Origin of the sequence: Leifsonia sp. TF02-11, assembly GCF_017565305.1 — a bacterium.
In the GTDB taxonomy this organism is placed as follows: Bacteria; Actinomycetota; Actinomycetes; order Actinomycetales; family Microbacteriaceae; genus Leifsonia.
In genome coordinates this window covers 57,672-113,670 of record NZ_JAGEKP010000024.1, presented here as the reverse complement: position 1 = coordinate 113,670, position 55,999 = coordinate 57,672, and the positions used below count along the sequence as shown (strand labels likewise).

The 55,999-nt window shown below is 70.8% G+C and carries 57 protein-coding genes (1 of these 57 running past the window's edge); 34 read left to right on the top strand and 23 right to left on the bottom strand.

Features of this window, described 5'->3' with window-relative positions; translation table 11 throughout:
* A protein-coding gene (locus tag JNB50_RS21510) for a LacI family DNA-binding transcriptional regulator (RefSeq protein WP_208042181.1) crosses the window boundary here: on the top strand, positions 1–589 show its 3' portion. Its footprint begins 437 nt before the window's first position; only the last 589 of its 1,026 coding nucleotides appear in the window; its start codon lies beyond the left edge, outside the window; its stop codon occupies positions 587–589.
* Positions 590–604: 15 nt separating this feature from the next.
* Here JNB50_RS21510 and JNB50_RS21505 read toward each other — a convergent pair whose 3' ends face one another.
* Together JNB50_RS21505 and JNB50_RS21500 are read right to left on the bottom strand one after the other, a co-directional pair.
* Positions 605–1,747, bottom strand: a complete 1,143-nt coding sequence (locus JNB50_RS21505; protein ID WP_208042180.1) for a P1 family peptidase — start codon at positions 1,745–1,747, stop codon at positions 605–607.
* On the bottom strand, positions 1,744–3,204 hold the full coding sequence (locus tag JNB50_RS21500; RefSeq protein ID WP_208042179.1) for an APC family permease: 1,461 nt from the start codon (positions 3,202–3,204) through the stop codon (positions 1,744–1,746). The genes JNB50_RS21505 and JNB50_RS21500 overlap by 4 nt, the downstream gene beginning before the upstream one ends.
* Positions 3,205–3,373: 169 nt before the next feature.
* Between JNB50_RS21500 and JNB50_RS21495 the strand changes: the two genes are divergently transcribed.
* Together JNB50_RS21495 and JNB50_RS21490 are read left to right on the top strand one after the other, a co-directional pair.
* On the top strand, positions 3,374–3,985 hold the full coding sequence (locus JNB50_RS21495) for a TetR/AcrR family transcriptional regulator (protein WP_208042178.1): 612 nt from the start codon (positions 3,374–3,376) through the stop codon (positions 3,983–3,985).
* Between the two features lie 80 nt (positions 3,986–4,065).
* A complete protein-coding gene (locus JNB50_RS21490; protein WP_208042177.1) occupies positions 4,066–4,302 on the top strand; it encodes a hypothetical protein in 237 nt (78 codons plus the stop codon).
* 6 nt (positions 4,303–4,308) lie between these two features.
* Here JNB50_RS21490 and JNB50_RS21485 read toward each other — a convergent pair whose 3' ends face one another.
* A complete protein-coding gene (locus tag JNB50_RS21485) occupies positions 4,309–4,719 on the bottom strand; it encodes a helix-turn-helix domain-containing protein (protein ID WP_208042176.1) in 411 nt (136 codons plus the stop codon).
* A gap of 88 nt (positions 4,720–4,807) precedes the next feature.
* On the opposite strand from JNB50_RS21485, the gene JNB50_RS21480 reads away from it, so the two are divergent.
* From JNB50_RS21480 to JNB50_RS21445, 8 genes are all read left to right on the top strand, one after another.
* Positions 4,808–5,812 (top strand): zinc-dependent alcohol dehydrogenase family protein, encoded by a 1,005-nt coding sequence (locus JNB50_RS21480; protein WP_208042175.1) that lies wholly within the window; start codon positions 4,808–4,810, stop codon positions 5,810–5,812.
* A 67-nt stretch (positions 5,813–5,879) separates the two neighbouring features.
* Positions 5,880–6,899 (top strand): LacI family DNA-binding transcriptional regulator, encoded by a 1,020-nt coding sequence (locus JNB50_RS21475; protein ID WP_208042174.1) that lies wholly within the window; start codon positions 5,880–5,882, stop codon positions 6,897–6,899.
* A gap of 138 nt (positions 6,900–7,037) precedes the next feature.
* Positions 7,038–8,501: a cytosine permease gene (locus JNB50_RS21470; protein WP_208042173.1), complete on the top strand. Its 1,464-nt coding sequence runs from the start codon at positions 7,038–7,040 to the stop codon at positions 8,499–8,501.
* Positions 8,498–9,373, top strand: coding sequence for an arginase family protein (locus JNB50_RS21465; protein WP_208042172.1), 876 nt, complete (start codon positions 8,498–8,500; stop codon positions 9,371–9,373). The genes JNB50_RS21470 and JNB50_RS21465 overlap by 4 nt, the downstream gene beginning before the upstream one ends.
* A 23-nt stretch (positions 9,374–9,396) precedes the next feature.
* The gene (locus JNB50_RS21460) at positions 9,397–10,221 is read left to right on the top strand and encodes an N-acyl homoserine lactonase family protein (RefSeq protein ID WP_208042171.1); all 825 of its coding nucleotides are present in this window, start codon (positions 9,397–9,399) and stop codon (positions 10,219–10,221) included.
* A gap of 10 nt (positions 10,222–10,231) precedes the next feature.
* Entirely contained in the window at positions 10,232–10,978 is a 747-nt protein-coding gene (locus JNB50_RS21455; RefSeq protein WP_208042170.1) for a glutamine amidotransferase, read from the top strand.
* 91 nt (positions 10,979–11,069) lie between these two features.
* Positions 11,070–11,510, top strand: coding sequence for a MerR family transcriptional regulator (locus JNB50_RS21450; protein WP_208042169.1), 441 nt, complete (start codon positions 11,070–11,072; stop codon positions 11,508–11,510).
* Positions 11,507–12,487, top strand: coding sequence for an NAD-dependent epimerase/dehydratase family protein (locus JNB50_RS21445; RefSeq protein ID WP_208042168.1), 981 nt, complete (start codon positions 11,507–11,509; stop codon positions 12,485–12,487). The genes JNB50_RS21450 and JNB50_RS21445 overlap by 4 nt, the downstream gene beginning before the upstream one ends.
* Before the next feature lie 114 nt (positions 12,488–12,601).
* Here the strand turns inward: JNB50_RS21445 and JNB50_RS21440 are convergent, their stop codons facing one another.
* Complete coding sequence (locus tag JNB50_RS21440) at positions 12,602–14,026, bottom strand: helix-turn-helix domain-containing protein (RefSeq protein ID WP_208042167.1); 1,425 nt, start codon at positions 14,024–14,026, stop codon at positions 12,602–12,604.
* A 113-nt stretch (positions 14,027–14,139) separates the two neighbouring features.
* On the opposite strand from JNB50_RS21440, the gene JNB50_RS21435 reads away from it, so the two are divergent.
* Together JNB50_RS21435 and JNB50_RS21430 are read left to right on the top strand one after the other, a co-directional pair.
* Entirely contained in the window at positions 14,140–15,237 is a 1,098-nt protein-coding gene (locus JNB50_RS21435) for an alcohol dehydrogenase catalytic domain-containing protein (RefSeq protein WP_208042166.1), read from the top strand.
* 70 nt (positions 15,238–15,307) lie between these two features.
* Complete coding sequence (locus JNB50_RS21430; RefSeq protein WP_208042165.1) at positions 15,308–16,744, top strand: APC family permease; 1,437 nt, start codon at positions 15,308–15,310, stop codon at positions 16,742–16,744.
* 64 nt (positions 16,745–16,808) lie between these two features.
* Here the strand turns inward: JNB50_RS21430 and JNB50_RS21425 are convergent, their stop codons facing one another.
* Entirely contained in the window at positions 16,809–17,369 is a 561-nt protein-coding gene (locus JNB50_RS21425) for a hypothetical protein (protein WP_208042164.1), read from the bottom strand.
* Positions 17,370–17,520: 151 nt separating this feature from the next.
* Between JNB50_RS21425 and JNB50_RS21420 the strand changes: the two genes are divergently transcribed.
* The gene (locus tag JNB50_RS21420; protein WP_208042163.1) at positions 17,521–17,889 is read left to right on the top strand and encodes a hypothetical protein; all 369 of its coding nucleotides are present in this window, start codon (positions 17,521–17,523) and stop codon (positions 17,887–17,889) included.
* Positions 17,890–17,927: 38 nt separating this feature from the next.
* On the opposite strand, the gene JNB50_RS21415 is transcribed toward JNB50_RS21420, so the two are convergent.
* The 3 genes from JNB50_RS21415 to JNB50_RS25630 all read right to left on the bottom strand — a co-directional run bounded on the left by JNB50_RS21415 (position 17,928) and on the right by JNB50_RS25630 (position 22,287).
* A complete protein-coding gene (locus JNB50_RS21415; RefSeq protein WP_208042162.1) occupies positions 17,928–18,815 on the bottom strand; it encodes an arginase family protein in 888 nt (295 codons plus the stop codon).
* A gap of 113 nt (positions 18,816–18,928) precedes the next feature.
* Positions 18,929–20,245 carry an esterase family protein gene (locus JNB50_RS21410; protein ID WP_208042161.1) on the bottom strand — a complete coding sequence of 439 codons (1,317 nt, stop codon included), beginning with the start codon at positions 20,243–20,245 and terminating at the stop codon, positions 18,929–18,931.
* A gap of 8 nt (positions 20,246–20,253) precedes the next feature.
* On the bottom strand, positions 20,254–22,287 hold the full coding sequence (locus tag JNB50_RS25630; protein ID WP_208042160.1) for a bifunctional lysylphosphatidylglycerol flippase/synthetase MprF: 2,034 nt from the start codon (positions 22,285–22,287) through the stop codon (positions 20,254–20,256).
* A 275-nt stretch (positions 22,288–22,562) separates the two neighbouring features.
* Between JNB50_RS25630 and JNB50_RS21400 the strand changes: the two genes are divergently transcribed.
* Both JNB50_RS21400 and JNB50_RS21395 read left to right on the top strand, forming a co-directional pair.
* Positions 22,563–22,820, top strand: coding sequence for a hypothetical protein (locus tag JNB50_RS21400; RefSeq protein WP_208042159.1), 258 nt, complete (start codon positions 22,563–22,565; stop codon positions 22,818–22,820).
* The gene (locus tag JNB50_RS21395) at positions 22,817–23,332 is read left to right on the top strand and encodes a hypothetical protein (protein ID WP_208042158.1); all 516 of its coding nucleotides are present in this window, start codon (positions 22,817–22,819) and stop codon (positions 23,330–23,332) included. Before JNB50_RS21400 ends, JNB50_RS21395 begins: the two co-directional genes overlap by 4 nt.
* 17 nt (positions 23,333–23,349) lie before the next feature.
* Here the strand turns inward: JNB50_RS21395 and JNB50_RS25625 are convergent, their stop codons facing one another.
* The 6 genes from JNB50_RS25625 to JNB50_RS21365 all read right to left on the bottom strand — a co-directional run bounded on the left by JNB50_RS25625 (position 23,350) and on the right by JNB50_RS21365 (position 28,153).
* Positions 23,350–24,471: a sensor histidine kinase gene (locus JNB50_RS25625; protein ID WP_208042157.1), complete on the bottom strand. Its 1,122-nt coding sequence runs from the start codon at positions 24,469–24,471 to the stop codon at positions 23,350–23,352.
* A complete protein-coding gene (locus tag JNB50_RS25870) occupies positions 24,468–25,145 on the bottom strand; it encodes a response regulator transcription factor (RefSeq protein WP_208042156.1) in 678 nt (225 codons plus the stop codon). Before JNB50_RS25870 ends, JNB50_RS25625 begins: the two co-directional genes overlap by 4 nt.
* Before the next feature lie 87 nt (positions 25,146–25,232).
* Positions 25,233–25,628, bottom strand: a complete 396-nt coding sequence (locus tag JNB50_RS21380) for a DUF2834 domain-containing protein (RefSeq protein WP_208042155.1) — start codon at positions 25,626–25,628, stop codon at positions 25,233–25,235.
* Complete coding sequence (locus JNB50_RS21375) at positions 25,625–26,596, bottom strand: hypothetical protein (RefSeq protein WP_243768793.1); 972 nt, start codon at positions 26,594–26,596, stop codon at positions 25,625–25,627. Before JNB50_RS21375 ends, JNB50_RS21380 begins: the two co-directional genes overlap by 4 nt.
* Positions 26,593–27,219 carry a MerR family transcriptional regulator gene (locus tag JNB50_RS21370; RefSeq protein ID WP_208042154.1) on the bottom strand — a complete coding sequence of 209 codons (627 nt, stop codon included), beginning with the start codon at positions 27,217–27,219 and terminating at the stop codon, positions 26,593–26,595. The genes JNB50_RS21375 and JNB50_RS21370 overlap by 4 nt, the downstream gene beginning before the upstream one ends.
* 67 nt (positions 27,220–27,286) lie before the next feature.
* On the bottom strand, positions 27,287–28,153 hold the full coding sequence (locus tag JNB50_RS21365; RefSeq protein ID WP_208042153.1) for a sigma-70 family RNA polymerase sigma factor: 867 nt from the start codon (positions 28,151–28,153) through the stop codon (positions 27,287–27,289).
* Positions 28,154–28,260: 107 nt separating this feature from the next.
* On the opposite strand from JNB50_RS21365, the gene JNB50_RS21360 reads away from it, so the two are divergent.
* Positions 28,261–28,773, top strand: a complete 513-nt coding sequence (locus tag JNB50_RS21360) for a carboxymuconolactone decarboxylase family protein (protein ID WP_208042152.1) — start codon at positions 28,261–28,263, stop codon at positions 28,771–28,773.
* 38 nt (positions 28,774–28,811) lie between these two features.
* Positions 28,812–29,261 carry an SRPBCC family protein gene (locus JNB50_RS21355; protein WP_208042151.1) on the top strand — a complete coding sequence of 150 codons (450 nt, stop codon included), beginning with the start codon at positions 28,812–28,814 and terminating at the stop codon, positions 29,259–29,261.
* Here JNB50_RS21355 and JNB50_RS21350 read toward each other — a convergent pair.
* Entirely contained in the window at positions 29,258–30,238 is a 981-nt protein-coding gene (locus tag JNB50_RS21350; protein WP_208042150.1) for a S9 family peptidase, read from the bottom strand. The two genes, JNB50_RS21355 and JNB50_RS21350, sit on opposite strands and share 4 nt — an antisense overlap.
* A gap of 211 nt (positions 30,239–30,449) precedes the next feature.
* On the opposite strand from JNB50_RS21350, the gene JNB50_RS21345 reads away from it, so the two are divergent.
* Together JNB50_RS21345 and JNB50_RS21340 are read left to right on the top strand one after the other, a co-directional pair.
* Complete coding sequence (locus tag JNB50_RS21345) at positions 30,450–31,181, top strand: cohesin domain-containing protein (protein ID WP_243768792.1); 732 nt, start codon at positions 30,450–30,452, stop codon at positions 31,179–31,181.
* Between the two features lie 35 nt (positions 31,182–31,216).
* Positions 31,217–33,079 carry an amidase family protein gene (locus JNB50_RS21340; RefSeq protein WP_208042149.1) on the top strand — a complete coding sequence of 621 codons (1,863 nt, stop codon included), beginning with the start codon at positions 31,217–31,219 and terminating at the stop codon, positions 33,077–33,079.
* A gap of 68 nt (positions 33,080–33,147) precedes the next feature.
* Here JNB50_RS21340 and JNB50_RS21335 read toward each other — a convergent pair whose 3' ends face one another.
* Entirely contained in the window at positions 33,148–33,951 is an 804-nt protein-coding gene (locus JNB50_RS21335; RefSeq protein WP_208042148.1) for an SDR family oxidoreductase, read from the bottom strand.
* A 4-nt stretch (positions 33,952–33,955) separates the two neighbouring features.
* A complete protein-coding gene (locus JNB50_RS21330; protein ID WP_208042147.1) occupies positions 33,956–34,516 on the bottom strand; it encodes a MarR family winged helix-turn-helix transcriptional regulator in 561 nt (186 codons plus the stop codon).
* An 88-nt stretch (positions 34,517–34,604) separates the two neighbouring features.
* On the opposite strand from JNB50_RS21330, the gene JNB50_RS21325 reads away from it, so the two are divergent.
* The 8 genes from JNB50_RS21325 to JNB50_RS21290 all read left to right on the top strand — a co-directional run bounded on the left by JNB50_RS21325 (position 34,605) and on the right by JNB50_RS21290 (position 42,806).
* Complete coding sequence (locus JNB50_RS21325) at positions 34,605–35,510, top strand: MurR/RpiR family transcriptional regulator (protein ID WP_208042146.1); 906 nt, start codon at positions 34,605–34,607, stop codon at positions 35,508–35,510.
* 132 nt (positions 35,511–35,642) lie between these two features.
* On the top strand, positions 35,643–36,773 hold the full coding sequence (locus JNB50_RS21320) for an ABC transporter ATP-binding protein (RefSeq protein WP_208042145.1): 1,131 nt from the start codon (positions 35,643–35,645) through the stop codon (positions 36,771–36,773).
* An 80-nt stretch (positions 36,774–36,853) separates the two neighbouring features.
* On the top strand, positions 36,854–38,224 hold the full coding sequence (locus tag JNB50_RS21315; RefSeq protein ID WP_208042144.1) for an extracellular solute-binding protein: 1,371 nt from the start codon (positions 36,854–36,856) through the stop codon (positions 38,222–38,224).
* Positions 38,225–38,270: 46 nt separating this feature from the next.
* Entirely contained in the window at positions 38,271–39,062 is a 792-nt protein-coding gene (locus JNB50_RS21310; protein ID WP_208042143.1) for a tyrosine-protein phosphatase, read from the top strand.
* 17 nt (positions 39,063–39,079) lie between these two features.
* Positions 39,080–39,982, top strand: a complete 903-nt coding sequence (locus tag JNB50_RS21305) for a phosphodiesterase (protein WP_208042142.1) — start codon at positions 39,080–39,082, stop codon at positions 39,980–39,982.
* A gap of 19 nt (positions 39,983–40,001) precedes the next feature.
* Positions 40,002–40,982 (top strand): carbohydrate ABC transporter permease, encoded by a 981-nt coding sequence (locus JNB50_RS21300; RefSeq protein ID WP_208042141.1) that lies wholly within the window; start codon positions 40,002–40,004, stop codon positions 40,980–40,982.
* A 9-nt stretch (positions 40,983–40,991) separates the two neighbouring features.
* On the top strand, positions 40,992–41,936 hold the full coding sequence (locus tag JNB50_RS21295) for a carbohydrate ABC transporter permease (protein ID WP_307794832.1): 945 nt from the start codon (positions 40,992–40,994) through the stop codon (positions 41,934–41,936).
* 27 nt (positions 41,937–41,963) lie between these two features.
* On the top strand, positions 41,964–42,806 hold the full coding sequence (locus JNB50_RS21290) for a metallophosphoesterase (protein WP_208042140.1): 843 nt from the start codon (positions 41,964–41,966) through the stop codon (positions 42,804–42,806).
* Between the two features lie 4 nt (positions 42,807–42,810).
* Here the strand turns inward: JNB50_RS21290 and JNB50_RS21285 are convergent, their stop codons facing one another.
* On the bottom strand, positions 42,811–43,311 hold the full coding sequence (locus JNB50_RS21285; protein WP_208042139.1) for a MarR family winged helix-turn-helix transcriptional regulator: 501 nt from the start codon (positions 43,309–43,311) through the stop codon (positions 42,811–42,813).
* An 81-nt stretch (positions 43,312–43,392) separates the two neighbouring features.
* Here JNB50_RS21285 and JNB50_RS21280 point away from each other — a divergent pair, with 81 nt between their 5' ends.
* Positions 43,393–44,184 carry an SDR family NAD(P)-dependent oxidoreductase gene (locus JNB50_RS21280; RefSeq protein WP_208042138.1) on the top strand — a complete coding sequence of 264 codons (792 nt, stop codon included), beginning with the start codon at positions 43,393–43,395 and terminating at the stop codon, positions 44,182–44,184.
* Between the two features lie 67 nt (positions 44,185–44,251).
* Here the strand turns inward: JNB50_RS21280 and JNB50_RS21275 are convergent, their stop codons facing one another.
* On the bottom strand, positions 44,252–46,216 hold the full coding sequence (locus tag JNB50_RS21275) for an FAD-dependent monooxygenase (RefSeq protein ID WP_208042361.1): 1,965 nt from the start codon (positions 46,214–46,216) through the stop codon (positions 44,252–44,254).
* Positions 46,217–46,403: 187 nt separating this feature from the next.
* Here JNB50_RS21275 and JNB50_RS21270 point away from each other — a divergent pair, with 187 nt between their 5' ends.
* Positions 46,404–47,072: an IclR family transcriptional regulator gene (locus JNB50_RS21270; RefSeq protein WP_208042137.1), complete on the top strand. Its 669-nt coding sequence runs from the start codon at positions 46,404–46,406 to the stop codon at positions 47,070–47,072.
* Between the two features lie 23 nt (positions 47,073–47,095).
* On the opposite strand, the gene JNB50_RS21265 is transcribed toward JNB50_RS21270, so the two are convergent.
* A complete protein-coding gene (locus tag JNB50_RS21265) occupies positions 47,096–47,635 on the bottom strand; it encodes a putative immunity protein (protein ID WP_208042136.1) in 540 nt (179 codons plus the stop codon).
* A gap of 196 nt (positions 47,636–47,831) precedes the next feature.
* Between JNB50_RS21265 and JNB50_RS25865 the strand changes: the two genes are divergently transcribed.
* Together JNB50_RS25865 and JNB50_RS21260 are read left to right on the top strand one after the other, a co-directional pair.
* Positions 47,832–48,221 carry a hypothetical protein gene (locus JNB50_RS25865; RefSeq protein ID WP_307794831.1) on the top strand — a complete coding sequence of 130 codons (390 nt, stop codon included), beginning with the start codon at positions 47,832–47,834 and terminating at the stop codon, positions 48,219–48,221.
* A complete protein-coding gene (locus tag JNB50_RS21260) occupies positions 48,155–49,348 on the top strand; it encodes an APC family permease (protein WP_307794830.1) in 1,194 nt (397 codons plus the stop codon). Before JNB50_RS25865 ends, JNB50_RS21260 begins: the two co-directional genes overlap by 67 nt.
* A gap of 316 nt (positions 49,349–49,664) precedes the next feature.
* Here the strand turns inward: JNB50_RS21260 and JNB50_RS21255 are convergent, their stop codons facing one another.
* The 3 genes from JNB50_RS21255 to JNB50_RS21245 are packed head-to-tail and all read right to left on the bottom strand — an operon-like array spanning position 49,665 to position 53,525.
* Positions 49,665–50,957, bottom strand: coding sequence for an aspartate aminotransferase family protein (locus tag JNB50_RS21255; protein WP_208042135.1), 1,293 nt, complete (start codon positions 50,955–50,957; stop codon positions 49,665–49,667).
* Between the two features lie 38 nt (positions 50,958–50,995).
* Positions 50,996–52,108 (bottom strand): phosphotransferase enzyme family protein, encoded by a 1,113-nt coding sequence (locus tag JNB50_RS21250; protein WP_208042134.1) that lies wholly within the window; start codon positions 52,106–52,108, stop codon positions 50,996–50,998.
* Positions 52,109–52,115: 7 nt separating this feature from the next.
* The gene (locus JNB50_RS21245) at positions 52,116–53,525 is read right to left on the bottom strand and encodes an aldehyde dehydrogenase family protein (protein ID WP_208042133.1); all 1,410 of its coding nucleotides are present in this window, start codon (positions 53,523–53,525) and stop codon (positions 52,116–52,118) included.
* 191 nt (positions 53,526–53,716) lie between these two features.
* Between JNB50_RS21245 and JNB50_RS21240 the strand changes: the two genes are divergently transcribed.
* A complete protein-coding gene (locus JNB50_RS21240) occupies positions 53,717–54,433 on the top strand; it encodes a Pr6Pr family membrane protein (RefSeq protein ID WP_208042132.1) in 717 nt (238 codons plus the stop codon).
* 70 nt (positions 54,434–54,503) lie between these two features.
* The gene (locus JNB50_RS21235) at positions 54,504–55,457 is read left to right on the top strand and encodes a helix-turn-helix domain-containing protein (protein ID WP_307794829.1); all 954 of its coding nucleotides are present in this window, start codon (positions 54,504–54,506) and stop codon (positions 55,455–55,457) included.
* Positions 55,458–55,999 lie beyond the last annotated feature (542 nt).

Below are 55,999 nucleotides of genomic sequence, written 5' to 3'. Positions count from 1 at the left end.
CGTGCTGGTCACCCCGATGAGCGAGCCGAGCGCGCCGTCGATGCGGGTCGGCGTGACCAACTGGGACGGCGGCCGCGCCGCGGCCGAACACCTCCTCGGCCTCGGGCACCAGCGCTTCGCGGTGGTCGGCGGCGATCGGACGCACCTCTACAGTCGCGCCAGGATCGACGGCTTCCGGTCCGCCCTCGACGTTCACGGCGCGCAGCCGCCCGTGGTCGTGCACGGCGACTGGGACCGCGCGACCGCGGCGGCCGCCATCGCCCCCGTGCTCGCCGCGGATGACCGGCCGACGGCGGTGTTCGCCTGCTCGGACCTGATGGCCATGGGCGTCTACGACGCGGCGAGGGCGGCAGGGCTCCAGGTGCCGGAGGACCTCAGCGTGGTCGGCTTCGACGATGTCCCCGAGGCGAGCTGGGGGTCGCCCCCGCTCACGACGGTGCGCCAGCCGATCACCGAGATGGGCGAGGCGGCCGTGCGGCTGCTCCTCTCGGCGGATGCGGCGACCGACCCCGCATCGGCCGAGCTGCCGCGCGTGGATCTGTCCACGAGTCTGGTGGTGCGGGCGTCGACCGCGCGGGTCGCCGGTTGAGCGGGACGGCTGACCTCACGAGCTCGCGAATGCCTGCCTGATCTCCTCGTGAGGGAGGGCGTAGCTGGCGTGCCCGTCGCGGCCGACGGTGTCGCGCGCGGCGACGAGCGCGTTGAGCACCGCTTCTTCCGTCGCCTCCACGACCGCGGCGAAGAACGGGTCGATACTGCCCCACGCGACGTGCTCGAGGCGCTCGACGGCGATGTCGCCGCCGGTCATCCGCGAGCTGAGGCCTCCCCGATTCGCGGTCGAGAACGCGAGGAAGATGTCACCGGAGAAGTGGCTGCCCGTCGTACCGGTGCGCGCGAGTCCGAGCGGGACCCGCCGCGCGAGCGCCTCGCACTGCCCCGGCAGGAGCGGGGCGTCGGTGGCGACGACGACGATGACGCTGCCCGCGCCCGCCGTCGCGTGGGCTGCGGTGCCGGTGTCGCGCTCGAACCAGTCGGTCGTCTCCATCGGGTTGGGCGCCAGCGACCGAGGGCCGAGCGGGCGCCCGGCGACGCGGAGCTCGGTCCGCGACCCGAAGTTCGCCTGGAGGAGCACGCCGACCGTCCACGTGTTCGTTCCCGAGCGGACGACGCGCGACGCGGTTCCCGTGCCGCCCTTGAAGCCGTAGCAGTTCATGCCGGTGCCCCCGCCCACGTTGCCCTCGGCGATCGGTCCGGTGGTCGCTGCGTCGAGGGCGGCGATGGCGTGCTCGGGGCGGACGGTGTCGGCGTTGATCTCGTTCAGGTAGCCGTCCCAGGTCTCGCCGACCACGGGCAGCATCCACTGCGCCGCGGTGACCGGGTCGTTGTGCGCGAGCCTCACGTCCACACCGCGGTGCACGGCTCCGACCGCGTGGGAGTTCGTGATCGCGATCGGGGTCTGGAACTGGCCGGCCTCCTCGATCCAGGACCGCCCGGTGAGCTCGCCGTTGCCGTTGAGCACCGCGATGCCGGCCGCGCACGGCACACCGGCCGCGTTCCGCCCGCGGGGGAGGATGGCGGTCACTCCGGTGCGGGCGACGGCCGGGGCGTCCTCCACGATGGTGGCGAACCCGACCTCCACGCCGGGCACGTCGGTGATGGCGTTCCACCGGCCGGGGTCGCCGTCGAAGGGGACGCCGAGGTCGCGGGCGCGGGGTGCGGCCGGATTCGTGCGGGTGAAGTCGTTCACGGACGCTCCTCGTCGGCGGGGTTGGGCAGAGTCCAACGGTCGTGCGACCGCGGGCGGAGGTAGAGGAAGTAGTACGGGAAGCCGATGGCGAAGAGCGCACCGGTGACGGCGACCGGCACCCAGTCCGCCACGATGTTCTCGTAGATGATCACGATCGTGGCGAGCACCATCACGATCGGCACGACCGGCCACAGCGGCATCCGGTAGTCGGCGCGTGCGGTCGTGCGGTTGATCCGGCCGACGAAGGCCGCGACGCCGACCAACAGGTAGGTGACCAGCAGGTTTCCTCCCGTGATGACCAGCAGGACGTCGAAGGGGACGAGCCACAGACAGAGCGCTCCGATGGCGCCGACGACGAGGGTCGCGGCGATGGGCGTCTTGAACCGCGGGTGCACGTGGGCCAGCGGGCGGTTCAGCCAGTCTGGCCAGGTGCGGTCGCGCGCCGACGAATAGAGCAGGCGGCCCATCTGCAGCATGATCGCCAGGACCGCGTTGATGATCGCGACCGCGATGCCGAGGCTGACGATCGTGTTCAGCACGGTGCCGCCGCGGGCCTCCATGAAGTACGTCATCGGGTCCGCGGCGCCGACCAGCCTCTCCATGCTGGGCGTTCCCAGGAGCACGGCGACGAGCGGGATGAACTCGGCGGCGACGGTGATCGCGAGCGACCAGAGAATCGCCCGCCCGATCGTCGAGCGGGCCTGCTTGGTCTCCTCGGCGTAGTAGACGGCCGTGCCGTAGCCGTTGTAGGCGAACAGGGCCGTCGCGGTGAACGAGACGACGAGTCCCGCCGACGCGCCGACGAGCACACCGCCGGGGCCGGAGGTGGTCGCCTCCCAGAGCACCGACACCGGCTGGGTGACGTTGACGAATCCCAGCAGGGCCAGCACGACGAGCGCGGCGACCTCGATGAGCAGGAAGGCGCCCGTCACCCAGGCGTTCGCCTTGATCCCGAAGCAGGCGATGATCGCGGTGGCGACGATCACGACGATCCCCACCCAGCTCGCGTTGAGAGAGCTGGACAGCACGCCGAGGTAGGTCCCGGCTCCGGAGGCGATCACGCCAAGGATCAGGATGCCGCCGACGAGCGTCAGCCCGAACAGCGCGAATCCCGCCGGTTTGCCGAGCACCCGGGCGACGAAGGCGTACTCGCCTCCGGTGATCGGGAACGCGCTCGACAGCTCGGCGTAGCAGAACGCGACGAGCACGCCGACGATCGCGGCGACGCCGAAGGCGATGGCGGACGCGCCGCCGATGCCGTTGATGACCGACGGCATGATGATGAACACGCTCGAGGCGGGCGTCACCGCCGAGAGCGTGATGAGGACGTTCTCGCGGAACGTCAGCGAACGGGAAAGATCCTGGGCGTATTTGACGGCCTCGCCGTCGACGGGCCGCGACTTGGCGCCGGCGACCTGCGCGGCGGCGCCGAGGTCTGCGGTGAACTCGTCACTCATTCCTTGCCTCCTTCTGCGGAGGGATGGGCTCGTCGGTGAACCCAACCGATTTGACTGGTGAGTCAATCAGCATCGATACCAAGAGTCAAGCAATTAAAGGTTCAGTCCGCCCGAACTGACTCGCCAGTCAGAACAAGTTGTCCGAGCGTGCGTCGAGTAGAGTGTGCTCATGGCGAAGGCGGCACCCACCGAACGGCAGTCGCAGCTTGTCGACGCGGCGATGGAGGTCATCCGCGATCGCGGCATCATCAACATGCGCATCCAAGACGTCGCGCGCCGCGCCGGCGTCTCCACCGGCACGGTGCACTACCACTTCACCGACATCGACCGGCTCATCTACGACGTGCACACCTGGGCGTGCGAGCGGTTCTTCGCCAAGCGGATGGCCGCCGTCACCGAGGAGTCGGACGCCCGCGATCAGCTCGTGCGGATGGTCCGGTCGGGTCTCCCCGAGAACGCCGACGACGCTGTCGTCGTCGCGATGTACGAGATCGATCTCTACTCCCGCGCGCGCGAGGATCCGGCCCACTCGCTGCTGACGCAGGCGCTGTTCGACCGTCAGGTCGCCCTGTACTTCTCCGTGCTGCAGTTGGGAGCAGCGCAGGGTCACTTCACCCTCACCGCTCCGGCTCTCGATATCGCGCAGAACCTGGTCGCGCTGGAGGACTCCTACGGCCTCCACATCATCAGCGGCAACCGCTCGACGCCGGTCGAGCGCTGCCAAGACCTGATCCTCGGGTATGCCGCCGCGGCGACGGGATGGCAGGGGCCGACGGCCTGACCCGGTGCCGGCGCCGGATCGTCGTCAACTCGTCGCCGGCCCGAAATCGCACCGAAACCCCCGGCTCCTAGATTCGGGGGATGACGGCGCCTTTCATCCTCATGTCGTGCGCATATTGCGGGCAGGATCGGCCGGTCGCGGCCGGCGGAAAGCTGCCCGTCCACGTCCTCGGCAACGGCGAGCCGTGCGCGGGATCCGACCTTGACTCCGTCGACTTCGACGCCGACCCGGTGCGCTCCGCCGCGATCGCGTACGTGATGCGGGCGGCGGCGCGCAGGCTCACGCCGTTCCGCGGCACGACCGCGAAGGGTGGGTAAGCGCCCCTATCCGGCGGTTTTCGGGGCCACTGCGTGCCCCTCGGCGGGTTGCGCGGCTTCCTCATCGGCGTCGTCGGCTCCCGAGACGAACGACTCGATCGCCGCGGCGTTCTCGTGCGCCCAGGCGTTGAGCGTCTCGATCGGGGCGACGAGCGTCCGGCCGAGGTCGGTGAGCCGGTAGTCGATCCGTCGCGATGGCCCCTCGATGCGATCGAGCAGTCCGTACCCCTGGAGTCTGCGGAGCGTCTCGGTGAGCACCTTGCGGGAGACGCCGCCGATGCGGTCGACGAGCTCACCGTGCCGAAGCGGCCGGGACCCGAGGGCGAAGAGGACGAGCGCTGACCACTTGTCCGCGAGGATCTCGACGGCCAGACGGGCCGGGCAGTCCGCGAGGAACGACGAAGCCGAATTCTGCACCAGGCCACGGTACCTCGCGGTAACGAGGTGCTCCGTAACGTGAAGGGCGAACCACGATCACCGGGGTCGGGTTCGACAGGAGGTCGCAGTGTCCAAAGTGGTGGTGTTCGACGAGCTCGGAGGCCCGGAAGTGCTGCACGTGGTCGAGGAGGAACCGCTCGCGCCGTCGGCAGGAGAGGTCCGCGTGCGGATCGAGGCCTTCGCCCTCAACCCGCTCGACTCGATGCTGCGAACGGGAGCGCTGCCGGTGCCGGTGCGGCTGCCGCACGCGCGGACCGGTGTCGAGGCGACCGGTATCGTCGACGCCCTCGGGCCGGGCGTCGGCACGCTGTCGGTCGGGGATCCGGTCCTCGTGACCTCCGTGCCCGACTCCGACGTCCGCGGCGTCGCAGCCGAGTACACGAACCTGCCGAGCGGTTCGCTCGTCCGGCGACCCGCCGGTCTGGAGGTGGCCGAGGCCGCGGCGGTCTGGGTCGGCTTCTCGACCGCGTTCGGGACCCTCGCGGCGGTCGCCGACCTGCGGGAGGGCGATTCGGTGCTGGTGACCGGCGCATCGGGCAGTGTCGGCAGGGCGGCTGTCCAGGTCGCCGCGCGGCTGGGGGCGCGCCCGATCGCGATCACCCGCGATCCCGCGAAGGCCGACGCACTGCGCGCCGCCGGCGCCGCTGCGGTCGTGGTGGCGGGCAGGGACGACATCCCCGCGGCGGTACGCTCGCACACCGCCGAGACAGGAGCGGACGTCGTGCTCGACCTGGTCCGCGGCCCGGGCCAACCGGAGCTCCTCGCGGCCGCCCGCACGGGTGGCCTGCTGGTGGAGGCCGGCTTCCTCGATCCGCGTCCGACTCCGGCTCCGGAGGACGGTCGGGTGCGGGTCGTCGGATACCGCGGTTTCGACCAGCTCGGCGACCCGGAGGTCGTCGCACGGATGGCCTCCTTCTTGGCGGACGGGGTGGCCGACGGTGACCTGCGACCGGTCGTCGATCGCGTCTTCGACCTCGATCACGTCGTGGACGCCTACCGGCTCCTCGAGTCCCGGCGTCGCTCCGGCGGGAAGATCGTCGTGAGGATGGGCTCCGCGTCTCCGGAGGCCTGACGCCGCCCGCACACTTTGTTGCGTACACTGTTGCGTAGACATTGCTCGAAGCAGGGAGGGCGTTTTCGTGAAGCAGCCGAGTATGGGGGCCGTCGCGGCGGAGGCCAACGTCGCGACGTCGACGGTGTCGCGTTTCCTCGCGGGCAATCTGCGCGTCGCGCCGGAGACCGAGTCGCGGATCCGTGAGGCGATCGACCGGCTCGGGTACCGGCACATGGTCGCGCGCGACCCACTCGGGGTCGGCGAGCGGCACGAGCCCCGGCTGGTCATCATCGTCGTCTCCGATCTCGGCAACGCCTACTACGCGGCCTTCGCCGAGCACAGCGCGCGCGGCTTGGAGGCCGCCGGGTACTCGCCCGTGACGCTGTCCATCGTCGCCAACGCGATCGACCCGCTCGCCGGGGTGCGCGCCCTGCTCGGCGCCGGCGTCATCGGGGCCATCTCGATCGGCGGGGCGCAGACGTCCGAGCTTCGGGACCTCCTCGAGCTGAGGGGCGTTCCGCTGATCACCGTGGAGGAGGAGCCGCAGGCGCGGGCCTCGGCCGGTGTCGATCTCGACAACTACTCCGGCGCCCGCCAGGTGATCACCTACCTGACCCGGCTCGGGCACAGCGAGATCGCGTTCATCAGCGGCCCGCGCGATCTGGCGCCCGTGGCCGCCCGCCGCCGCGGTTACGAGGACGGGCTGCGCGCGGCAGGCATCGAGATCGCCCACCAGTTCGACCTCGAGGGGGAGTGCAGCGAGGACTTCGGTTTCGCCGCGCTCACGCAGCTGCTCTCGTTCGAGGGCGAGCGCCCGACCGCGGTGTTCGTGGCCGCCGACGAGATCGCCGTCGGCGTCCTCAACGCCGCCTCGCAGATCCAGCTCTCCGTGCCGGGAGAGCTCTCGGTCGTCGGTTTCGACGACATCCCGGCCGCCTCGCACGTCACGCCGCGGCTGACCACCGTCCACACTCCGCTCGCCAAGCTGGCGGAGGCCGCGACGTCGTCCTTGCTTTCCGCACTCGCCGCCGGGCGCGCGGAGGGGGGTCCGGTCGTCGTCCCGGTGACACTGGTCGTGCGGGAGTCGACCGCCGCGCTGACCTAGAGGAGGTTCTGCCGGGGGGGACTTGGCGTTGCGCACCGTTTGTGTGTATCGTTGCGCAATGTCGCACAACGATGATGTGCGCAGCACGTTCCCGATCGCAACGTCAAAGGCGACGGGCCTTCCCGAAAGGTCACAATCTTGGAACCCAAGCAGAACTCCCCGCTCCTCGAAGGGCGTTCCTTCGACTACGTCCCGCTCACCGAGCGCAACGGCAACCTCCTGTCGCAGACCCAGCTCTGGTTCATGATCAACGCGTCGTTCCTGACGGCGGCGACCGGCGCCCTCGGGCCGCTCTCGGGCCTCAGCCTCCCCTGGACGATCGTCGCGATCGTCGTCGGCAGCGTCTTCGGCACCCTGTTCCAGGCCTTCCACGGCGCCCAGGGCCCGCGGATGGGACTTCCCCAGATGATCCAGTCGCGCGCGCAGTTCGGCTCGCGCGGCGCCGTCCTCCCGCTCGTCGCTGCCACGATCGTCCAGTTCGGCTTCGCCATCTTCTACGTGCAGACCGGCGCCAGCTCGTTGGGCATCGTGGTCAAGGAGGTGCCGTCGGGGCTGCTCCAGGTGCTGGTCGGACTGGTGGCGCTCGTCGTCGCCACGATCGGGTACCGCCTGGTCATGTTCGCCGAGAAGACCGTGTCGTGGATCATGGTCGCGACCCTCGTCGTCCTCACCGTCGGCGCCGTCACGTTGCTCCCGGTCGGCGAGATGATGGCGAACAGCACGTTCATCCTCGCTCCGTTCCTGATGCAGTTCGCCGCGGCCGCGACCTTCCAGGTCGCCGTTGCGCCCGTCGTCTCCGACTACACCCGCTACCTCCCCGTCAACATCTCGGGCGCGAAGGTCTCGGCGTCCGTGTTCGGCGGCACCCTGGTCAGCGCCGTCTGGATCGAGATCCTCGGCGCGATCCTGGCCATCGCGTACCCGAAGGCCGACACGGTCGGCGGGTTCGCCAAGCTCTCCGACGCGATGCTGCCCGGGCTGGCCGTGGTCGTGATGATCGTCTCGCTCATCACCTGCCTGAACGCTGTGGCCGTGGCCTTCTACAGCGGCTCCGTCGCGTTCCTGACCGCCATCGAAGGCTTCCGGCGGTTCACCTCGACCTTCCGGGTGCGCGCCACCGCGATCACGGTCATCGGCCTGCTGGTGATCGGTGCCAGCCTGTTCGTCCCCAACAGCGCCCTCGGCTCCTTCTCGGTGTTCCTCGCGATCCTCGTCTACTTCCTGATCCCGTGGACCGCGGTCAACCTCACCGACTACTACATCGTCCGCCGCGGCATCCTCTCCATCTCCGACATCCTCAAGCAGGACGGCGGCATCTACGGACGCTGGGGCAAGGCAGGGATGATCAGCTACGCGGTCGGGTTCGTCGTCATGATCCCGTTCTTCAGCACCACCGTCTGGGTCGGTCCCGCCGCCGCGGCGATGGGCGGAGCGGACTTCTCCTTCCTCGTCGGGCTGGTCGTCTCCGGCGGTCTCTACCTGATCCTGACGCGCAACTTCGACCGCGCCGCCGAGTACGAAGCGGTCGCCGCCGCACCGATCAACACCATCCACAACCACGAGGAAGCGCCGGCGCTTTCGACAGCAGGGAGCACGGAATGAGCACCACCCTCCGACTGAACTGGCCGCAGTGGCAGGGTGGAGAGCCCCGCGCCGTCGACGGTCTCACCCCCGGCCTCAGCGACGAGGAGGGCCGCCTCGCCTACGGGATCGGCGGCAGGATCACCGCCCTGCTGGCGCCTGCAGGCTCCGGCCCGGTCGAGACGGTCCCCGTCGGGACGTACGATCCAGAGCCGATCGACCGCGACGGGATCGTCGCCAAGGACGTCGTGCTCGGCCAGAACGCCGCCGCCCTGGAGCTGATGCGCTCCCACGACGCCGACCGTGTCGTCACGCTCGGGGGCAGCTGCTCGGTGAGCATGGCGCCGTTCTCGTACCTGGCCGACCGCTATCCGGACGACCTCGCCGTCATCTGGCTGGACGGCCACGCCGACTGCAACCTCCCCGGCGGCCCCAATCACGGGCTGAACACCATGGTGGTCACCCACCTGATCGGCAAAGGCGACCAGACCGTCCTGGACAGCCTCCCCGGCCGGGTCACGCCGGCGGACGTGCTGCTGGCGGGGGCCCGCGGCTGGGACGACCAGGACCCCTCGCACATCGAGGGCTGGGGCCTGAAGATCCTGGCGCCGGCCCCTCAGGAGGAGTTCGTGGCCGCCGTCGTCGAGTGGGTGCGCTCCACCGGCCACCGCAATGTCGCGCTGCACTTCGACCTGGATGTCATCGACAGCGACGAGATCGCCTTCGGCATGGCGTGGGAGAAGAACGGCATCACCGCGGCAACCGCCGTGGCGACCGTCGCCGCGGTCGCAGAGGCGGCGAACCTCGTCGGCCTCACGGTGGCCGAATTCGTCCCCCGCGAGGCCATGGTCCTGCGGACCGTGCTGCGATCGCTGCCCCTGCTGAACGACTGAGAGAGACACCAGAGAAAGCCACCATGAGCGTCAAGATCCACCACATCGTCACCGGCGAGCTGGAAAGCTCCCTCGCCGTCTCACTGCTGAACTCGGGTGCGCACCCCGAACTGCCGGAGGAGGAGCGCAGGCCGTTCGGCTGGCGCGACGACATCGTCCGCCGCGACGGCTCCGTGCACTCCGGGGTGATGGTGCCTGTCCCCGTCTGGCTCATCCAGGGCGCAGAGCAGACCATCCTCATCGACACCGGCCTCGGCGACATCGACGAGGTGTCGGAGATGCAGAGCCGCTACGGGGTGGACTTCGTCGCCTCCCGCAGCCACGATCAGGACCTGGTCGCCGGTCTCGCCGCCCACGGCGTCGCGCCGGAGGACGTGGACGTCGTCGTGCTCACGCACCTGCACTTCGACCATGTCGGCAACAACGAGCTGTTCCCGAACGCGCGGTTCATCGTGCAGAAGGACGAGCTGCCGCAGGCCGAGGAGCCGCCGACCTTCTGCATGTTCTACTACCCGGAGTACGCCTACAAGATCGAGGCCGTCCGCGACCGCCTGGAGGTCATCGACGGCGACCACCAGCTCGACCCCGCGGTGCGGCTCGTGAAGATCGGCGGGCACACCCCCGGCTGCATGGTCGTCATGGTGTCGACCGATGCGGGCACCGTCTGCCTGACCAGCGACGTGATGTACAACTACCGGAACCTCGAGCTGAATTGGCCGATGGGCTCCTACTGGGACCTCCCCGACCTGATGGCCGGCTACGAGCGGCTGCACAGGGAGGCGGACATCATCGTCCCGGAGCACGACTGGAAGTTCCTCGAAGTCCACCCCACCGGCACGATCGGCTGAAAGGCGAACCATGACCAAAGCACTCCTCCTCGGTGAGTCCTGGACCACCCACATGATCCATCAGAAGGGTTTCGACTCCTTCACCACGACCGAGTACGTCGAGGGCGGCCACCAGTTCGCGGGCGCCCTCCGCTCCGGCGGCTGGGAGGTCGACTACCTCCCGGCGCACACCATCGAGTCCGCCTTCCCCACGGACCCCGCGTGGATCCGGCAGTACGACCTCGTGATCATCAGCGATGTCGGGGCGAACAGCTTCCTGCTGACCCGCTCCGTGTTCAACCGCAGCCAGGCGGAGCCGAACCGGCTCGAGATCATCCGCGACCACGTGCTCGCCGGTGCCGGCCTGCTCATGGTGGGTGGCTACCTCTCGTTCGCGGGCATCGACGCCAAGGCGCGCTACGCCGACAGCCCGCTGGCAGCTCTGCTGCCGGTCGAGGTGCTGCGGCACGACGACCGCGAGGAGCACCCGGAGGGCGTCGTGCCCGCGGTCGTGGATGCCGCGCACGCCGCGCTCGGCGGAGTCGGGTCGGACTGGCCGGCGCTGCTCGGCTACAACCGGACCGTCGCCAAGCCGGGCTCGATCGTGCCGGCAACGATCGGCGACGACCCGCTCGTCGCACTCGGCACCGCCGGCGCGGGCCGTGCGGGCGTGTTCACCTCCGACATGTCGCCGCACTGGGCGCCGCCGCAGTTCATGGAGTGGGCGGGCTACGCGCCGCTCTGGCAGGGGCTCGCGGGGTGGTTGGCGCGGAAGTGACGCGGCAGCGCCTGACCTTCGCCGACGGGTTCGTCGATCATCGCTGAACGCCCCTTGACCTCAAGCGCTTGAGGTCTGTTCTGATGGAGGCATGACCAGTTTCAGCATCCAGGACGTGTCCCGGCAGAGCGGGCTCAGTGAGCCGACGCTGCGGTACTACGAGGAGGTCGGACTGCTCGGGCCGATCGCCCGCGACGACAGCAGCGGCCACAGGAGGTACAGCGACGACGACCTCGACGCGGCGCAGATGTTCGCCTGCCTGCGCGCGATGGGCGTCGGCATCGAGGACATGCGCACGTACCAGGCCAACCGGCGGCGCGGGCACGACAAGGCGGGCGAGCAGCGGGACATCCTGCTGCGGCACGCGGAGCGGGTGGAGGAGCAGATCGTGACGCTGCGCACGCACCTCGACTACCTCCGGGCCAAGGCCGCGCTGTGGGACGCCCGCGACCGCGTGGACGCCGCCGCCGAGGCCGAGGCCCAGGTCGAGCTGCAGGCCGTCCTCCCGCGACTCGAGGCGACGTTGCGATGAGCGGCGCGAAGGTTCTCGTCACCGGAGGCACCGGCTACCTCGCCACGCGGCTGATCGCCGACCTTCTCGCGTCGGGGCTCGACGTGCGCACGACGGTGCGGAGCCTCGACCGGGCCGACGAGGTGCGGGAGGCCGTTCGCCGTGGCGGCGCCGACGCCGCCGCGCTGTCGTTCGCTGCGGCGTCGCTCACCGAGGACGACGGCTGGGCCGCTGCCCTGCAGGGAATCGACGAGGTCTACCACGTGGCGTCGCCGATGATCCAGACGGACGACCCCGACGAGGTCGTCGTGCCGGCCCGAGACGGAGCGCTGCGGGCGCTCCGGGCCGCCCGCGACGCCGGAGCGCGCCGAGTGGTGCTCACCTCGTCCTTCGCAGCTGTGGGGTACTCGCCGAAGCCCGTGCGCGACTACGACGAATCCGACTGGACCGACCCGGCCACTCCCGGGCTGCCGGCCTATCCGCTGTCGAAGGCGGTCGCCGAGCGCGCCGCGTGGGACTTCGTCGAGCGGGAGGGCGGCGACACGGAGCTGGTCGTCGTCAACCCGACCTGGATCGCCGGGCCGACCCTGACCGCCTCCGCGCGGTCGTCGCTCGCGCTGTTCACCGGCATGCTCGACGGCCACCTGGCGGCGGTGCCCCGACAACGGTTCGGCATCGCGGACGTGCGGGACGTCGCCGCCGCCCATCTCGCGGCGATGGCCACGCCCGGCGCCGCGGGCAAGCGCTACCTGGTGCTCGCGGACGGCCCGACGATGACGTTCCTCGATGTCGCGAACGTGCTCAGGGCGGAACTCGGCGACCTGGCGCGCATGGTGCCCACCACGGAGCTGCCGGGGGAGGAGCCCGCGCCGCTCGTCATCCACAACGAGCGGGCGAAGGCGGAGCTGGGACTGCGGCCGCGGCCGGCACGCGAGACGATCGTAGAGACCGCGCTCAGCCTGCGCGACCTGGGAATGCTGAGTGCCGCCGTCCGTTAATTGAGGTATCCTCAGATTCAAAGACGAGGGGGGCCGCGCCTGGCGCCAACGGCCGGCGACCCGCCCTCGCACCATCGAGACGTGAGCAATCGCGGGTTTCGGTGGCCTGCTGGCTCAGGTGCGCACGGCTCGGAGCGCGAGCCAGGCTGCGGTGCGGTCGTCCGCGTCGGCGAACGACAGGCCGACGAGGGCTTCGATGCGCTGAATGCGGGTCGCCAGGGTCTGCCGGTGGATGCCGAGCCGGTCGGCCGCCGCGCCCCAGGCGCCGTTCTCGGCGAGGAAGACGCGCAGCGTCTCGAGCAGGTCGCCGTGCGCGCCCGCGGGGTCGCGGAGCGGGTCGAGCAGGCGGGCGAGGCGGCGGTTGTCCGCCTCGGGCAGCCGGTCGAGCACGAAGGCGATCGTCGGGATGGAGCTGTAGTGCACGACCCGCCGGCCCTCTGCACGCGCCGCCTCCAGGGCCTGGGCGGCCTCGCTCGCGCTCGAGGCGAGGGCGTCCGTCGGCGCTGAGACGCCGACTCCCAGGAACAGCGCCGACGAGTAGGCCTCCACGCGCGCGCCGACCTCGTCGACGTGGTCGTCGCGCAGGAACCCCGTCACCACGCCCTGCGCCTGCGTGAGGATGTGGGCGGCGCCGAGTTCGTTGAGCCACAGCGAGACGAGGCGCTCGACGTCGACCGACGCGGAGCGCGCGGTGAGCGCGAAGGCCGTCAGCGTCGTCTCATGGACGCCCCAGCGGCGCAGCAGGGAGGCGGCCGGCTCGCCTCCCGCGAGGAGGACCTCCATCAGCACGCCGCGGCCGAGGCGTTCGGTGCGCGTGGGGTCGTCGGTGCGCAGCACCAGGTCGAGGAGGGCGGCGGTCTGCGAGCCGAGCTCGCGCGCGCGGCTGGACGACTCGGTGCGGGGGCTGACGATGAGCTGCGCGGACAGGTCCTCGCCGGGGCCGACGGCGTGCACCTGCAGCGAGCGGTGGCGCACGCGCACCGGGCGGCCCAGCGCGACCGCGACCGCGTCCTGCACGTGGAGGCCGCCGGCGCCCGCCGTCGTGATCACCTGGCCGTGGCGGTCCAACAGCACCGCCCAGCCGTCGATGCGGTGCGCGAGCTCGGCGACCACTCCCGAGACGCCGCCGCGCCGGGCCGCCAGCGTCAGCACCTTCATGGCGCTGGTCACGGCGCGGTCCTCCGCGGCCTGGTCGACGGCCAGGAGCGCGGTGAGGGCGGGGAGCAGGACCTCCTCCGGCTCCGCGGTGCCGACGATGGCCGTGACGCCGGCCTCCTCGAGCAGTGCGCGCACGGCGTCGTCGTCGCTGTGCGCCACTACGACCGCGCTCCGCAGGGCGTCGGCACGGGCATCGTCGTCCCCGAACACCGCGGCGATCTCGCTGTCGGAGGCCACGACCAGCGTCGCGAACGATGCGTGGCCGACGAGCGAGAACCCGCTCAACGGCACCACGCCGTCGACCGGCGTGCCCGTGTCGACGGCGCCGACGAGCAGCCGACCGCCGACGGAGCGGGCGAGGGAGGCGACATCACGGGCCACGGGACGATTGTACGAAGTGTCGAATCCTGTGCCAAACTTCACACTTTCGATGAATGACACCCCGCGAGGTCGACTCCTAGCATCGAGCGAGTACCGCACACGAAGGAGTACCGATGCAGGCCGTCATCTTCACCGAACCGTCCGCTCCCATCGAGGTCGCCGAGGTCGACCTCGCCGAGCCCGGTGCCGGCGAGGTGCGCGTCCGCATCGCAGCGGCAGGGGTCTGCCACTCCGACCTGCACGTCAAGCGCGGCGAATGGGACGCTCCTGCCCCGCTGGTCATGGGCCACGAAGGCTCCGGTGTCGTGACCGCCCTCGGCGAGGGCGTCAGCTCGCTCGCCATCGGCGACCACGTCGTGCTCAGCTGGGTGCCGCCGTGCGGCGAGTGCCGCTACTGCCGTTCCGGCCACGAGGCGCGCTGCCAGAAGGTGGCGACCATCGTCGCGCCGAAGGGCGTGCTCTTCGACGGCACTTCCCGCCTGTCCCGCGACGGCGAGACCGTGCACCACTACCTCGGAGTGTCTTCCTTCGCCGAGGAGGTCGTCGTCCCGGCCTCCGGCGCCGTGAAGGTGCGCGACGACGCACCCCTCGATGTCATCGCCGTCGTCGGCTGCGCCGTCGCGACCGGCGTCGGCGCCGTGCTCAACACCGCCGCAGTGGAGCCGGGCTCCACCGTCGCCGTGATCGGCTGCGGCGGCGTCGGCCTCAACGTCGTGCAGGGCGCCCGCCTGGCCGGCGCCGAGCGGATCGTCGCGATCGATGTGCTCGCCGACAAGACACAGATGGCGCTGCAGTTCGGCGCCACCGACCGCATCGACGCGTCGCAGGCCGACGCCGTCGAGCAGCTCTTCGACCTGATCCCCGACGGCGTCGACTACGCCTTCGACGCGATCGGCCGCACGTCCACCACCGAGCAGGCCATCCGGATGCTGGGCCTCGGCGGCGCCGCCGTCATCGTCGGCCTGCCGCCGACAGGTGCGAAGGCCTCCTTCGAGCCGCTCGTGCTCGCGGAGGCCGATCAGCGCATCCTCGGCTCCAACTACGGCTCGGTGCGCCCCTCCATCGACATCCCCGCCCTGGTCGACCGCTACATGGACGGCCAGCTCCTGCTCGACCCGCTGATCTCGGGCCGGCGACCCCTGGCGGAGGCGGCGCAGGCCTTCGACGACCTCGAATCCGGCTCTGTGCTGCGCACGCTCCTCATCCCGTAGTCCTGCTCCGCCCCGAACGCCCACCCCACGCCCCCACCCCGAACGCCCCGAACAGACTCACAGGAGAGCCATGTCAACCACCCAGAGCAAGGCGGCAACCCCGGCCGCCGACGCCGGCCTGCGGCACGGCGTCATGAGCGGCCCCGAGCTGGCCGCCCAGGCGATCGCGAACATCGCGCCGAGCGCCGTCATCGCCTTCACCGCCGCCGCGATCTTCGTCGGCGCGGGCAACGGCACCATCTACTCGTTCCTGCTGGCCACCATCGTGATCCTGTGCGTGGGCTACTGCGTCGTGGTCTTCGCCCGCAAGCACGCCTCGGCCGGCTCGCTCTACACCTACGTCGCGAAGGGCCTCGGCCCGACCGGCGCCTACCTGGCCGGCGTCACGCTCGTCATCGGCTGCTGGGGCATCGCCGCCGGCTCGCTGGGCGGCGCGGTGTCGTACTTCAACCAGTTCCTCGTCCTGCTCGGCGTCCCGGCGGGAGGCGCCGGCTGGTACATCGGGCTGGCGATCGTGCTGGGCGGCCTGGCGACGCTGTTCACCATCCGCGGCATCCGCCTCTCGGCCCGCGTCTCGCTCGTGCTCGAGCTGGTCTCGGTCACGATCATCACCATCCTGCTGATCGCCGCCCTCGTCTGGGCCGGCCCGAGCGCCTGGGACCCGGCCCAGGTGATCGCGCAGGGCTCGTCGTTCCAGGGCGTCGCCGCCGGCATGGTGCTCGGCATCCTCGGCTTCGTCGGCTTCTCGTCCGCCGACGCGCTCGGTCGCGAGGCCAAGAACCCGTACACCGCCATCCCGCGCGCCATCATGTGGAGCGCCGTCGTCGTCGGCGTGCTCTACGTCTTCGCCGCCTACACCCAGATCGCGGTGCTGCACGAGCACCTCGCCACCAGCGCCAGCCCGCTGGAGGACATCGCGAAGCTGATCGGGATGCCGTCGTGGTTCGCGCCCATCCTCACCTTCGGCGTCGGCGCCTCGTTCTTCGCCGTCGTGGTCGCCCCGCTCAACGTGGTGGGCCGGGTCATGTACGTGATGGGCAAGGAGGGCGTCCTCCCCGAGCGCTTCGGCCGCACCCACGAGCGTCACCTCACGCCGCACCGCGTCCTCCTGGTCGCCGGCCCAGCCGCGATCCTGCTCGACGTGATCCTGCTGGCCGTCGGCTCGAACCCGATGGACATCACGGTCTGGGTGGACACCTACGGCACCTACGGCTACATGGTCGCCTACGCGCTGGTCGCGATCGCCTGCATCGCCTACACGCGCCGCGCCGGCATGCGGAACAAGCTGGTGTGGGTGTGCGCGGTCGTCGCCGTCGCCGCGATGGCGTACGTGTTCTTCGCGAACGTCTGGCCGGTGCCCGCCTTCCCGCTCAACGTGATCCCGTACCTGTTCCTGCTGACCCTGGTCGCGGCCGTGCTCTGGTTCGTCTACCTGAAGCGTCGCCGGCCGGAGGTCATCCAGAACATCGGCAACACCGAGACGGACGCGCTGGAGGGCGTGGGGTAATCCCGCCCAGCCACCGACTGCCCGTACCGGCCGCCCCCCTTCGGCCGGTGCGGGCGCTTTCGTCTCACCCGCGTGGCCAGGACCGCCACGCCAGCACGCAGAACGCCGCGAGCATCAGCAGGTCGGCGGCCACGGCGAGCAGGTCGAGCCGCAGGAGCCGCGCGAGCGGGAAGAGCACGGCCGCGGCGCACAACAGGCCGGCTGCCCAGCGCGGCGAGAGCCCGGTCGTCCAGTGCAGGACGCCGAGGCTCAGCAGCGCGAGCGGGAAGACCGGACCCGACAGCAGCAGCACGGCGGCACCCCACGGCGGGTAGTCCGCGAACGCGTCCAGCGCCGCCCGGTCGGCGACGCCGAACACGCCCTCGAAGAAGCCCTGCAGGCCGAAGGCGATCGTGCCGAACATCCCCAGCTGCACCAGCAGCAGCCACAGGCCCGCGACGCGCGGCACCAGCGGTCGCAGCCTCCCGTACTCGCCGACGAGGCCGTAGACCCAGGGGACCGTCGACGCGGCGATCAGCATCCCTCCGACCATCCCGTAGTGCCCGTCGACCCAGAACAGCGGGGACAGTGCGAACAGTGCCGGCCCGACGACGAGCCCGAGGGCCTGCAGTCGCGCGATCAGCATGCCGGGATGCTACCGCCGGGGCGTCCGGGCGGGAGGGGGTGAACGAATTCCAGACCGTCGGGCTCGGTACGATCGGTGTGGTGATGTACGCCGTCGGCTTCACTGTGCCGCGAAGCGACTTCACGCCGCGAGCCACCCCGAGAGGACTCACGTGTCTGACCGAAACGATCTGCAGGTGACGGCCGACTCGCTCATTGTGAGACCACGCGGCTGGGATCGCCTGTGGTGCTGCCGACGTGAAGTGGTGGTCCCTCTGAGGAGCATCACTTCTGTCAGCGTCGAGCGGACTCCGAGCAGAATCCCCACCGGATGGCGTGGCCCCGGCCTGGACTTCATGGGGAGGCTGTCCGGCACCTTTCACCCGAACGGTGAACGTCACTTCTGGAATTACTCGGGTAGTGGTGAAGCACTCGGAATCGCCATCGCCGAGGGGCAGCACTTCCAGCAGCTGTATCTCTCGGTGCACGACGCGGAGCAGACGAAACGTCACCTCCAGGAGGCGTTGACCGCCCTGGCCTGACCGACTGCCCCTGGACTCATCCCGCGCCCTCGCCTTCGTCACCCCCGCGGAAGGAGCGGTGTCAGCATCTCGACGATGAGCTGGGCGGAGGTGCTGAAACGGTCGGTGGGGTCGTGCTCCAGCTCGCTGATCTCCAGGCCGACCACGCGCTCGCCGGCGAGCGTGCGAGCCGTCTCCACGACCGCGTCGATCGTGAGGCCGCCCGCCACCTGGAAGTCGGTCGGGACGATGCCGGGCCGCAGGACGTCGGCCGAGAAGTGCACGAAGACCTCGCGGCCGGCGATCGTCGCGGCCAGCTCATCCTGCAGCCGTGGCCCGGTGGCGACCTGCCTGATGGGCGAGTTGGCGATCACATGCTTCTCCGCCCTGTCGAGGTCGCGGGCGCCGAGCAGGATGACGTTCGACAGCGCGAGGTCGCCCCCGAGGCCGGACGGCCACAGGCCCGTCGCTCCGGCGAGGGCCATCCCGCTCAGGTCGCCGGTGCGGGTGGTGCCCGGCGTGTGCAGGCACGGGTGGGCGCCCATCCACACCACCGCGGCGTCGGGGAACGCGCGCGCGACGGCGGGGAGGGTGGCGATGGCCGCCGCGTTCCTGGTGACGCAGAAGGCGCTGAATCGGCTGGTCTTCAGAGACCGCGCCGCCATCTCGCCCAGCGCGTCCAGCTCGGGTCGCGACTGCTGGAGGGCGGCACGCCAGCCGAGGCTGCGTGCCTGCGCGGCCGATCCCTCGCCGACGACGGATGCCGGAGTGTCGAGGCGACGCCCGAGCTCGAGCGCCAGTGCGAGCGTGGCCTGCCTGGCGCGGTCGTTGTGACCGGAGACGCCGTCCACGAACGCGGTCACGGAGGCGCGCGCGACGGGGGCGGCCACCGGGAGCCGCGGGACAGCGGCGGCGGGAGTCGCGGCGACCTCGATGAGGGAGTTCATTTCAACAGGCGCCTTTCGGGTCAGCGCGCGGGAACGATGGAGTCAGGCTACGTGCAGTCGGACGGGCGCAGCCCCACCCAGAAGTGGTGCCGCCCGGGTGGGGTGTCTCGTCGTCACCCGTCACGGGCCGGTTCTCCCGGCCGGGAGAGATCCATGACGGGGTAGACGACGGCGAAGGCGGCGTGCAGGCCTTCGAGCAGCGCGCGCAGGCCGTGGCCTCCCGAGGGCAGGGCAGTCAGGGTGACGCTCATCCCCGCTGCTTTCGCGGCTGCCGACACCGTGCGGGCGACGCCGTAGTAGTGCGGGTCGTCGAGGCACGCGGTGAACACGGCGGTCGTCGACGGCAACTGCTTCCCCGCCAGGATGGTGAGCGGCTTCGCCGCGTCGTACGACGCCTGACTGTTCGCGAAGAGGTCGTGGAGGGCCAGGCGAGGATTGCTCGAGCCGGGGTACTCCTCGCCGGAGACGTCGATGATCGACCGGAACAGGTCGGGACGCTTGCTGCCGATCGAGATCGCGCACTGACCACCGTTGGAGTATCCGGCGATGGTCCAGAACCGGTGATCTCTGACGACGTTCAAGCGCGCGCGGATGAACGCGGGCACGTCCTCCGTCAGGTAGGTGTACACCTTGCCGAAACGGGCGGAGTCGACGCAACCGGTGTCGGGGGTTCCCGGGCCGAGCTGGTCGGCGACGACGACGATCGGTGCGAGGCCGTTGTTGTGCTGCGCGTACGCGTCGAGCACCCTCCCGATCGGGCTGGGGTCGGGATTGCCCGGCTGCCCCATCAGCATCAACACCACCGGCAGCGGAGGAGGATTGGACGTGCGCGCCGCCGGCGGCAGGTAGATCCCCGCGGAGCGCGCGTGGAAGCCACTGATCGTCGCCGGGATCTCCACCGTGCCCTGTTCGCCGGTCTGCGGCATCCCCGCGGGCGGGCGCCAGTGTGACCAGAGTGCCCCGACCCCGGAGGAGTCGCCGTCGGCCGAGGGTGGCGCCAGGCGCACCGGATGCGGGACGACGACGTTGAGAAGGTTGCCGACGGTCCGGTTCAGCCCGAACGAGGCGTTGATCCCGAGTGCTCCGCAGACCAGGAACACGACGACAGCGGCCGAGGCGACGATGCGCCGCCACAAGCGGGCTCGGTAGAGCGACACGATGGCGACGGCGACCGCCATGCAGGTCGCGGCCGTCCACAGGTAGGTGGCGATCCCCAGGGAGCCGCCGAACAGATCCAGCCAGCGCACGCAGACCAGCCAGAGGAGCACGGCGGACGCCCCGCCCGCGACGACCGCGATCGCAAGGGCACGCAGCCAACGACGGGTGGGAGGCCGGACCAGGAGCAGCACGAGCGCTGCCGCGCCCAGCACGAAGGCGGTGATCGGGACCAGCCCGTCGAGGATGTCGAGGGAGAGGAACGCTTCGAGCATCTGCGGCGTCAGCGCTGCCCGTTGAGGCGGCCGGCGAGCTGCGCGTCCGGCCTCGGCCGGTGGAGGGCCTGAAGCCTGACGAGGTCGCCGAACCCGAGGGTCGGGGCGTAGGCGTGCGCCAGAGCTGGGCCGATCCTGGGCAGCTGCGAGTGCCGCGGATAGAGCATCCAGAGCGGGCGCTTCTCTGGGAGGAACTTCTCCTTGAAGCGGCGCAGCGTCCGGAACCCGTACGCGGGCTCCAGCAGCCGCACGATGCTCGCCGAGAGGCGCGAGAGGAGGGTGCGCTGCGTGCCGTGCGGCGCGAGCGGCGTGCCGGAGAGACTGATCTCCTCCAGGCCGTCCGCGATGGCACGGAGGGCGGTGGAGACGATGAGGAACTCCATCACCCCGGGCATCGCGCGGTCGTCGCGCCGCATCACGTCGAGCGTCCAGCCGTGCAGCTCGCCTTCGCGGAAGACCGGGAGCCAGCTGGTGACGCCGTGCACGCGGCCGTTGCGATCGACGGCGACCATGAGGAACGTGTCGGGGTCCGCGAGCTCGTCCAGCCCGCCGAGGGTGAAGGTCATCTCGGGCAGCGAGGTGCCGGAGCGCCGCGACCTGCAGATCGACGTGACCTGGTCGCGGACGGCGACAGGGAGATCGTCGTAACGGTTCCAGCGGGCCTCGATGCCCTCCCGCTCCGCCCGGTTCATCGCGGTCCGGAGGTCTTGGCGACGCTTGCCGGAGAGCTGGAACCCCGCCAGCGGGAGCACCGCTTCGACCCCGACAGGGACCCGTGCCCAGCCGAGCTCGCCCGCGAGGTCGGCGACCTCGTCGTGCACGCTGTAGAACACGGGAACCCAGCCCTGTCGCTCGCAATGCGCGGCGAAACCACGCACGGTCTCTGTCATGCGGTCATCGTGGCAGATCGGATCGGACACCGTGAACGCGACGCCCCGGCTGACCCGGTAGGCCACGACCGCCCCGTCGTCGGCGAACCACAGCGAGTTGCCGTCCCAGGTCGCCATGTGCGCGAGCGAGCCCGCGCCGGCCTCGCGCGCCGTGAGACGCAGGAGCGCCCGATCGGCCGGCGACGGAGTCGGGGCCTTCTTGCGCAGCAGGGCGCGCGCCGTCACGGCCAGCACGATCGCGGCGACGGCCGGGAGGAGAGCGACGGCGAAGACCGTGACGCCCCACTCGATGTCCTCGGGGGTGAGGGCGGACCATTGCAGCCCGCTGTCGTCGCCGATCAGCTGGATCGCCGTGACCGTCAGGACCACGGCGACGGCGACGAGCACGACGAGCGCGAGAGCGAGGGTGCGGCGGCGGCCGTTCAGCACCAGCAGGGCGCTGCCGATGAGCGCCAGCCCGACCGCGGCGGTCAGCTGCGGATCGAGCGAGTAGGCGACAGCGGTGCTGACACCGGCGGCGTACGGCGCGACGAGCGTCGTGATGACGCTGGCCCCGACCAGGATGAGGACAGCGCTGATCGAGCGCCGCAGGCGCGCCCGCGCCGAGCTGCCCCACTGCCACTCGCTCGTGCCGCTCAGCCCGATCGATCCGGCGAGGATGCCGAAGGCGACGGCCAGCACGCGTGCGACGTCCGACGCGTGCCCGTTCGCGAGCATCAGTGCCACCGCGCCGCCCACCGTGAACCAGCGCAGCGTCGTCCTGGTCCTCGGCTTCATCCGGGCGCTCGCCGCACCGAGCAGAGCAGCGGTCGCGACCGACGGCGCCCACAACGGATGCTGCAGCGCCTCCGTCGAGAACGCCTCGCCCAGTCGCGACGCGGCGGTCAGTGCGCCCCAGGTCGCGAGGAGCGCCGCCGCGGTGCTCACGGAGCCGGCCAGGAGGGCGACGAAGGTGCCGAGAAGCCGCTCGGCCAGTGCCATCGCCGCGACGAGCACGATCCAGAAGACGAAACCGATCCACGGCGCGGGGAACGCGGGCTCGTTCACGGTCTGCAGACGCAGCGCCGCCGCCCCGATCGCGAAGATCGTGACGGCGATCGTGGCCGGAAACTGCAGCAGGACGGACGCGTGCCGGGCGATGGTGGTTCTCACCCTCTCAGGCTGGCAGCCGGGCCGCGCGACCGGATCGGCCGAGCAGCGGATTGCTCCCGCCGGTCGGGTGGTCCGCATCCGTCGCAGGGATGATCCGCCCTCGACCGTCCGGGCGGCCGCCGGGCCACGCGGGCCTCCGGTCGCCGCATCGCACTGCCCGCCGATCGTCCGGGCGCGGCCACCAGTCGGCGGGTGCGCTCCGCCGGGAGCGGCTTCGAGCATGGAGGGGAGGCGTTCGCTCCGGAGCGCCGTCGACCCGTGCGGAGGACGAGACCATGCAGACCAGGGACGTCACGCTCATCGCCGACCTGGCGGAGTCGATCCGCCTGGCGTCGCCCGTGCAGAAGGACCTCCAGGCCGCCGAGCTGATCGGCCACCTGATCGGCTCGCAGCCCGACGCCCTGTACTACCTGGTGCAGACAGTCATCGACCGCCAGGAGCCGGGCGACCGCACGACGACCGACGCCGTGGGAGGGGCGCCCGCTTCGGGCAAGACCTTCCGCGGGCTCGTCGAGCGACTGGCCCGCAAGTGAGGACGACCGTCGGGGCTGTCGTCGTCGCGCTCGTCCTGGCGCTGCTCACGGGCTGCGGCTCGGCGCAGCCCGACCGGACGGACGGCGTCGGCGACGGGCTCGTCCTCCCGTCGCTCTCGGTGCGGCACCACGCGCTCGACCCGTACGCGTACGGTTACCGCCTGGATGGCGCGACTCGCAGGAGCATGAGGGACGCGCACGCCGGCCGGCAGCATGTCGCGGTGTCGACGCGTGATCGGTTGCGCCTGCGGCTGGTCAGCGGCTTCCGCGCGCGTGTGCTCTATGTCGGGGCCTTCGAGCACCTCGACGCGCACGGAGGACCGACCGATGGGGGCGACCAGTACGACTGCCTGACCGGGCCGGCGTGCACGCAGACGCCGCGGGCGGGCAGCCTCTCGATCGAGGTGCCGATCCGGGCGACCACCCGCGCGATCGTGGCGCGTTCGCGCTTCGAGCTCCCCGACCACGGCACCCTCGACGTCGTGTGGAGGTTCGAGCTGCAGCAGACCTGAGGGCGTCCCGCCCGGGCTCAGTGCACGGGGAAGCTCACCCGCACCGCGTACCCGCCGTCGGGTCCGGCGCCTGCGGAGAAGTCCCCGCCGAGCAGTTCACTGCGTTCGCGCAGCCCGACCAGTCCGACCCGCGACCCGGGAAGCCCCAGCGGCCGGTGCACGGCAGGTCCGTTCGTGATCTCGGCGCCGACCGCGACGGCGCCCTGGTGCAGCACGACGGTGACCGGCGCACCGGGAGCGTGCTTGCGCGCGTTGGTGAGCGCCTCCTGCACCGTGCGGTAGATGGCGCGCTGGACAGGTGCCGGCACCTCGGGGGAGAGCGTGCCCGTCAGGGTGACCTCCATGCCGCTGTTCGTGATGAGCGTCTGGATGTCGGCCATGGTCGGCTGCGGCGTGAGTCCGGGGCTCGACGAGCCCGCCATCCGCAGGACGGCGACCATCGTGCGCAGTTCGTCCAGCGTCGTCACGCTCAGCTCGCGGATCGTCTCGGCGCCCGCGCGCCCCTCCTCCGTCGTGGCGATGACGCGCAGGGCCGCCGCCTGCACGGCGATGAGGCTGACCTGGTGCGAGACGACATCGTGCATCTCCCTCGCCAGCTGCGCGCGCTCGCGGGCGAGGAGCGACTCGGCGTAGAGGCTCTGCTCGTGCTCTTTGGAGCGCCGGATCTCGACGAGCTGTCTGGCGAGGTCGCCGCGCGCCTCCACCAGCTGCCCGAGGATGACCGGCGTCGCCGCGGTCGCCAGCTGGTACACGAAGTAGACGAACACCCCCACCTGATCGACTTTGTCCGCGCCCGCGAACGGCCAGGGCAGTGCGCTCGCCACGGCGAAGAGCGCGGCGCAGCCGACCAGCAGCCAGCGATTGCGCGTCCGCCGTGACAGCGTGAAGAGGGCGATCATCGGGGCGGCGACGAGCCCTTCGGACAGCGTCGCCGGGATGGTCAGCAGGAACACGATCAGGGGGAACCGGCGCCGCAGCAGCAGGGCGCCGCACGCCAGCACGATCCCGGCGATCTCGATCGGGGGAAGCGGCCGGTCACCCCAGGCCGCCAGCACGGCGTCGAGTGCGGCGAGCAGGACGGCGAGCACATCGACGACGGGGGCGGGGAGGCGCTGCCACAGGGCTGCGATGCGGCTCACGATCCCGCCGACCCCGCCGATCGGTCCTGCCGCGTGAGGAGACCGGACCGCTGCGCGGCCAGCGCCGCCTGGACGCGGCTGCTCACGCCCAGCTTGGCCAGGATCGCGCTGACGTGGTCCTTCACCGTGCCGGCGCCCAGGAACAGCCGCTGCCCGATGTCGGTGTTCGAGAGGCCCTCGGCGACCAGGACGAGCACGTCGCGTTCGCGGTCGGTGAGGAGATCGACTCTGGCCGCCTCCTCGTCGAGCACGCTCGCGAACGCCGGGTGGTTCTGCACCAGCGACTGGGAGGCCTTGGGCGAGAGGACCACGCCGCCCCCCGCGAGCACCCGCACGAAGTCGGCGAGCTGGCGCGGCTCGGTGTCCTTCAGGACGAAGCCGGAGGCTCCCAGGCGGAACGCGGTCAGGATGTACTCGTCCGCGTCGAAGGTGGTCAGCATCGCCACCGCCGGCCGCGGGCTGATCCGCCGGATGCTGTTGAGCACGGCCAGTCCGTCGACATCCGGCATGCGGATGTCGAGCAGGAGCACGTCGGGCTTCTCGGCCTGGATGACCTGGAGGGCCTCCCCTCCCGTGCCCGTGCCGACGACGGAGATGTCGTCGACGGAGTTCAGGATCAGGCTGAAGCCGGAACGCACCAGCGCTTCATCGTCGATCACGACCACCCGGATCACGCGGACCTCCCGTCGCTCTCGACCGCACGCCGATCTTCCAACGCTACCCGGCCGGTGCCGGTGTCCGCAGACGGCCGGTCGGCCGGATCACCCCGCCGACCGACGGGGTGATCCTGCCCGGTCGTTCATCGCCTCCCGGCTCGCCAGGCACCGCTCGCGCATCGCGAGGAACAGCGGCAGCGCGAAGGCCAGGGCGACCAGCGGGATCAGCACGAGGTAGATCCAGACGCGACGCATGCCGATGCGCCGCGACTCGATCACCATGAAGACGGCGGAGGCGACGGCCGCGACCAGCACGTCGATCGTGAGCGACACCACAGCGGGGCCGCTGCCGATCCAGTCGCCGACATAGTCGCGGTGCTCGGCGATCGCGACGATGTTGTAGGTCCAGGTCCCGACCAGGCCGAGGATCGCGAGCACGAGATAGGCGGTCGCGCGGCCGTTCCAGGTGCCGGTCGCCCGGCGGTCGGCGTGGGCGGTCACCGGCCGGCTCCGACCGGGTCGGGCGCGCGGCGGGAGGCGGACTGTTCGTGCGACCGTGGCCTGCGCCCGACCAGTATCACCAGCGCCGCGGCGACCACGCCGCCGAGTGCCAGAGCCCAGCCTCCCCAGAGGAACACCCCGTCCGGCCGGACGATCGACTGACCGGCGAGCGCCTGGAACGTGACGAGGGCGACCGTGCCGGCGTACACCGTCGTCGCGACGATCACGAGCCGCAGGCGCACGCGGTCGTCGGCGAGCGGCCGCCAGTGCCGTCCGGCCCAGCCGAGCAGGATGGCGAAAAGCGGCAGCAGCTGCAGCGCGTGCATCCCGACGAAGTGCGGGATGCGCAGGTCGCCGCCGACCGTGCTCCAGCCGAGCAGCGGCAGGCCGGGGCCGCCATCGGGGAGACCGACCGTGTGTGCCCCGGCGATCCCCTGGAAATCGTGGAGCTGCTGCGACGTGGGACCGGTCATCAGGTACGCGAGGCCCATGCCCACGAGTGCGATCACCGCGCCGGCGCGCACGGCGAGCGTCGTGGACGCGGACGGCAGGCGCAGGAAGAAGACCGCGATCGTGGTCAGGAAGGTGCAGACGTAGAGCACGGTGATCGAGACGGCCATGGTCGCCCAGATCGCCGACGCGAGCGGCGTCGAGACGTTGAAGTGACTGGTGGTCCCGGCGGCGGCGGCGCCGAGGATCAGCGCCTGCTCCACGATCAGGGCGACGGCGATGACGGTCCCCGCGATGTGCGCGGGTCGCCGCCACCGCGGCAGGTGGGCGATGAGCCAGGCCCAGGTCACGCTGTAGAGCAGGATCGAGATCGAGAACTTGAGGGGCTTGTCCCACACGTCGAGGCCGGTGACCTGCCGGGGGTCGACGAGGAGGCCGAGGAGGCAGACGAGGGTGCTCACGAGCATCAGCGCGGCGACCGTCATGAGCGGACGGTGCCACGCGAAGACGGATTTCATGGCGTTCTTCTTTCGGTCGTGACGACGGCCTGCGCCATCCGGCGCAGGCCGAGTGCGAGGGTGTCCCCGAGTACCGTGCCGACGACGACCAGCTCGGTCATGCGCGCGGGATCGGGGAGGACGCCGACCGTGTCGAGGTCGGCTTCGGCCTGCAGCCGCGCGGCGGCCGCATAGCTGTCGAGGTAGGCGTCGGGCAGGGGGAAGCCGGCGTTGTCGAACGCGTCGATCACCTGGGCGGCGATGCCGCGGCCGATGTTGTCGTCGCAGTCGTGCCAGCCGGCGCGGGCGATGAGCGCGTCCACCCGCGCGAGAGCCGGCGCACTCGGCGGGGCGACATCAGGGACGGCGGAGCGGGAGACCGCCTGCTGGGCGGCGTCGAAGGCGTTGATCACCGGGGCGTCGGGCGCGTCGAGCGCGTCGAGCACTGTCCGTACGGCGGCGATGGAGAGCTTGCCGACCTCCAGCATCGCCCGGATCAGCTTCAGCCGGCGCGCGTGCTCGTCGGTGTACTCCGTGCGATTGCCGCCGACCCGCTCGCCGGCCGGCAGCAGGTTCTCGCGCACGTAATACTTGATGGTCGCGGCCGGCGTCCCGGTCCGCTCGGAGAGTTCGGAGATGAGCACGCGCTGATAGTAGCACTACCGGTAGCGACGCTACCAGTGTCGATGGTGCCTCATTCGGGGCCGTTCGTCACGCCGGCAGGTCGATTCTGGCGAGGCGCTCCGGGCCCGCGTACGCGTCGATCCCGCCGATGCGGTCGCCCTCCACCCGGAACGCCATCATCGACACCGCGCGACCGGCCACGACGACCAGCACGCCCGGGAGGCCGTCGACGAGCACCGGCTGCAGGACCGCACCCGGATTCGCGAACATCAGGGCGCGCGACGCGATCTGCGCGGAACCGCGGATGACCGACGCCACGGAGCCTCCGTCATCGACCTGGAGCACGGCATCCGGCGCGAGCGTGGCCACGAGGGCGTCGAAGTCGCCCTCGCGCGCGGCGGCGAAGAACGCGTCGACGAGACGGCGGCCGCCCCGCCGCCCCGGCGCACCTCTGTCGGCCCGAGCCGTGACCCGGCGCCGTGCGCGGCTGGCCAGCTGTCGTGTCGCCTCGGGGGAGCGTCCCAGCAGCTCCCCGATCTGCTCGAACGGCACGCCGAACGTGTCGTGCAGCACGAACGCCACGCGCTCGGAGGGGCTGAGCGAGTCGAGCACCAGCAGGAGCGCGGTCTCCACGGCGTCGGAGAGCTGCGCGGCCGCTTCGGGGTCGAGCGCGGGTGCGGGCTCGACGATCGGTTCGGAGACCTCGTCGTCGAAGGTCGACTCGGCGCGGGTCGCCCGCGCGCGCAGGATGTTGAGGCACACGCGCGCATTCACGGTGGTGAGCCAGGCGTCCAGGTTGTCGATCCCGTCCGTACCGGTCCGGGCGAGTCTCAGCCAGGTCTCCTGCACCGCGTCGTCGGCGTCGGCGTCCGAGCCGAGCATGCGGTACGCGAGGTGATGGAGGCGGGTGCGGTGTTCCTCGAATCGTTCTGCGAGAACGTGCTGGGCGTCCATGTCACGTTTCCTTCCGGTCGCGGGTCGACAGTGTGTCCGGCGAAATGACCACCCGCACGACGGAAACGTGACAACCGGACACCCGTACATCGAAAAGGAGAGAGATCGTGACCGACACTACCCAGCTTCAGACCCAGCATCAGCGACGCGACGCCATCGTGGAGGTCATGGCGCGGATGCCGCATCCGGCGTTCCTGCTCGAGGGCGGCATGGACGCCCTCACCGCACTCAGCGCCGTGGGCCGGTCGACGGAACTGCCCGCCGGCATCCTCCACCTGGTGACGCTGCGGGCGAGTCAGATCAACGGCTGCTCGTGGTGCACCGTCGAGCACACGCGCGAGCTGCGCGAACTCGACGGCGACAGCGACGAGCGCATCGCCGCTGTCGCCGCCTGGCGAGAGACGTCGTACTTCACGCAACGGGAGCGGGCGGCGCTCGCCCTGACCGAGGCGGTCACCCGGGTGGCCGACCGACCCGATCCCGTGCCGGACGCGCTCTGGGATGAGGTCTCTACCGTCTTCACGAACCGGGAGATCGCCGCGCTGCTGTTCACCATCGGTGCGATCAACGTGTGGAATCGCATCAACGCGGCGATCCGCCAACCCGCGGGGCGGCGGTGATCTGACCGCCCCGCGCCCGGAGGGTGCATCATGCTGTCGTGTCCCGTTCACTCATCGGCCGCCTGCGCGTGCCGCTCCCGCCGGCCGACGCGTTCGTGCTGTTCACCGCGATCGGCGAACGCGAATGGGTGCACGGCTGGGAGCCGCGCTTCCCACGGCCCGTCGGCGACGACACGGAGCCCGGTTCCGTCTTCGTGACCGATGACCACGGCGGCAGCACCGTCTGGGTCGTGACCGCGCGCGACCGGCCTTGGCTGATCTCGTACGCCCGTGTCACACCGGGCGACCGCGCCGGCACGGTGACGGTGCGGCTCGCGCCCGCGGGTGAGGAGGGCGAGCACTCCGACGTGGAGGTCGCCTACGAGCTGACGGCGCTGACGCCGGAGGCGGAGCACGACCTCCGGCGGTTCGCGGAGGGGTACGCCGCCTTTCTCGCGTCGTGGGAGCGGGACATCGCCGCGTACCTGTCGAAGCGTCCCGGCGGCTAGATCCCGAACAGCGACCGCAACCAGGTGAGGATGATCGTCAGGCTCTCCGGGTCGAGCACCGTGCCGTCGTCGTTGTAGCCGTTGCCCGGCGACGCCGCCACCTCCGCGGGTGTGCGGGTGTCGTGTTTGAGGACGTGGTTCGCGTGCGGCGGGAAGGCGAAGGTCACGTCCGGCTTCCCGGTCGTGGCCGCCCGCAGCGGATCGCCGTCGGCGTGCACATCGACCTGGAGGTCGCGCCCGCCGATCAGCACCAGCGCAGGGATGCTCAGCTCCGGGAGCAGGTCGCGAGCGGACTCCCGCCACAGCTCCCGCGCGAACGGGAGGTTCGCCGGGGTGTCGAAGGCCGCCAGCACCGTCCGGATGCTCTCCGGAAGGGCGGGATCCGGGTCCATGGGGTCGCCCGCCGCGTACCGGTCGGCCGCAGCCCGCACCTGCGCCAGGACGTCGTCGCCGTTCGGGAGCTGCGCGGTCTGGAGGGCGAGCTGGGTGAGCAGGACCTCCCCGACGGGACGTCCGGGCGGGGCGGCGAGCACGACTCCGACGAAGGGCGGGCGGTCGGCTCCCATCGCGTAGTGCAGCACGTGCAGCGTTCCCTCGCTGTTGCCGAAACCGACGATGCGCGTCGCGTCGACGAAGTCTTCGGCGGCGACGGTGCGGACGGCGGCGGCGAGCTCGTCCAGATGCGAGCGCATGCTCATGGTCCCGATCAGCTTCGGGAGGTTCTCGCGCACGTGCGGGCCGGAGGCCCGCTTGTCGTACCTGATCGACGCGATGCCCGTATCGGCCAGCGCCTCCGCCAGCAACCGCCCGCTGCCGTTGCTTCCGGGGATGAGCGGCGAGCACCAGTCCCGATCGGTCGGTCCGCTGCCGGCGACGAACACCACGGCGGGGAACGGTCCATCCCCGTCCGGTCGGGTGACGGTCGCGAACATCTCGATTCCGTCGAGCAGCCAGGAGACCTCGGACGAAGTGTGCATAGGCGCATTGTTCCACCGCTGTCCCATGCACACGGCTGTCCTCCAGGGAGGCCCGTCCCAATCTGTGTAATCACTCAGAAACACGATCGCGCTCTGCCGGTAATAGCGGGTCCGTAACGTCCTCCTCGTCGATGGAGCCGCTCTTCAGCATCTCCGGCTGACAGCGGGCATCGGCCGTCCCCCTGTGTCGAACGAGGAAGGCCCCACCCGAATGCACCAGAAACCCAGGCGACTCGTGCGCCTTCTCGCGGTCGCCGGCGCGATCGCCGCGGGCCTCGGCCTCGCGGTGAGCGCAGCCGTGCCCGCCATCGCCGCCCCGGCGAAGTCCAGTGTCACCGTCTCCGCGCCCGCGTCCGTCACCGAGGGTGACACGTTCGATGTGACCGTGACCCTGCACGGGACGGCCGACGTCTACGGATTCGATGCGGTCGTCGCCTTCGATCCGGCCGTCGCCGCCTACGTCGATGGAAGCGCCGTCGCCCCGGCAGGCGGATTCGACTCCGTCCACACCGGCCCGGGCACCGTCGAGCTGGCTTCCACCCGGCTCGGCACCTCGCCCGCGCTCTCCGGGGACATCGCCTTCACGCTCAGATTCTCGGCAGTCGCCGCCGGCTCGACGGTGTTCTCGCTGAGCACCCTCTCGCTGGTGGACGCCGCCTCGACGGTCACGGCGTCGACGAACGACGCCTCGAGCCCGGCCGTGACGGTCGAGCCGGCGGCCGTCCCCACCCCGACGCCCACTCCCACGCCGAGCGCGGCCCCGGCGGCCGGCACCGATCCTGCGGATCCGGTCGGCTCCACCGCTGCCACCTCGGCCGACGACCTCGCGTCGACCGGATCGGATGTGACGCCGTTCGCGCTCGCCGCGCTCGCCCTCGTCATCGTGGGTGCCGCCGCCGTCCTCGTGGTCGTGCGCCGCCGCCGCACGGGAGACGCCCGATGATCCCCGCCCGCCCCCTCAGAAGGAGCACCGCAGCCATGCACACCCGAAGCACCCGCCGCCGTGCCGCCGCAACCGCCACCGGTGCCGTCGCCGCGCTCGCCGCGCTCATCGCCGCGGGCGTCGTCGCCCCAGCCGCGACCGCTGTCCCGACGGGCGACGCCGCCCCGGCGGCCGCGGCAGGCGCGTTCCTCGCGCCGTACTACACCGCCCTCGATCTGACCGGTGATCAGCAGGTCACCACGGCCGACCTCGACGTGCTCGCCGCGCACCTCGGTGAGACGAGCGCCTCCCCGGGCTGGCCCGCGGTCGCCGCGGCCGACGTGAACGGCGACGGCGTGATCACCGTCGCGGACCTTTCCGGTCTCGCTCAGCGGATGATCTACGATGACGGCCCGTTCGAGCTGGTGGAGGCGTCCGCACTCGAGATGCAGGCCGCCATGAACGCCGGCGTGACGACGTCGGTGAAGATCACGCAGGAGTACCTGGATCGGATCGCGGCGCTGGACCGCACGGTCGTCGACACCGGGGCAGGGGGTCGCGCGCTCAACTCGATCATCGCCACCAACGCGCGGGCGCTGACGATCGCGGCCCAGGCCGACGCGACGCGCGCGCAGAAGGGCATGACCAGCCCGCTGCTCGGCATCCCGATCGCGGTCAAGGACAACTACGACACCGTCGACATGCCGACGACCGGCGGCTGCGGCTGCTGGGACGGCAACCAGACCAGCGACGATGCGACCATGGTGAAACGCCTGCGCGCCGCCGGCGCCGTCATCCTCGCCAAGGCCAGCCTCGACGAGTTCGCGTACGGCTTCGTGTCGGAGTTCTCCTCCGGCCAGGATGCGGGTAAGACGCTCTTGGTCGCCAGCCCGCTGAACACCGCGAAGACGGCGGGCGGCTCCAGCGGCGGCACCGGTGCGGCCATCGCGGCCAACTTCGCGGGGATCGGATTCGGCACCGACACCGGCGGCTCGATCCGAGTTCCGTCGACGTACAACTCGCTCGTCGGCATCCGCCCGACCGTGGGGCTCGCCAGCCGTGAGGGCATCATCCCGCTTGCGCTCAGCCAAGACACCGGCGGCCCGATCGCGCGCAGTGTCACCGACGCGGCCATCGCGCTCGACGCGGTCACCGGGGTGGATGCGGCGGACCCGATCACCGCTGAGCAGACCGGCCGGGTGCCGACCTCCTACACGACGGCGCTCGACCCCTCCGCGCTGAAGGGCAAGCGGATCGGTATCGTCACGTCGATGCTCGGCAGCAACGCCACGGTCACGCGGCTGTGGGCCGACGCCAAGGCGACGTTCGTCGCGCAGGGCGCGACCGTCGTCGAGATCACCTCGGTGCCCTCGGCCTTCACGGCGACGCTGAACGAGGGCAGCGGAAGCACGAACGAGTTCAAGCACGACCTGAACGTGTACATCCAGAACCACCTCGACCCGTCGGTCACCAACCGATCGATCGCCGACATCGTGGCCTCCGGCAGGAACGTCGCCTCCCGGAACCCCACGTACACCTCGAGGAACAACGTGACGGAGAGCCAGTACCAGGCCTGGGCGGGGCCGAGCGGTACGCACACCGCGGCGATCGCGCTGGGCAACGCCACCGTCACCCAGCTGATGAACGACAACACACTGGACGCCCTCGTCTATCCGAGCGGCTCGCCGTACAACACCATCGGCACGAACATGCGCCTCAGCCCCAATACGGGCATGCCGGCGATCACGGTGCCGATGGGCCAGGCGACCGCTGCCGACGTCACCGTCACCGGCGCGAACGTCAACCTCGAGTTCCTCGGGCGTGACTACGACGAGAGCGGCATCATCGGCCTCGCCTACTCCTTCGAGCAGGCCAGCCACGCCCGTGCGACCGCGTCGCTCTACGGCCCGCTGAAGTAACGCTCGACGACGAAACGGAGGCCCCGGACGCCGATCGGCGTCCGGGGCCTCCGTTCAACCGGGCTCGACTATCGGCCGGAGTCGTTCCAGGACCAGATGTCGTCCCCGCGGAGCGTGGCATCCGCCCCGCCGTCGTCGTAGATGACCTGGCCGGCGAGGTGCGAGTTCTCGACACTGGTCAGCCAGATCAGCAGGTTCGCGACTGACTCCGGTGGCTGGTGGTAGTTCAGCGGCATCGGCACGGCGGCGTCCACCATGGCGGCGCCCTCCGGCGTCTTCAGGAGGTCGGCCGTCATCGGGGTGATGACCGTGCCGGGTGCGACGGCGTTGAGCGGGATGCCGGCGCCGGCCCAGGCGGGCGTGATCGACTCGCGGCGCACCCAGCGCGCGAGCGCGCGCTTGGACGACGGGTAGACCAGGTAGCCGACCTCCGGACCCTGCTCGGCGAGCTCGGCGGCGATCCGCAGCGCGCTCGCCTCGTCGCCGGCCAGAGCGGCCTCCACCATCTCGACGGAGTTCGGCTGGAGCGAGGCCATCGACGAGACGACGGCGGCTCGCGGCGCGTCCGACGCGGCCAGCGCGGGCAGCAGGGCGGTGAGGAGCTCGGTCACCCCGAAGTAGTTGACCGAGATGGTCTTCGGGACGGGAGCGGAGATGCCGGCGCACGCGATCACGGCGTCGATGGTGCCGCCGGCGAGCTCGATCGCCCGGGCGGCGGCGTCGGCGCGCCCTTCCGGCACGGACAGGTCGGCCTCGATGTCGGCGTTCCTCAGGTCGATGCCGATCACGCGCTCGCCGCGTTCGGCGAGGAGCCGCGCGGTCGTCGCGCCGATGCCCGACGCGGATCCGGTGACCACGTAAGTGCGGGTCATGGTGTTACCTCTCTTCTCTCTCCACGGGACCGTTGCCCGTGGACGGCTGGTCTGCGCTCGCCGGGCTCTCTGCGTGCGCCGTGCTCTCGCTGCGCGCCGTGCTCTCGCCATCGACGGTGAGCGACGAGACGAACCGCGACAGGTCGCGGGCGAACGCTCCCGTGCTCGCGGCGTCCCACTGCGCGAGGGCGCCCTGCACGATGGCGATGCCCTCTCCGACGAGGCGCCGATAGGCCTCCGCCCCTGCCGGCGACAGCGAGACGATGGCGGCGCGCGCGTCTGCGGCGTCCGACGCACGGCTGACGAGCCCGGCGTTCTCGAGCCGGCGCAGCTGCTTGCTCATGGTCGGCCGGCTGAGGCGCAGGGTGTCGGCGAGCGTGCTCGCGCGCTGCGGACCCTGCTGGCCCAGCGTGTACAACGGCTGCACGTCGACGGGATCGACGGTGACGCCGGCACGCCGGGCGATCGTCTCCTGCACCGCGACCGACCCCCAGTTGGCGACGAGCAGCGTCAGCGCGGCGAGCAGTTCGCGCTCGGGGGAGTCGGGGGAGTCGGAGTCGGGCACGCGGGCAGTCTACGCCTGATAGTTGCCTGAGGCAACCAATTGGGTGCCCCGTCCCCACCCGTTCCCCCTCTCGTGATAAACACGCCGTATGACTGACTCCCCGCGCGCCGATCCGCCCTTCGGCGGCACCCTCGCCTACATCGACTCGGTGATCCCCGCCCTGGTGCCGAGCGAGCAGCGGGTGGCGCGGGCCATCTTGGAGAGCCCGGAGGATGTCGCGATGATGTCGGCCGCCGATCTGGCCGCACGCACGGGGACGTCCAACGCCACCGTCATCCGTGCCTCGCAGAGCCTGGGGTTCAAGGGGTTCCAGCATCTGCGGCTGCTGCTGCTGCGCGACATCCCGTCGCGGACCGAGCAGGAGGTCGTCGACCACGAGGGCGCGCCGCGGGAGTGGCTGCCGTCGATGTTCCGGGCGGCGGGGGAGGAGCTGGCCAACGCGCTCGCTCCGCTCGACTTCGACGAGTTCGATCGCGCCGTCGCCGCGATGGCGGGTGCCCGTCGGCTGCTGATCATCGGCAACGGCGGGTCGGCGCCGATCGCGCAGCTCGCGACGCTCGGATTCCTCAACTCCAGCCGGCCGAGCGAGGCGCCGGCCGACGCGATCATCCAGCAGCTGGCCGCGCGGTCGCTGGGCGCCGGGGACGTGTGCGTGTGCATCAGCGGCAGCGGGTCGAACCCGGTCACCCTGAGCTCGGCGGAGGCCGCGCGCGCGGCGGGCGCGACCGTGGTGGGGGTCACCGGCTACCAGCGGTCGCGGCTGCGGGAGCTGTCCGACATCACTCTGGTGTGCGGGTCGGCGATCTCCAAGTGGTCGACGGGGCTCATCACCGGAAACGTCGCGCACGTCCTGCTGTTCGCCGCCCTCGAGCTGGCGATCTCGGCCGCAGGGGGGCTGCCGCCCACCGACCCGGCTGTCATGGACGGCGTCATGACGCTGGTGGGCCGCGACCCCGACGACGCCGCGTCCGGGGAGGTCGGCGACATCACCTGATCCCGGGATCGTCGGCTCGTCGTCCCCTCCCGGTTGCCTGCTGTTCACCTGCGCCGCAGAGCATGCCCATGTAACGAAAATTCCTAGCTACGAAAAGCTAGGGAATGAAATTACTTGAGCAGGAGGAGCAGCGTGAGCCGCATCGAGATTCTGGGACTGACCCAGCAGTTCAAGGGACACCGGGCCGTCGACGACGTCGACCTGGTCATCGAGGACGGCGACTTCGTCGTGCTCCTCGGCCCCAGCGGGTGCGGCAAGACGACGCTGCTGCGGATGATCGCCGGGTTGCTGGAGCCGACCTCCGGGCGCATCCTGATCGACGGCCAGGACGTCACGGCGCTGCCCTCCAAGAAGCGCAACCTGGCGATGGTCTTCCAGAGCTACGCGCTCTACCCGCACCTCAGCGTCGCCAAGAACCTCGCCTTCCCGCTCGCGGTCCTCCGCACCCCCAAGGACGAACGCGACCGGCGCGTGCGGGAGGTCGCGGCCACCCTCGGGCTCGAGAAGCTCCTGCACCGCAAGCCGCGCGAGCTCTCCGGCGGCCAGCGTCAGCGCGTCGCCGTCGGCCGCGCCCTGGTGCGCCAGCCGAGCGCCTACCTGATGGACGAGCCGCTCTCGAACCTCGACGCCAAGCTGCGCACGGCGACCAGGCAGGAGCTCAGCGAGCTGCACGACCGGCTCGCCGCGACCTTCGTCTACGTCACCCACGACCAGGTGGAGGCCATGACGATGGCGACCAAGATCGTCGTCCTCGACGCCGGCCGTATCGAACAGGCCGGCACGCCGGAGGAGATCTACCACCGGCCTGCGTCCGTGTTCGTCGCCGGCTTCGTCGGCGCTCCGCCCATGAACCTCGTCCCCGGCGTCGTCGGCTCGGTCGGCGGCGTGGTCGTCTCCACGGCCCCCGGCATCGAAGCGCGGCTGTGGGAGGGCGAGGTCGACAGCCGCGAGGTCGTGATCGGCGTGCGCCCCGAGCACCTGCGGCCCGCCGACTTCGCCACCGGCGCCCTTCGCGTGGAGGGCCTGGTCGAGCGCATCGAGAACCTCGGCAGCGAGAACGTGGTCTACGTGCGCGTCGGCGACACCCTGCTGACCGCTCGCGGCGACGGGCTCGACGGGATCCGCCGCGGTGAGCCGATCGCCCTCGGCGCCGCGCTCGAGCGCATCCACCTCTTCGACCGGGCCACCGGCCGGCGCCTCGAATGGGTGCCGGACGCCGACGCCCTCCCCACTGTCGAACCATCCGTGACCGTGCCGGCCTGAGCGCCACCTCGCGCTCACCGTCACTCCCACCCCCACCCGCACACACCACCCGCACACCCCACCCAAGGAGCAGTACAGCCATGCCCATCCGCACCCGCCTGATCGCCGCGGCCGCGCTCGCGGCCGTGTCGGCCCTCGCCCTCACCGGCTGCGTCGGCGCCGGAGTCGCGTCCCCCGCGACCGACGCAGGAAGCACCGCGACCATCCCCACCCTGAAGCCCGACCAGAAGGTCTCGATCACCTTCGAGAGCTACAACCTGGCGCAGGCGGGAGCCTGGACGGACACCATCCAGGGCCTCATCAAGACCTTCGAGGAGCAGCACCCGAACATCACCGTGACCGGGCAGGCCCCTGCGGCAGCGGCCGGCGCGAACACCTCCTACATCTCCAGCGTCCAAACCGAGATGCTGGCGGGCAAGGCCCCCGACGTCGCCCAGCTCACCTTCGACGGCCTCGACTACATCGCCCACGACCTGGGGGCGCAGCCGATCTCGAAGCTGGTCGGCGCGAAGGCCGTGCAGGACGCCTTCGGCGGCACCTACCCGATGAACCCCAAGGCCACCAAGCTCGGCGACTGGAACGGCGTCACCTACGGCATCCCCTATGTCTTCTCCACCCCGGTGCTCTGGTACAACGCCACGGCGCTGGCCGACGCGGGCATCACGAACCCCGACTTCTCCACCTGGGACGGTCTCGCGAAGGTGGCCACCCAGCTCAAGGCGAAGACCGGCACCGCTCCCGTCACGATCTCGTGCACGGTGACCGGAGGCGACTGGTGCATGCAGGGCATCATCAAGTCCAACGGCGGCACGATCGTCAGCGCCGACCACAAGACCATCGGCTTCGGCGACGCCGGATCGGTTGGTGCGGTGCAGGAGATGCGCAAGCTCAACGACGCCGGCCTCCTGCAGAACCTCGACTCGACGAGCATGTACTCGGCGTTCGCCTCGGGCAAGTCGCTCATCCAGGTGCAGACCTCCGCGCTGCAGAGCATGTTCATGGCCGGCGCGAAGGCCGGCGGCTGGGAGCTCAAGAACACCACCCTCCCCGCCTTCGGCAGCAAGACCGTCGCGCCGACGAACTCGGGATCCGCGCTGTTCATCATGTCGAAGGACCCGGCCAAGCAGGCCGCCGCGTGGGAGTTCATCAAGTTCATGACGAGCCCCACGGCGTACGAGCAGATCTCCACCAAGATCGGCTACCTGCCGCTGCGCGACACCATGACCGAGGGCGACGGCCCGCTCGCCGCCTGGGCGAAGTCCAACCCGCTGGTCGCGCCGAACATCGCCCAGCTGAAGAAGCTGCAGCCGTGGGAGTCCTACCCGGGTGCGAACTACAGCCAGATCAGCACCATCTTCGCCAAGGCCGTCGAGGACTCCATCTACTACGGCAAGGACCCCAAGGCGACCATGCAGGCCGCGCAGAAGCAGGCCCAGGCACTCGTCAAGTAACGCCGCTCGTCACGTGACGCAGTCCGCCGACACCGAAGGAACCACCATGACCGACACCCTCTCCCGCCGTCCGCTGCCCGTCGAGGGCACCTACAACCTGCGCGAAGTGGGCGGCTACCGAGCCGGGGCGCGCACCGTGCGCACCGGCAAGCTCTTCCGCTCCGACGCCCTGCACGCCCTCACCCCGGGCGGCCGCCAGTCGGTGGCCGACCTCGGCATCCGCCGCGTCGTCGACCTCCGCTCGGACGACGAGGTCGCCGCGAGCCCGAGCCTCCTGCACGAGGAGGTGGTGATCGTCCACGCGCCGATCTTCACCGGAGCGGCCCAGCCGGTCGGCCTGGGGGAGGCGGAGGTCACCCTCGCCGGTGTCTACGACGTCATCGTCGACCAGCACGGCCCGCAGCTCGCGGCGGCGGTGCGCCTGATCGCCGAGTCGGGCGACGACGCGGTGCTCGTGCACTGCACGGCGGGCAAGGACCGCACGGGCCTCGTCATCGCCCTCGCCCTGCTGGCCGCCGGTGTCGACAGGGACGAGGTCGTCGCCGACTACGCGCTGACCTCCGCCAACCTCGCCGGGCCGTGGGCCGACGCGATGCTCGCCAGGATGCGGGACGCCGGCGTCGAGCTCGGCCCCGACCTCGAGGAGCTCGTGACCGCGAGCCCCGCCGAGCTGATGGAGGCCGTCATCGCCCGCTGGGACGCCGAGTGGGGTTCCCCGAACGGCTACCTGCGGGCGCACGGCTTCACCGACGCCGACCTCGCGGCCCTGACCGCTGCGCTGCTGCGCCCGGCGGACGCAGAAACTCCCACCGACACCGACACTCCCACCCAGAACTGACCAGGAAGGCGACGACGATGACCGACTACGACGCGTATCCCACCCCCGACCACTTCATCCTCCACATCAGCGACACCCACTTCGTCGAGAACCGCGGCAAGCTGCACGACATCGTCGACAGCGACGCCAACCTCGCCGAGCTGTTCGAGGGGTTCGACAAGTCGAACACCCGCCCCGAGGCGATCGTCTTCACCGGCGACATCGCCGACACCGCCGCGCCCGACGCGTACGAGCGCATCCGCGCCCTCGTCGAGCCGATCGCCGAGCGTTACGGATCGCAGCTGATCTGGGTGATGGGCAACCACGACGAGCGCGCCGCCTTCCGGGTCGGCCTGCTCGGAGAGGACGGCACCACCGAGCCCTACGACCGCGTCTACGACGTCAACGGTCTGCGTATCATCGCCCTCGACTCCACCGTCCCCGGCCAGCACTGGGGCGAGATCACCGACGAGCAGCTCGCCTGGCTCGCGGCCGAGCTGGCGACCCCGGCGCCGGACGGCACCCTGCTGGCTCTGCACCACCCGCCCATCCCCAGCCACCTCGGCCTGATCCGCCTGTTCGAGCTGCACGACCAGCCCAAGCTCGCCGACGTGATCCGCGGAACCGACGTGCGCGGAATCCTCGGCGGCCACCTGCACTACTCGACGACCGACACGTTCGCCGGCATCCCGGTGTCCGTGGCCTCTGCGACCTGCTACACCCAGGACCTGGTCATGCCGTTCCCGGCCGCCCGCGGCCAGGCGGGGGCGCAGTCGTACAACCTCGTGCACGTCTACGGCGACCACGTGCAGCATTCGGTCGTGCCGATCGGGCAGTTCCCGACCGCGTACGAGATGTCGGGAGAGGTGCTGGAGAAGTTCCTCTCGATGACCCCGGCCGAACAGCTGGCCGCCGTGCAGGCGTCCGTCGGCGCGGAGTGACGGGAGCGCGGTTCACGACATGTTCGTCACAGACGCAGGGCCGGCCCGGGTGGAGGAGGCCGCAGTCGCGGCCTCCTCGCCCGCGGCCGGCCGGCATCGCCCCGCCCGCTCGGGCAGGCGCCGCCGCATCCCGATCGCGCCGTACCTCTACGTCCTCCCCGCGATCGCGCTGCTCGGGGTGTGGATCTACCGCCCGCTCGTGGAGACCTTCCAGCTGTCGTTCTTCAGCTGGAACCTCCTGCCGACGCAGCCGCTGACACCGGTCGGCCTGCAGAACTACGCGTCCATCGTCGCGTCGCCGCAGCTGCACAACGCGCTCGTGAACACCGGCGTCTACATCGCCGCGTTCCTGGTCTTCTCGGTGGTGCTGCCGATCGCGATCGCGCTGATCTCGCGCACGGTCGGCGGCCGGGCGAAGACCGTCTACCAGGCGATCATCTTCGTGCCGTTCCTGGTGACACCCGTCGCCGCGGCGGCGGTCTGGCGCTGGCTGCTGTCCGACTCCGGCGGCGCCATCCCCACCGTGCTGCGCAGCGCGGGCATCGACATCGGCGACGTGCTGCGCTCGCCGAGCGGGGCCATCTGGGCGATCATCGCGATCGTCGGCTGGCAGATGCTCGGCTTCGGCGTCCTGGTCGTCTCGGCGGGCATCGCCGGGATCAACCCCGACTACGCGCACGCCGCCGCCATCGACGGCGCGGGAGGCTGGACCATCCTGCGCCGGATCACGCTGCCGCTGCTGTCGCCGACGATCGTGTTCCTCGTGCTCATGACGATCCTGCTGTCCGCGCAGTGGACGTACCCGATGATCGACATCCTCACCCAGGGCGGCCCGAGCGACTCGACGACCAACGTGTACTACCTGCTGTACCAGATCGGGTTCCAGAACTTCGACGCCGGAACGGCGGGGGCAGCGGGAACGCTCTTCTTCATCGTCTTCGGCCTCATCGCGCTCGGCCTGGTCGCACTGTCCGACCGGCTGTCCTTCTACGACAACTAGGAGCATCACGTGGCTCTCGTCCCCGTCACCGACCTGACCCCGGTCCGGCTCACCGCGCCCGCGGTCGTCGTGCCCGCCGCTTCCGCCTCGGCGTCCGCGCCGGTCGTCCCCGCGACCTCCACCGAGGCCGCCGCCACCCGCGCGCGCCGCCGCCTCGCCACCACGATCGGGCACGTCGTGCTCATCGTCGTCGCGGTCACCAGCATCTTCCCGATCTACTGGATGTTCGTCACGGCGTTCCGCCAGCCGGCGGATGCCCTGTCGCAGACCCCGTTCCCGTGGCCGATCTCCCTGGAGAGCTTCGTCACGGTCTGGCAGCAGATCCCGATCCTCGGCATGATCGGCAACACGTTCGTGATGGCGTTCGCCGTCGCGGCCTGCCAGCTGGTCATCGCGATCCTCGCCGCGTACGGCTTCGCGATGTGGCAGTTCCCCGGCAAGAGCATTCTGTTCCTGTTCTTCATCGGGTCCTGGCTGGTGCCGTTCCAGGTCACGATGATCCCCAACTACGTGCTCATCTCGCAGCTGGGACTGCTCGGGACGATCGCCGGCGTCATCGTGCCGAACCTGTGCTCGGCGTTCGCCGTCATGCTCATGCGGCAGCACATGCAGTCGTTCCCGCGGGAGCTCATCGACGCCGCGCACATGGACGGGCGCAACAACTTCGGCATCCTCGTGCGGGTCGTCCTCCCGAACATGAAGCCGGCGTTGGCGGCGCTCGGCATCATGCTCTTCATCGAGGCGTGGAACAACTACCTGTGGCCGTCGCTGATCTTCCAGCACCAGTCCGACGCGCTGATCCAGGTCGGCATCCGCAGCTTCCTCGGCGCCGAGGGCGACAACTGGGGCGCCATCATGGCGGCCTCCGGTCTCGCCTGCCTCCCCATCTTCCTCATCTACCTCTTCCTGCAGCGCTACATCGTGGACGCGTTCGTCCGCTCCGGCCTGCGCTGACCACCCATCCCCCTGAGAGGAAACCCCGTGAAGATCGTCCAGCTCTCCGACACCCACATCTCCCACCTGGGAGGCGCCACCACCGAGAACCTGCGCGCGTTCGTCGACCTGATCAACGCCATCAACCCCACGTTCGTCGTGCACAGCGGCGATGTGGCCATCCTCGACCCCGACCAGGCGGACGACCGCGAGGCGGCCAGGGAACTGCTCGCCGGCATCCAGGCGCCGCTGCGCGTGCTGCCCGGCAACCACGACGTGGGAGAGCGCCCCGACAACGCCTGGGCCGGCCTCGTCGTCACGCCGGAGCGCCTCGCCGCGTTCGAGTCGACCTTCGGCCCCGACCACTGGCTCGAACTCGTCGGCGACTGGGCGGTGATCGGCCTGAACAGCGAGATCATGGGCAGCGGCCTCGCAGAGGAGGAGGCGCAGTGGGAGTGGCTGGCGACGCTCCCCGCGCAGATCGGCACCCGCCCGACGCTGATCTTCAGCCACAAGCCGGTGTGGAACCCGTACCCGGAGGTCACCGAGCACAACATCGCCATCCCCGACGACTCGAAGGCCCGCCTCCTGGCCGCGCTCGACGGCGTGACTCTGGCGGCGCTCGGCAGCGGCCACCTCCACCACTACGCGGTCGCGACCGAGGTCCACGGCGACGCCGAGGTCCTCACGATCTCGGCCCCCGCGACCGGCTTCGCCCACGCCGGCCTCGGCGGCACGGCACTCGCCCAGCAGGGCATCGTCGAGTACCAGCTGGGCGAGGCGGGCACGGTGCGCCCGTTCTTCCGCAACCTCACGACACTGGTGGAGATCGCGCCGACGGAGATCCCGGAGTTCTCGGCGGCGCTGGAGGAGTTGGGGGTTTCGCTCTGAGGTCTCAGCCGGCCTGACCCGGCGCCACCCACACCTCCGCCGCCGGGTCGATCGCGGTCGCGATCCGCCCGCAGATCACCGCCAGCTGGCGCACCTGCGGCTCGGTGAGCGGCGCGAACACGAGCTCCTCCACGAGCGCGTGATGCGCCGGGTTGGCGCGCACCACCTGCTCGTGGCCTTCCGGAGTGAGGATCGCCAGGGTGAAGCGGCCGTCGGTCGGGTCGACCTCCCTGCGCACCCAGCCCTTCTTCTCCAGGCGGGAGATCGCCCGTGAGAGCCGGGAGAGCGTGCTGTTCGCGTAGTCGGCGAGGGTGCTCAGCCGCAGCGTGCGGTCGGGTGCGGTGGCGAGCGCGTACAGCAGGCCGTGCTCGTAGTGGGTGACCCCGCTGTCGCGCAGCAGTTGGGCGTCGAGCGCGGCGGGGAGTCGTTCGAGCACGGTGGCGATCGAGGCCCAGGCCTGGAGGTGGGCGGGGCTCAGGCCGTGGAGCTCGCTGGAGGAGGTCATTCTGCGAGCCTAGCTGACTTGCTCAGGCAAGTGATCTCACGTACCGTGACTTTCCTGAGCAAGTGACTCGAAGGAGACGAGATGGATCTGCAGCTGCGTGGGAAGACGGCGTTCGTCAGCGGTTCGACACAGGGGATCGGCTACGCGGTGGCCTCGGCGCTCGCCGCGGAGGGCGTGCGCGTCATCGTGAACGGGCGCGGAGAGGAGGCTGTCGCGGCGGCGGTCGCCAGACTCCGGAGCGCGCACCCCGGCGCCGAGCACTCCGGGCTGGCCGCCGACTTCGGCAACCCCGCCCAGGTGGACGCGCTCCTGGAGAGGCTGGGCGCGGTCGACATCCTCGTCAACAACGTCGGTGTGTTCGGCCTGGCGCCGTTCGCCGACGTGACCGACGACGAGTGGGCCCGCTACCTGGAGGTCAACCTGATGAGCGGCGTCCGGCTGTCGCGGCACCTGCTGCCGGGCATGCTCGAGCGCGGCTCCGGCCGCGTCGTGTTCGTCAGCAGCGAGTCGGGTGTGAACGTGCCGGCCGACATGATCCACTACGGCGTGACGAAGGCGGCGATGATCGCCCTCGGCAACGGGCTCGCCAAGCTCACGCGGGGCACGGCGGTGACGGTCAACACGGTGCTCGGCGGGCCGACCTACTCGGACGGCGTCGCCGCCACGGTCGAGTCGATCGCGGCAGCGCAGTCCGCGCCGGTCGACGCGGTGAAGGCCGCGATCATCGGGCAGAACCGCACCACCCTGCTCGAGCGGTTCCTCGAGCCGACGGAGCTGGCGTCGCTGGTCGCCTACCTGGCGAGCCCGCTGGCCTCCGCCACCAACGGAGCGGCCATCCGCGCCGACGGCGGCGTCCTCACCGGCCTCCTCTAGGCCGAGACGTGAGTGATCGCCGGAATCGGGGAGCCGATTTCCGCGACTACTCACGTCTCGACGGTGGTCAGTTGAGGGGGATGCGCGCGCCGATCTCGATCTCCCGAGGGGTGTCGTGGCCGACGTCGGCCAGGCGCCGATCCGGCTCGATCAGGTGCCGTGCGAAGAAGTCGCTCAGCTCGGCGCGGGCGGTCAGCGGGAGGACGGCGGCGACGTACTGGTCGGGGCGAACGACGACAATGGCGCCGGCCGCACCGATCCCGCGGTCGCGGTGGATGTCGCGGCCGTGGCCCGCCGCGAAGATCTGGTTGAGGTCGCGGAGGCCGTACGGCACCTTGGTCGGCTGGAACGCGCGGGGCACGGACGTCGGCTCCACCTCGGTGTAGTCCTGCCGGTAGATCACCTTGGTGTCGAACACGGCGTCGTCGTCGCCTCCCGCCGGGGTGTACCGCACCCACGGCGACGCCGGGTCGGTCGCCCACCACTCGGCGAAGTCGGCGGTGGGCGTCCCGGCGAGTGCGGGGGCCGCGGCGTCGGCGAAGACGTAGACGCGCCAGCGGCCGTCGGCCTCGTGGAAGTGCCCGAGATGCCGCCAGCGGTTGTCGGCGCGCCGGATGACCTCCGCCGACTTGAACCGCTTGCCGACGGGGAATCCGGGCGCCAGGTCCTGGTGCTCGGTGCCGAGGGTGATCAGCGACTCCTCGTACTGCGTCATGAAGCCGGCGGGGAACTCCATCGTCTTCACATACCAGTGCTCGAGCTCGGACGGGTCCTCCCAGTCGTCGACCGGCTTGGCCATCATGCCCGACCACTCCCGGTCGAAGTCGATGAGGTTCTGCGCGATCACCTTGCGCTCGGCGGCGTAGGTGTCCAGCAACTCCTCGGGGGCCCGGCTCTCCAGCACGGCGGCGAGCTTCCAGCCCAGGTTGAAGCCGTCCTGGATGGACACGTTCATCCCCTGCCCGGCCTTGGCCGAGTGCGTGTGGCACGCGTCGCCCATGATGAACGCGTGCGGGTGCCGCTCTCCGGTCAGCTCCGGAGGCACATCGTCGAAGCCGTCGGTGATGCGGTGCGCCACCTCGTAGACCGACCACCAGGTCACGGCCTTCACGTCGAGCGTGTAGGGATGCAGGATGCGGTTGGCCTTGGCGATCATGTCCTCGATCGGGGTGGCCCGCACGGCGCCGGGGTTGGCCTCGTCGACCTCGCCGAGATCGACGTACATGCGTGCCAGGTAGCCGCCCTCGCGCGGGATGAGCAGGATGTTGCCCTCATCGTGCGACTGGATCGAGCACTTCACCTGGATGTCGGGGAAGTCGGTGTTCGCCAGGATGTCCATGACACCCCAGGCGTGCATCGAGGCGTCGCCGTGCAAGCGGTGGCCGAGCGCGGTGCGCACGCTGCTGCGGGCGCCGTCGCCGCCGACCAGATACTTGGCTCGCACCGTGCGCTCCTCGCCCGAGCGCGGCCCGTGGCAGTAGCGGATGCGCGCGCTGACCGGATAGGCGGCTGAGGGGTCGATCTCGCAGTCCACGAACTCGATGCCGTAGTCGGGCACGATGCGGCCGGGTGCGCGTTCGGCGTCGCGGAGGAAGTAGTCGAGGATGCGCGACTGGTTGACGTAGATGTGCGGGAACTCGCTGATCCCCGTCGCGTCGTCCGGCGCCCGGGAGGCGCGCACGATGCGGGAGGGGTCGGCCGGGTCGGGCTTCCAGAAGCACATCTCGACGTTGCGGTAGGCCTCTTCGATGACCTCGCCGGCGAAGCCGAACGCCTGGAAGGTCTCGACCGAGCGCGCCTGGATGCCGTCGGCCTGGCCGACCTCCAGTCGCCCCGGGCGCTTCTCGATGGCCCGCGCGTCGATGGAGGGGAACCGCGAGAGCTGCGCCGTGACGACCGCGGCGGCCGGGCCGGTGCCGACGATGAGCACGTCCATCTCGTCCGGCAGCTCGCGCGGGCGATCAACGCCGTGACCGGCCGCCGGCCTGATGCGGGGATCGCCGGACTCGTAGCCGCGGTAGTGGATCTGCACGCTCATTCCTCCTCGAATGACGACCGTTGTGCCGGGAGCCTTGTGTCTCTATAGTTGAAACAGCGGTCTAATAATCGCTACAAGGCTAACTCGTCGCTCTCGGTGGAGCAACAGGCCGATGGATCAGCAAGCCAGTGGAGCAGCACGCTCGTAGGGGACCAGTGAGTCCGGCAACAGGGAGGTCGCGATGGCGCAGCAGCGCACCACGGGCGCGGACGGCGGGTCGCAAACCCTCGCGCGGGGTCTGACCGTCCTCGCCCTGATCGGCGAGTCGCCCACGCCGCTCACCGTCGCCGACCTGTCCGCCCGGATGGGTCTCCATCGCTCGATGGTGTACCGACTGGTCCGCACGCTCGAGTCGCACGGGTTCGTGCTCCGGACGGCATCCGGCGAACTGGAGCTCGGCGTCCGCCTGGTCGCCCTCGCCCGCAACGTCGCGCGCGCCCTGCACGTCGCGGCGGCGCCGGTGCTCGCCGAATTGGCCGACGGTCTGGGCATGACGGCGTTCGTGGTCGCCTTCGACGGGGAGGCCGCTGTGACGCTCTCCACCGCGGAGCCGCGCGGCGTCGACGCGACGGTCGCCCAGCGGCCGGGCAGCAGGCACTCGATCGACCGCGGAGCGCCGGGCCGGGTCATCCGCTCGCAGCTCGATCCCGTCGCGCACCCGCCGCGCGCCTTCGAGGTCAGCAGCGACGAGATCATCCCCGGATTGTCGTCCGTCGCCGTTCCGCTGCGGGTGCCCGACGGCACGCCGTCGTCACTGGCGGTGGTCTACATCACCCACGAGTACGAGGTCGACGCGATCGCGGCGACCCTGACCGCCGCCGCCGAACGGATCGTGCGCGCGCTGCGCTGAGGGGCAGGCTGCGCTGGGGCATGTCACTCCGGCGTGCCCAGAGCCTCCTGGATCCGCCGGATCGCCTCGCCGAGCATCCCGGAGGCCAGCAGACCCGGCCCGAGCGGTCCGGCGCGGTCCGCGCCCAGGGGCGGGAGCGAGCGGAGCGCCGCGCGGACGTCGCCTGTCATGCGGTCCAGCTGCCAGCGGAGCTCGTCGTCGAACGCGTCGGGATCATCGGGCGAGGCGAGAGCAGCGGCCCGGGCGGCGTACGCGGCCGCGCCCAGCGCGTGCGAGCCAACGTGCGCGACGGCGGCCGCCTGTGCGGCAGCGCGGGCCGCGGACACGCCGGCCTGTGTGGTCGCCGCGCCGGCCGCCCGGCCGGCGACGAAGCGGCGCTTGATCTCGCCGGCCGCGTCGAGCTCGCCCCGCGAGTACGCCCGCGCGCGTTCGATCGCCTCCCGCGGCGTGCGGTCGCCCGGAGCCTCCGCCTCGAACAGTCCGAGCACGCGCTCCGCGCAGTCGGCCGCCCACCCGGCCACGGCTCGACGGTCGGCATCGTCGAGCGTCTGCAGCGAAGTCACCGCCCCATCCTGTCACCACCCGCCGAGGCGGCGGAAACCCCGCCGTCTCGTCGGCCCTGGACCGAATTCGTGCCGTCTGGACTGTTCCGCTGTGGTCAACCGCCGTGCACCGGCGGGCAAGCGCCGCGAGCCCGCGCGCGGTTGGATCGTGTTCAATCGCGCATCCCGTGAGCGCGTCCCATCGAGGAGAACCCCCGTGACCTCAACCTCTGACACCGCCGTCAGCGCAGCTCCCCATCCCGCCGCCCACCGCCGGCTCGGCGTGCCCGCCGTCACCTTCATGATCGTCGCGGCCTCCGCGCCGCTGACGGTCCTGGCGGGTGGCGTCACGACGACCTTCGCCGTCACCGGCGTGCTCGGCGTGCCGCTGTCCTTCCTGCTGCTCGGCGCGGTGCTCGCGATCTTCGCCGTCGGCTACGCCGCGATGAGCCGCTACGTCACCAACGCCGGCGCGTTCTACTCGTACGTGTCGCAAGGGATCGGGCGCCCGCCGGCGTCGGCGTCTCGATCGTGGCGCTCGTGTCGTACAACGCGATGCAGATCGGCGTGTACGGGCTGTTCGGCTATCAGGTCGCCTCCCTGCTGAACACCAAGTTCGGCTGGGACCTGCCCTGGTGGCTGCCGATCATCGTGTGCATCGCGATCGTCGGCATTCTCGGCGTGAACCGGGTCGACCTGTCGGCGAAGGTGCTCGGCGTGCTCGTCGCGCTCGAGTTCCTGGTGGTCATCGTCTACGACATCTCGGCGTTCGTCGTGGCGCCGGAGGGCGTCAGCGGCCAGGCCCTCAGCCCGTCCGCGCTGTTCGTGCCCGGCATCGGAGCGGTGTTCGCGTTCGGCATCGCCGCCTTCATGGGCTTCGAGGGCGCCGCGATCTACGGCGAGGAGGCCAAGGACCCGAAGCGAACGGTCGCCCGCGCAACCTACACGGCCGTCGCGGTCATCGCGCTCTTCTACGCGCTGTCCTCCTGGGCGATGACGATCGCCTCCGGCCCCAGCAAGGTGATCAAGGACTCCACCGAACAGGGCCCGAACCTGATCTTCTCGTTCCTCGAGTCGAACGTCGGTGTGCTGATCAGCGACATCGCCCAGGTGCTCTTCATCACCAGCCTGTTCGCGTCGCTGGTCAGCTTCCACAACGCCGTCGCGCGCTACTTCTTCTCGTTGGGCCGCGAGGGCGTGCTGCCGTCGTGGCTGGCGCGCGTGCGCACGCACAGCCGGGCGCCGTGGGCGGGCTCGCTGACCCAGACCGTCCTCGCCCTGGTCGTGATCGCCGCGTTCGCGATCGCCAGCGTCGGCTGGGTGCCGCCGAAGGGAGCCCCGGCGATCCTCTTCCCGGTGCTCACGCTGTTCTCCTGGCTCACCAACACCGGCGCCCTCGGCCTGGTGCTGCTGATGGCGATCGTCTCGTTCGCGGTCGTCGGCTTCTTCCGCCGCTCGAGCCACGGCCTGGGCGTCTGGCAGCGGGTCGTCGCGCCGGTGGTCTCGGGAATCGGCCTGACGGTGGTCTTCATCCTGATCGTCGTCTACTTCAACACCCTCCTGACCAGCGACCCGACCGCACCGCCGTCGGCGACCACGTTCCTCCTCCCGGCGATCGTGATCCTCGCCGGCGTTGTCGGGATCGCCTGGGGCTACATCCTCAAGCGCCGCAACCCGCGCGTCTACGCGCAGATCGGCCACGGCACCGAGGAGCAGAACGCGCCGGAGCTGTAGCGCGGGCTGATCGTCCTCTCGGTGCCGAAGGGCACGTGGGCGCCCCCGGAACGTGGTTCCGGGGGCGTTTGCGTGGCCCTATCGGATGGGCGGTACCTCTGCTCGTGATGGCGCCGGGGTTCGAGAGACGAGGGAACGCAAGCGGCCCCGAAGCGTGGCTTTGGGGGCGTTTGCGTGCCCCTCGATTGTCCAGGGGGGCGAGGGGGCGGGAGCGAGGGGCGGGAGCGCGGCGAGGCGTCGCGGAGGCGCGGAGCTTGCGGCGAAGGGGCGCGGGGCGCGGGGACTGCGGCGAGGCGGCGCGGGGCGGAGGCGGCCGTTACCGCCGCTCCACCTCCGCCAGCGCCTCCCCGAACGCCGCAAGCAGCACCTCCACTTCCGCCCCCGCGATCGCCAGCGGCGGGCGCATCTTGAGCACGCTGTCGTGGCGGCCGATGCGGCTGATCAGCACGTGGCGGTCGCGCATGGCCTCCACGACCGCCTTGGTGCGGGCCGGGTCGGGCTGTGCGTCGGCCGCTTCGGCCGGGCGGTCGTAGACCTCTACGCCGAAGAACAGGCCGGCGCCCTTGGGTGCGCCGATCCACGGATGCGAGGATGCGAGCGCGGCCAGGGCCTCCCGGATGACGGCACCGCTCTCCTGCGCGCGCTCGACCAGCTGTTCGTCGCGGAGCACGTCGAGCACCGCCAGCCCGGCCGCCGCGGAGACCGGGTTGCCGCCGAAGGTGTTGAAGTACATGTTCCGCGGGCCGAACTCGTCCAGCAGCGCGGCCGGGAGGGCGACGCCGCCGAGCGGGTGTCCGTTGCCCATCGGCTTGCCCATCGTCACGAGGTCGGGCACGATGCCGTGGTTGCGGTGGCCCCAGAAACTGCGGCCGGTGCGCCCGAAGCCGGACTGCACCTCGTCGGCGACGACCAGCCCGCCTGCCCTGCGCACACGCTCGGCGAGTCCGCTCACGTAGCCGGACGGCACCCGGTTGAGGCCCTCGGTCGAGAACAGGGAGTCGAACAGCACGGCCGCGACGCCGTGCCCGTCCGCCTGCAGCGCGGCGATCGCCTCGTCGACCTCCGTCAGCGCAGCCGTCAGCACGGCGTCCTCCGCGCGCCCGCGGTCCGGCCCGTCGAGGTCGGGGATGCGCAGCGTGCGCACGTGCGCGCCGAGGCCCTCGTGCGCGCGGAGGCCGGTCGTCACACGCGCGAGCGCTTGGGTGTGGCCGTGGTAGCTGAAGTCCGAGATCAGGATGCCGGAGGCCCCGGAATGCTGCGTCGCGATCCGGAACGCCAGATCGTTGGACTCCGATCCGCTGTTCGTGAAGACGATGCGGTCGATGGTGTCGTCGAAGGTCGCCAGCAGCCGCTCGGCGTAGTCGACGACGCGGTCGTTCAGGTACCGGGTGTGGATGTTGAGCGTCGCGGCCTGGTCGGCGATCGCCGCGACCACCCGCGGGTGCGCGTGGCCCACGTGCGGCACGTTGTTGTAGCCGTCGAGGTACCGGTCGCCGTTCACGTCGGTCAGCCACACGCCCTCGGCGCGCACGAACTCGATCGGCCGGTCGTAGAACAGCGGGCTGTAGGGGCCGAGGGTGTCGAATCGGCGGGTCAGGAGGTCGGTCATGAGGCAGCTTCCAAGTGGGTCGGGGTTCGTGGAGGTCGTCAGCCGGCGACGAGCTCGGGCCAGCCGGTGCGGCCGGTCGCGACGTAGCGCGAGGCGGCGGGGAGGATGTGGGGGAGCAGGTGCTCGAGGTGGAACCGGGTGGCCTCCTCGTCGGGACGGTCGACCGACCAGGCGAGATACGACAGTGCGCGGGCGAGCAGCAACGGCTGCCAGGCCTCCACATCGCGCCGGGTCAGCGGGCGCTGCGCACGGTAGCCGTCGAGCACCGCAGTCACGAGCCGGTCGCCGCGCGGGTGCCCGGTGAGGAAGAAGCAGGCCGTCGCCAGGTCGAAGAGGTACCAGCCCTCGCCGCAGTCGTCGAAGTCGATGACGGCGATACGGCCGCCCGAGACGAGCACGTTCTCCATGGTGAGGTCGGCGTGGATCGGCCCGTAGCTCGCGGGCGATCGGTCGAGGCGGTGGAGGTCGCGGGCGACGGCCTCCTCCGCCTCCGCCAGTATCGTCCGCTGCGCCGCCGACAGCGCGGGGAGGTGCGCGGCACTTCCCCAGAGCGCCTGCGGGCCGCAGAGACCGGCGGCGTCCCAGGCGTGCCGGTCGTACCCGGCGGGTGCGCCGGAACGCTCGGCGCAGTCGTGGAGGAGCGCGATCGTGCGGCCGAGCTCACGGAGGTCGGCGACCGCAGGGCATCCCCGGCCCGTGAACGTGTCCGGCGACGAGCCGAGCGGGGTCGCGGAGGGCAGCCACTCCTGCACCGACACCTGCACGGTGGCGCCGTGCGCGTCGGTCACGTGCGCGACGTGCGAGCCGTCGTGGCGCCGGAGCGGCTGTGCGACTCCCACCCCTGCGCCGGCCAGCGTCTGGAGGAAGGCCGCCTCCGATTCGATCTCGCCGTCGGTGTGGTATCCGGGCCGATGCACCTTGAGCGCCCACTCGCCGGTGTCGGCGGTGACACGGAAGACGACGTTCTCGCGGCGGTTGACGAAGCGGAGGTCGGCCTCCCCGGCGATGCCGAAGTCGCTGAGCGCCCGACGGGCGACGGCCTCGGCGGGGTCGATGGTGTCGGCGGGGTCGACTGTGCCTGCTGAACGCACTGCGTCGGCGGAGTCGGCGGCCCCGCCCAGCCCGCCGGCCGCCGATCGCTGCGCGCGCACCCCGGCCTCAGCCGTTGATGACGCGGTGCACCGAGACCGCCTTGAGGCCCTCGACACCGAACTCGACGCCGTAGCCGGAGCCCTTGACGCCGCCGAACGGGATCATCGGGTGCACGCCGCCGTGCGAGTTGATCCACACGGTTCCGGACTGCATCCGGTTGGCGACCGCAAGGGCCGCGTCGCGGTCCGGTCCCCAGACCGAGCCGCCCAGACCGACATCGAGGCGGTTGGCGCTGGCGATCGCGTCCTCCACCTCGGTGTACCGGATGATCGGCAGCGCGGGTCCGAACTGCTCCTCGTCGACGAGGGCGACTCCGTCGGACACGTCGGCGACGAGGGTGATCGGGTAGAACAGCTCGCCGAGCTCGGTGGCGGGGGAGCCTCCGGTGACGATGCGGCCGCCGTGGGCTTTGGCGTCCTCCACCAGCCGGTTCACGATGTCGAACTGCTGCTTGTTCTGCAGCGGACCGAGCACGTTCTCCTCGTCGAGGCCGTTGCCCATCGGGGTGACGCGCGCGACCTCCGCCAGCGCCTCCACGACCTCGTCGTACACCGAGTCGTGCACGTACAGGCGCTTGAGCGCTGCGCAGGTCTGCCCGGTGTTGATGAAGGCGCCCCAGAACAGGTCCTGGGCGATCGCCTTCGCGTCCGTGCCGGGCAGGATGATGCCGGCGTCGTTGCCACCGAGCTCCAGGGTGAGCCGGGCGAGGTTGCCCGCCGAGCTCTCGATGATCTTCTTGCCGGTCGCGGTGGAGCCGGTGAACATCACCTTGTCGATGTCGGGGTGGGAGGCCAGCCTGGCGCCGACCTCGCGCCCGCCGGAGACGGCGATGAGCACGTCGGCGGACAGCGCCTCGTTCAGCACGTCGACGAGGGCGAGCACGCTCAGCGGCGTGTACTCGGACGGCTTGAGAACGACGGTGTTGCCCATCCGCAGCGCAGGTGCGAGCTGCCAGACGGCGATCATGAGCGGCCAGTTCCACGGGCCGATCGCCCCGACGACGCCGGCGGCGCGGTAGTGCAGCTCGGCGTGCGTCTCGCCGTCGTCGACGAGCACCTCCGGCTCCAGCTGCAGCGCGGCGTTGGTGCGCAGCCAGGCCGAGCAGGCGCCGATCTCGAAACGCGCGTTCGGGCCGTTCAGCGGCTTGCCCTGCTCGCGGGACAGCAGCCGCGCGAGCTCTTCCGCACGCGCGTCGACGGCGTCGGCGGCCGCGTTCAGCGCGGCCGACCGTGCCTCGTGGCCGAGGGCCTCCCACGCGGGTTGGGCTGCCCGCGCCCGCGCGATCGCCGCGTCGAGCTCCTCGACGGTCGCCTCCGGCGCGTTGCCGATGACCGCGCCGGTGGCCGGATCGTGGATGGCGCGGCCCTCGCCCTCCGGCGCGCTGACACGGTCAAGCAGGTCACGGACATCGGTCATGATGGGTCTCCTCCGATGGGGATGGTGGTCCGTTCAGTCTCGCCCGGCCGGGCGCGGGGAGGTTGTCCGTAGGCGCAGGGGGGATGACGGAGGGTGCACGGACGGTGAGGTCGGCATCTCGTCGTCCAGCCCCGCGCGTCGCTTCGCGGCGTGCGAGTCGGCGCGGCCGATCGATCGATAGCATTCGAGCTATGCGCCTCGTCTTCGTCGTCCTTCGTCTCGTCGGGGCGGTCGCTATCACCGCAGCCATCGTTGCTCAGCTCGCGCAGAGCTACGCCGTCTGGACGGGCGGAGGGTTCCCGCATCCGGAGACCCTGTTCGTCAACTTCTTCAGCTACTTCACGATCGACTCCAACGTCGCCGCCGCGGTCGTCTTCCTGGTCGGTGCGGTCGTGCTCGTGAGCAAGCGGGAGGACCCGCAGTGGTTCGGTGTGTTCCGCGGATGCGTCACGGCTTACATGGCGGTGACCGGGATCGTCTACAACATGCTCTTGCGGGGTGTGAACGTCGCCGAGGGTGCGACCGTCCCGTGGTCGAACGAGATCCTCCACGTGGTCGGACCGCTGCTCATCGTCGTCGACTGGCTGTTCGCGCCTGGGCGCATCCGCCTGAAGTGGACGGCACTCTGGTGGGTCGTGTCGTTCCCGATCGCGTGGGCGATCTACTCGATGGTGCGCGGCCCGCTCGCCTACAACCACGTGGCGGGGAAGGACACGTGGTACCCGTATCCGTTCCTGGACCCGGCCAATTCGCCGGAGGGCTATGTCTCGGTCGCGTTCTACATCCTGCTGATCGCGGCGATCATCGGTGGACTCGGCTGCGCGGTCATCTGGGTCTCGCAGCGCGGACGCTGGCCGCTGCCGCCCGGCGCCAGGACCACCGAACGACCGGTCGCCTCCCCGTCGTAGCACCGCGGGTGATATCATCCTCATCACGGATCGTATACAAAGTCGTCCCCGGTCCAGATTGAGGTCGATCGTGCTTCCCGAGCTTCTCCGGCCAACCGAGTCCGCCCCCGTGCTGGACTTCAGCGCCTTCCGCACGGCCGTGTCCGAGTCGTTCGTGCCCCTGCAGGTGACCAGCGACCGACCGGAACCGTTCTTCGGACGCATCCGCTCGGCCGAGGCCGACGAGATCCACGTGTCGGAGGTCAGCGCCTCGCAGCACGTCGTGGAGCGCACGCCCGAGCTCATCGCGCGCGCCGACCGCAACTACTTCAAGCTCAGCCTCATGCTTTCGGGCACCGGCATCCTCATCCAGGAGGGGCGGGAGGCCGTGCTGCGGCCCGGCGACCTCGCCGTCTACGACACCCACCGCCCGTACACGCTCGTGTTCGAGGACGACTTCCGCACCATGGTCGTCATGTTCCCGAAGCACCTGATCGCGCTGCCTCCCGAGCTGGTGTCACAGCTGACCGCGGTGCGGTTCGACGGGAGCACAGGGGTCGGCGGCATCGTCGTGCCGTTCCTGGGGCAGCTCGTCGCGAACCTCGACCAGCTCTCCGGCGCCACCGGCGCCCGATTGGCGCACAGCGCACTCGACCTGACGACGACGCTGTTCGCCGACCAGCTCGGCACGGTCGCCGAGCTCGCCGACCCGCATCACGCGCTGATGCAGCGCATCCGGGAGTACATCGAGGTCAACCTGTCGTCGGTGGACCTCGGCCCGACCCGGATCGCCGCCGAGCACTACATCTCCACCCGCCACCTGCAGGGACTGTTCCAGGAACAGGGCACCACCGTCTCCGCGTGGATCCGGTCCCGCCGCCTGGAGCGCTGCCGCCGCGAGCTGATGGACCCGCTGTCGGCCTCCCGTTCGGTGGCGTCGGTCGCGACCCGCTGGGGCTTCGTCGACGCCGCCCACTTCAGCCGCGTCTTCAAGGCGACCTACGGCGAGTCCCCGTCGGAGGCGCGCGCCGCCGCCCTCGGCTGAGCGCGCCTCCTGCCTGCGCCGCCCCGCCGCGCGCGCCCTGCGTCCACCGCCCCGCACACATTCGTCACGAATCCCGACATTCGTGCCACGAATCCCGACATTCGTCACGAATCGCGGTCCGCCGAGCCCGCGCACATTCGTCACGAATCCCGACATTCGTGGCACGAATCGCGACATTCGTCACGAATCGCGGTCCGCCGAGCCCGCGCGCTTTCGTCACGAATCGCCGTCCACTGAGCCCGCGCGCTCTCGTCACGAATCGCCGTTCACCGAGCCCGCGCGCTTTCGTCACGAATCGCCGTCCACCGGGCCTGCGAATATTCGTGACGAATCCCGACATTCGTGGCACGAATCGCTACATTCGTGACGAATCGCAACATTCGTGGCACGAATCCCGACATTCGTCACGAATCACGACCTGCCCGGCCCGGCGAACATTCGTGACGAATCGCGACATTCGTGGCACGAATCACGGGATTCGTGACGAATCACCGTGCGCCCGGCGCGCGCTCTCGGGGCGAATCGCCGCGGCGGGGTGTGCC

Excerpts from the sequence above, each read along its gene's own strand:
- JNB50_RS21500 (WP_208042179.1), bottom strand. The coding sequence starts at position 3,204 with ATGAGTGACGAGTTCACCGCAGACCTCGGCGCCGCCGCGCAGGTCGCC.
- JNB50_RS21495 (WP_208042178.1), top strand. The coding sequence starts at position 3,374 with ATGGCGAAGGCGGCACCCACCGAACGGCAGTCGCAGCTTGTCGACGCG.
- JNB50_RS21490 (WP_208042177.1), top strand. The coding sequence starts at position 4,066 with ATGACGGCGCCTTTCATCCTCATGTCGTGCGCATATTGCGGGCAGGAT.
- JNB50_RS21465 (WP_208042172.1), top strand. The coding sequence starts at position 8,498 with ATGAGCACCACCCTCCGACTGAACTGGCCGCAGTGGCAGGGTGGAGAG.
- JNB50_RS21460 (WP_208042171.1), top strand. The coding sequence starts at position 9,397 with ATGAGCGTCAAGATCCACCACATCGTCACCGGCGAGCTGGAAAGCTCC.
- JNB50_RS21455 (WP_208042170.1), top strand. The coding sequence starts at position 10,232 with ATGACCAAAGCACTCCTCCTCGGTGAGTCCTGGACCACCCACATGATC.
- JNB50_RS21450 (WP_208042169.1), top strand. The coding sequence starts at position 11,070 with ATGACCAGTTTCAGCATCCAGGACGTGTCCCGGCAGAGCGGGCTCAGT.
- JNB50_RS21445 (WP_208042168.1), top strand. The coding sequence starts at position 11,507 with ATGAGCGGCGCGAAGGTTCTCGTCACCGGAGGCACCGGCTACCTCGCC.
- JNB50_RS21435 (WP_208042166.1), top strand. The coding sequence starts at position 14,140 with ATGCAGGCCGTCATCTTCACCGAACCGTCCGCTCCCATCGAGGTCGCC.
- JNB50_RS21430 (WP_208042165.1), top strand. The coding sequence starts at position 15,308 with ATGTCAACCACCCAGAGCAAGGCGGCAACCCCGGCCGCCGACGCCGGC.
- JNB50_RS21425 (WP_208042164.1), bottom strand. The coding sequence starts at position 17,369 with ATGCTGATCGCGCGACTGCAGGCCCTCGGGCTCGTCGTCGGGCCGGCA.
- JNB50_RS21415 (WP_208042162.1), bottom strand. The coding sequence starts at position 18,815 with ATGAACTCCCTCATCGAGGTCGCCGCGACTCCCGCCGCCGCTGTCCCG.
- JNB50_RS21410 (WP_208042161.1), bottom strand. The coding sequence starts at position 20,245 with ATGCTCGAAGCGTTCCTCTCCCTCGACATCCTCGACGGGCTGGTCCCG.
- JNB50_RS21400 (WP_208042159.1), top strand. The coding sequence starts at position 22,563 with ATGCAGACCAGGGACGTCACGCTCATCGCCGACCTGGCGGAGTCGATC.
- JNB50_RS21375 (WP_243768793.1), bottom strand. The coding sequence starts at position 26,596 with ATGAAATCCGTCTTCGCGTGGCACCGTCCGCTCATGACGGTCGCCGCG.
- JNB50_RS21365 (WP_208042153.1), bottom strand. The coding sequence starts at position 28,153 with ATGGACGCCCAGCACGTTCTCGCAGAACGATTCGAGGAACACCGCACC.
- JNB50_RS21350 (WP_208042150.1), bottom strand. The coding sequence starts at position 30,238 with ATGCACACTTCGTCCGAGGTCTCCTGGCTGCTCGACGGAATCGAGATG.
- JNB50_RS21345 (WP_243768792.1), top strand. The coding sequence starts at position 30,450 with ATGCACCAGAAACCCAGGCGACTCGTGCGCCTTCTCGCGGTCGCCGGC.
- JNB50_RS21340 (WP_208042149.1), top strand. The coding sequence starts at position 31,217 with ATGCACACCCGAAGCACCCGCCGCCGTGCCGCCGCAACCGCCACCGGT.
- JNB50_RS21335 (WP_208042148.1), bottom strand. The coding sequence starts at position 33,951 with ATGACCCGCACTTACGTGGTCACCGGATCCGCGTCGGGCATCGGCGCG.
- JNB50_RS21325 (WP_208042146.1), top strand. The coding sequence starts at position 34,605 with ATGACTGACTCCCCGCGCGCCGATCCGCCCTTCGGCGGCACCCTCGCC.
- JNB50_RS21315 (WP_208042144.1), top strand. The coding sequence starts at position 36,854 with ATGCCCATCCGCACCCGCCTGATCGCCGCGGCCGCGCTCGCGGCCGTG.
- JNB50_RS21310 (WP_208042143.1), top strand. The coding sequence starts at position 38,271 with ATGACCGACACCCTCTCCCGCCGTCCGCTGCCCGTCGAGGGCACCTAC.
- JNB50_RS21305 (WP_208042142.1), top strand. The coding sequence starts at position 39,080 with ATGACCGACTACGACGCGTATCCCACCCCCGACCACTTCATCCTCCAC.
- JNB50_RS21300 (WP_208042141.1), top strand. The coding sequence starts at position 40,002 with ATGTTCGTCACAGACGCAGGGCCGGCCCGGGTGGAGGAGGCCGCAGTC.
- JNB50_RS21285 (WP_208042139.1), bottom strand. The coding sequence starts at position 43,311 with ATGACCTCCTCCAGCGAGCTCCACGGCCTGAGCCCCGCCCACCTCCAG.
- JNB50_RS21280 (WP_208042138.1), top strand. The coding sequence starts at position 43,393 with ATGGATCTGCAGCTGCGTGGGAAGACGGCGTTCGTCAGCGGTTCGACA.
- JNB50_RS21270 (WP_208042137.1), top strand. The coding sequence starts at position 46,404 with ATGGCGCAGCAGCGCACCACGGGCGCGGACGGCGGGTCGCAAACCCTC.
- JNB50_RS21255 (WP_208042135.1), bottom strand. The coding sequence starts at position 50,957 with ATGACCGACCTCCTGACCCGCCGATTCGACACCCTCGGCCCCTACAGC.
- JNB50_RS21245 (WP_208042133.1), bottom strand. The coding sequence starts at position 53,525 with ATGACCGATGTCCGTGACCTGCTTGACCGTGTCAGCGCGCCGGAGGGC.
- JNB50_RS21240 (WP_208042132.1), top strand. The coding sequence starts at position 53,717 with ATGCGCCTCGTCTTCGTCGTCCTTCGTCTCGTCGGGGCGGTCGCTATC.